We start from the raw sequence: 57671 nt of genomic DNA, 5'->3' as shown, positions 1-57671 counted from the left end.
TGCCATAATAATGATAAACCGCATATCGTAATCGTGTACCAGCTGGTTATAATCTTCAATCTGGCTGATCACGCTCTGTGTCTGATTTCCGGCAGCTGAATCGAAGTAGCGTTGCATGGTGCGTTCCTTCATATCATAGCGGTAGAAGTTCTTTTCTCCGTCCGCATTCATCGCATAGACTACGCAGTATTCATTCTGTCCGTCTCCGGCCGCGATCCATCCCTGAACCTTTTCGCCTTTGATTGTGAGGGAGTTCTCAACTAATCCGGCAGGTACGGTTACGCCTTCATCAAGAGGTACTATCGTTACTGTTTTGGCAATAGTCTCAACCTTAATTCCGCCCGCATTGGCTGTACCGGTCTGTCCGGCAGGCTGCGCTTCCTCTGTCTTAGTTACTGTGATCGTGTAATTCTTTACGGTTTCCCCGTCTTCCGCAGTCACCTTGCAGACAAGCTTGTTCTCGCCCACTTTCAGGTTATCATTGCCTGAGATCACCACTTTTGCCTTGGAATCCGAAGACGGTGCGCTGACAATAATTTTATCCACATCCACACCGACTGTGGCCGTATACTCTTCTACATCAGCTGAAAAAGCCGGTGTCAGAGTGCCTGGTGATATCTGAAGGGATGCCAGAGAGGCGTCCTTGGAATAGCTGGCGAGAGGCGTAATCGTAACCGCCGAACTTCCCTGCTTATTCACAGTAACCGCCTGTCCGTCCAGATCATAAATCTCCTGGTCGCTGATCGTTATATTCGCCTTCCCTGCCTGTGTCGCCTTAAATTTCAGGGAAAAACTCATCTCTGCCGGTTTAGCGGTGTCTGAAGCTCCCGATACTTTAATAGAACCTGCACCGCCGCTGGCCCCTGTGCCGCTCACAAACTCCAGAATACTGGAGTCGTAAGCGAGCATCACATCCGCCTTGCCGAGTTTTCCGTCGCCGGTTGTTATCTTCATCGTAACGCTGAATTCATCTCCCACTTTCACCGTAGGATCTGAAAATGCAATCCGCGCCGTCGCTGCAAAAGCGGTCAGCATCTGTATATTCATCATAAGCAGAACTGTAATCAGAACTGCTGCGGCTTTTATCCGCTTTAATCCATTTCTGTTCATAATATCTCCTATTTTTCCTTTGTTATCCGGCCGGACTGATTATCACCACATCGCTGCCTCCAGGCGTACCGCCTGTGCTGGTTCCAGGACCTGACGGTCCCGAAGATCCGCCGGGGCCGCCGCTTGGATCAGGAGTTCCGGTATTAACGGAACCGTCACCCGTAGGTCCGCCGTCTCGTCTTACCACACGGATTACATATTCTCTCACCGTACCGTTTTCAGCCGTTACTGAAATCCTGATATCGTTGTTGCCTTCCTGAAGCTGAATTGTACCCGAACCGCTGATGCTGGCCGCTGACTGGATCGCTGTCGCATTGACCGTAATCTGAGATACGGACGGCGCTACAATCAGGTCGTACTCTGTTGTATCCTTATTAAAGGTCGGCGTCAGTGAGAATCCGTTGACTCCAAGGCCTGACAGCTTGTTATTCGGACTTCCGTCCGCAGTCGGCCTCGGGCTTGCTTCCGCCGGCATATTTTTAAATACAGGAATTTTAAATTCCAAAGCTGATTTTTTCAGCTCAGAACTATATGCAGACGCATATAATGCAGCTTCTGAAGCAGCTCCCTGTACGTTTGTCATATACTGATGTTTATACAGGTTACTTCCCTGTACGTTAAACTTTTTCAAATAGAAGGTATCCTGTCCCACTTTTACATAGTTGTTGCCATAATAGGAAGAGCCGCCTAAAATCGCCGCTTCCGGGCTGTTCCACGGCCGTCCGTAATTGCCGGACTGGGATGCATACCACAATCCGCGCTGTATCGGAGTCATACTTCCCGACGCATACGCTTCTATATTAAAGAAGTTATAATATCCTTCATAACCGGAACATCTTCCTGAAATGGAATCGCTTGTTCCGCCTTTTCCCTGTTCCTGAATGATCATAGCCGCAAGAACATAAGGGTTAACGCCAGACTGGGCTCCTGCATTCATGATGATATCCACATAGGAATTGCTGCCTGATGAAGGCGGAGTTCCTGTTCCCGAATTATCACCGGGGCTGCCGGGGCTTGAATTACCGCTGTCCGAATTTCCCATGCCGGGTGACATTCCGGGGCCGATGGAGGTGGTTACCACATCCACGTATTTCCTGCTGATGGACGCCTGAGGCGGCCCGAGGCTGATATCCGAACTGTTTCCCTTGGTGGGCGCTTCAAAACGGACGCCGCCATTACCGGATGAACCGGAGGAAGAGCCGGGTGAGGAACCGCCGGAGCTTCCCGAAGAGGTTCCGGGAGATACGCCCGGCCCGTAACTGCTGCCTGAAGACGATCCGCCGCTGCCTGAAGAGGAAGAACCTCCCGGGCCATAGGAAGTGCCGCCCGAACTTCCCGAATTTCCCGATCCGCCCGCCGCGGTACCTGATAAAAAGGTTCCTGCAACCATCAGTTCCAGTCCTTCTTTTGTATGGGCAGACGCGTCATAGCTCTGGGATAAAAACTGAAAAACATAGGTTTCGTCCAAGAAATTTCTCGGATCCATATAATAACGGATAATCCCTTCCGACGCCGCCACCCAGGAAGATGTATCAAATCCCGGCCAGGAACTGCTGTCCCAGTTGTAAGCGCCGTCCGCAATGGATTTCCACGATGAAATACTGTTTTTATGTACAAGGTTTCTGCCCACAACCGCTTCATTCTGAATTACAGTTTCCCACTCCAAATTGGTGTGCTGGGCTGTAAAAACCCACTGGGGATACTGGGCATGAAGCTGTCTTAACCCGGTTTTATAGCTTTCCGGGAACCCCTGATTCGTCAAATACGCTTCAAAATCCTTGTCCGACTGATAGGTGACCGGAAATTTCACATAGCTGTTGAGGACATAACCGGTAGTTTCCGCGCCATTACTGGCTGAAAAACGGATTTCATACCATAATGCTCCGTCGGAAGCATTCTTTTCGCCGATTACGGTAACCGCCGTACCCTTTGATAACTTGGCGACTGCCGAATACGAGGTTCCCGGGCCGCTTCTCACATTCAGGTTGGAGGCATTGACCGAGGCACTTCGCGGAGTATAGGCATAACTCTCCATGGGGGGCTTAATTAAGCACAGAACCGTATTCGCACTGAACGACAAAGCAAGCGCCAGTGCAGCTCCCCTTATGTATCTTAACTTTTTCATGTATTTTCTCCTATGTGCCATTTAAAGTTACATAATCTTTCCATTTATGGCATTAAACCCATTATAATGAAAAATGTTATGCCCTGTCAACAAATTCAAAAAAAGTTCACATAATTGGTATATATTGTAAGAAAGTTTTAAATTATATTCCGCATTCTTTCTCAATCATACAATATCCTTCCATGCAAAGCTGCTGCGCAATGCTTCCCGGCCTCAATTTCTCCACAGCTTCCTGATAAGTAAACCACTCTGCCTTATCCACTTCCTGTGAAATGTGGAAATCCGCCTTTTTTACTCTGGCCGTAAATCCCAGCATCAGCATATCCTTCCGTTCAAATGGGTAGCTGTTCACGTATGTTATCTTATATGGTTTCAGCCCCAGTTCCTCTTCCACTTCCCTGGCCGCTGTCGTTTCCCCGCTCTCACCCGGTTTCATATAACCGGCAATGCACACATAATTCGTTTCCGACACATACCCCTGACGAATCAGGGCAATTTCATTTTCTTCATTCACCACCAGAGTAATCGTGCAGGTGTATGATAATGCGAACCAAGGACGGCCGCATTCCGGACAATAAGGCACAAGCCCCTCGTCCCCGATCTCTTTTTCTGTTAATTTTTTTCCGCAGTCCGGACAATAGGTAAATTTCATGTTTATTCTCTCATTTCTTCCAATAACTGTTTTGCTTTTTCCCCGGCCTTTAACGCCGGATCTTATAACTCAAAAAACAGCCGGACCCTGCGTTTTATGTCCGCAGGCCGGCCGTTTTATTACTTATTATACCGGATAAGCTTTGCTTTTTGTGTCAGCTGCCGCCGGGTCAATCTTAGACTGCTGTGCTTCTCTGTACTGGAAGAATTCCTTTGCTACAGCCGGGAACAGCGCATAGGATAATACATCTTCATCCTGCTGTTTCCACTGAGCACATTCTTTCTCAAACTGAGGAAGCTGTGCAGGGATTAAATCTGCAGGTCTGCAGGTAATCGGAGCTTCGTCTCCAACAACCTTCTTCTGAACCTCAGGATTAAATGGTTTTACAGTCTGTCCGAATTCACCCATAAGGATCTTCTTGGACTCTTTCGTAACCATCTTGTAGCGTTCGCCGCTGATTACGTTAAGAACTGCCTGGGTACCAACAATCTGTGAAGACGGAGTAACCAGAGGCGGCTCACCGAAGTCTTTACGCACTCTTGGAACTTCTTCCAGAACTGCTGTAAACTTGTCTTCCTGTCCCGCTTCCTTCAGCTGTCCTAACAGGTTGGATAACATTCCGCCAGGTACCTGATACTGAAGTGTTTTGATGTTAACACCAAGCATCTTAGGACTTAAACGGCCGCTCTTTAATGCTTCTTCACGGATTGGTGTGAAGTATTCACAAATCTCTGCCAAAAGCTGCTGGTTGCAGCCTGTGTCATATGGTGTATCTCTGAATGTCTCAACCATAACCTCAGTTGCCGGCTGGCTGGTTCCAAGAGCGAGCGGTGACATTGCGGTATCGATGATATCGCAGCCTGCTTCTACTGCTTTTAAATAAGTCATAGAAGCAACACCTGATGTGTAATGTGTATGAAGATCGATTGGAAGTTTGGTGGACGCTTTTAATGCAGCTACCAGTTCTTCCGCTTTGTATGGTGTCAACAGACCGGCCATATCCTTGATACAGATAGAGTCAGCGCCCATATCTTCGATCTCTTTTGCAATGTTTTTCCAATAGTCCAGAGTATAAGCATCGCCAAGAGTATAGCAAAGAGCTACCTGAGCATGTCCTTTTTCTCTGTTGGCAGCTTTAACTGCTGTCTGAAGGTTACGGATATCGTTCAGACAGTCGAAAATTCTGATGATATCAATACCATTGGCGATTGATTTCTGTACGAAATATTCCACAACGTCATCTGCATAGTGGTTATATCCCAGAATGTTCTGTCCTCTGAACAGCATCTGTAATTTTGTATTTTTAAATCCATCTCTTAATTTTCTAAGTCTGATCCACGGATCTTCTTTTAAGAAACGAAGGCATGCATCAAATGTTGCACCGCCCCAGCATTCTACTGCGAAGTAGCCAACCTGATCCATCTTATCAACGATCGGGAGCATCTGCTCTGTGGTCATTCTGGTTGCCAGCAAAGACTGATGGGCGTCACGAAGGACGGTTTCCACAATCTTAACCGGTCTTTTCTCTATCTCTGCCATTATGTTACCTCCTATAATAATTCCAAATTTATCTCACTCCAAAGATTGCCATAAAGGTACCTGCTGCTACTGCAGTACCGATAACACCTGCTACGTTTGGTCCCATCGCATGCATCAGCAGGAAGTTTGTAGGATCTGCTTCAGAACCCACCTTCTGAGATACACGTGCTGCCATCGGAACTGCGGAAACTCCTGCCGAACCGATCAGCGGATTCACCTTTCCTCCGGTTGCCAAACACATCAATTTACCGAACAGAACACCTGCTGCAGTACCGACTGCAAATGCAATCAGCCCGAGAGCAACGATCTTTAAAGTAGTAACCTTTAAGAAAGCTTCCGCACTTGTAGTTGCGCCTACGGATGTTCCCAGAAGGATAACTACAATGTACATTAAAGCGTTAGAAGCTGTTTCGGACAGCTGTTTAACAACGCCGGACTCTCTGAACAGGTTACCGAGCATGAGCATACCAACAAGCGGAGCGGTTGACGGAAGAATCATACATACCACGATGGTAACGATAATCGGGAAGAGGATCTTTTCCAGTTTGGAAACAGGTCTTAACTGTTCCATCTTAATCTTACGCTCTTTTTCCGTTGTGAATAACTTCATAATCGGCGGCTGGATAATCGGAACCAGCGCCATATAGGAATAAGCCGCTACTGCAATCGGTCCCATGAATTCAACCTGTCCCAGTTTACCTGCCAGGAAGATGGAAGTAGGGCCGTCTGCACCGCCGATGATGGAGATAGCTGCTGCTGCCTTATCGTTGAATCCCATAAATATTGCCAGAAAATATGCGGAATAAATGCCAAACTGAGCTGCTGCACCAAGCAAAAAGCTCTTAGGGTTGGCGATCAGCGGACCGAAGTCTGTCATCGCACCAACACCCATGAAAATCAGGGAAGGCAATATACTCCATTCATCCAATACATAGAAATAATGAAGCAAACCACCCACACCGTTTGAAGTATCTTCAGGGCTAGCCATAATCTCAGGATAGATATTGACTAACAGCATACCAAATGCAATTGGTACCAAAAGCAGTGGTTCAAAACCTTTTTTAATCGCGAGGTATAAAAAGATACACGCCACACCTATCATAATCAGGTTTCCACCTGTCAGGTTTAAAAATGCTGTCTGCTGAAGAAGGTTTGTGAATGTTGTTGTTATATAATCCATCTTAATCCCTCCATCCGGAATCTGCGCTAATTCGCATCATTCCTAGTTTAATGTAGCAATTGTTGCGCCTGCTTCTACTGAATCACCTACTGCTACATTAATACTAGCAACTGTTCCATCCTGAGGAGCTACGATTTCATTTTCCATCTTCATTGCTTCCAAAACAAGCAGTACTTCGCCGCGTTTTACAGCCTGTCCAACGCTTGCTTTTACCGCAAGGATCTTTCCTGGCATAGGAGCGGATACTGCTACGGAACCTGCTGCGCCTGCTGCTGCCTTAGGAGCTGCTTTCGGTGCCGCTTTTGGAGCTGCCTTAGGTGCTGCGGCCGGAGCTGCTGCTGCGCTTCCTGTTCCTTCTTCTACGGTTACTTCATAAACATTACCATTAACTGTAATTGTATAATTTTTCATGATGATAATCCTCCTAATAGATTAAGCTTTTTTCCATTTTGCCGACGGTGCTCTCTTGATTGAACGCACTACCAAACCGTCTGACGATGTATTCGCGGCAGCTGCAATCGCTGCTGTGATAACTGCTACCAGTTCCAAATCATCAACCAGTTCCTCTTCTTCAACAGGTGCTGCCTGTACAGGAGCCGGTGCCGGTGCTGCCACAGATTCTTTCTTCGCATTGTTTTTCATCTTCTGCTCAAATGCGTTGATGAACTTAAAGCATCCGATCAAAAGACTGATGAAGATCAATACGATAAATACGGTACCCATACCCATCAAGGTATTCATTCCCGCTTTTGTCAGGTTTTCTCCGGTTGTGTAAACAGGAGAGAATGACATGGCCGTATATTCAGACACCTCTTCATTGATACCGATATTAACTTTCACTTCACGTTTTTCAAATGTAGCAGATACTTCGATGCTGTATCCGTCTTCAGTTTTTGTAACTAAAGTATCGTCTACAGATACAAATGCGCCAAGATCATCTTTTACACTGTTCCAGGAAGCAAGACCGGTAGCCATAGCCGTATATCCGGATTTCTCTGCCTGAGCCAGAGTCATAGCATACTGCTCGTCAGTCATATTGGCAAACTGCGAAAGCGTATCCTTGGAAATCTCCTGCAGCGTCATTGCCAGTCCCGGCTCTACAGAAGAACTTGCATCATCCTTCGCTGTGCTGCAGGCGGATAAAAAGAGGCAGGTTACCATGCATAATGCTAACATTACTCGTTTTATTTTCAGTTTCATATACCTGTCACCTCATTCTAAACCGTACCATGTTTTTTACTTGGACGATCCTCTCTCTTTGTGAATAACATTTCAAATGCTGCGATCACTCTCTTTCTGGTGTCTTCCGGATTTACAATGTCATCCACATATCCTCTCTTAGCTGCTGCGAGAGCGCTTGACTGCAGTTCCTGATACTGAGCTGCCTTCTCCTGAATGAGAGCTGCGCCGTTATCCGCTTTGCCGATTTCATCTGCATACATGATCTTAACAGCTGCTGTCGAATCCATCATTCCGATGGTTGCGTCCGGCCATGCATATACGATATCAGCGCCGATCGCTTTGCTGTTCATGGTTAAGTATGCGGTTCCATAAGCTTCGCCTGCGATAACAGTTACTTTAGGAACACTTGCGTTAGCAAATGCATAAGTTAAACGTCCTGCTGCCTTTGCCATATTCTTTTCGCTGCATTTCGTTGCGGCATATCCTTTTACATTGACAAGTGTCAGTAAAGGAATGTTGAACGCATCACAAAATGATACAAAGTCTGCCGCTTTCTTACATCCTCTGGATGTCAGCACAGCGTCATATTCTGCAGCCTTATCACCTTTTTCATCATACTTTTCACTGCGGTTTGCCACGCAGCCAACGGTTGTACCATTCAGGCGGATAAAACCGGTTACCATGGAAGGTTCGTAAGCTGCTTTTACTTCCATAAAGAAGTTATCATCTGAAATCATGGTTAATGCAAGGCTGGTATCACCAACACAGTTCTCAAGGCCTTCACAAACCCTGTTTAACTCGTCGGTGCATTCATCATAAGACATATCATCTTCGTTATTAGCTGGAAGAATTGATACTAAAGCTCTGATCTGGTTTAATATGGAGGCTTCATCTCCTGTAAAATCTACCAGGCCCACTTCTTCGCTCTGGAATGCTGCGGATGCGGTGTTGCACTTCTCCGTATAATTGTCATCAATTGCATTCGGTGAGTTTACGAATAATTTGCCTTTTTTCTCTTCCATCAGCGTAAAGTCCGTGATAGCGGCTGATACTGCCATACCGCCGCCGCATGTACCGAAAATTGCTGAAATCTGTGGAATAACCCCAGAAGCCATGGTCTGACTCAAATACAACTGGCCAAAACCGTTAAGAGCATCGGTTGCCTCCTGTAAGCGTAAACCTGCGCAGTCGATCAGTCCGACTACCGGTGCCCCCATCTTCATAGCCAATGCATAAATATTGGAGATTTTTTTTGCGTGCATCTCGCCTAAAGATCCGCCTAAAACAGACGCGTCCTGGCTGTACACATACACAAGGTTGCCTTCGATGGTACCATAACCGGTTACTACACCGTCAGCAGGTGTTTCTTGTGCTGTCATGTTAAAATCGGTGCTTCTAGCAGTTACATAAGCCCCAACTTCAACAAAACTGTTCTCATCAAGTAAAGAATTAATTCTGTTACTTGCTGATGATTGTGCTGAATTACTCATTTTGCAGTCCTCCATTTTTAAATATTTTGATGGTGATTGTCACGTTATTAACGAAACAACCCCACAGTAAATCCAATTTCTGCCGATTATAATTGTATAACGTTTACTGCAAAATATCAAGTAATATTTGGTTAAATATTCTAAAATTGCGGACAAGTAATCCCGCTTAATAGTGAATTTGTGATTTTATTCAGGCACCACTTAAAATTAATCTTTTCAATTGTACTGCATGCATAAACCGGATACACCTTTATATTCTCCCCATTCAGGCTGTAAGTAACGCTTCCCACCGGGGTATTGGCGTAAACAGGCGCTTTTAAATTCTTCGGAATCCGGCAGGAAACTTCCACATGTTCCTGGTCATTCATCAGCACTCTCAGTTCCTTTTCTTCCGGTTTTAACAGGAGGGAAAGCTTGCATGCCGGGTCCTGGCTGATATCACCATTTTCGGAAATCCCCATGGAAACGGTAACCGGCTTTAAATCCACTTCTTCAAATACGTCCTTATACCGGTAATTGTCCAGACCGTATTGAAACAGGGTCCTGGCATCCGACCACTTATATGTTTTATGGGGCGGCCATCCGCACCCCAAAAGCGCGATAACGAAAGTCCTGTCGTCCTTTCTCACCGCCCCTACATAGGAATATCCCGCCCCTCCGGTAAATCCGGTCTTTCCCGACAGAGCACTGTCCATCATGGACAGAAGCGCGTTATGGTTGACACAATTAAAAGACCTCTTTCCCCCCACATCTGTAAAATAATAATTCTGGGTTCTGGTTATCTCCAGAAATTCTTCTTTTTTAGGCGAATCCATCACGCAGTATTTCATGATCCGGCTCAGATCCGCAGCGCTTGTGGAATGCATCTTTTCCTGCCCTTCCATGCTCACCTTCGCGTCCAGCCCGTTGGGCGTGATAAAAAAGGAATCATTGCAGCCTAAATCACGGGCTTTCTGGTTCATCATAGCCGCAAACCCTTCCACGCTTCCGCCGATATGTTCTGCAATCATCACCGCTGAATCGTTATGGGATTCCAGCATCAGAGAGTATAAAAGGTCCTTTAAATAAAACTCTTCCCCGTTCCGCACCGAAAGATGTACCTTGGGCTGGGCCGCCGCATTGGAGGAAGCGGTGACCACATCGTCTAAACTGCCGTGTTCCAGCGCCAGGATACACGTCATGATCTTGGTGGTGCTGGCCATGGGCCTTTGCTGCTCCTCATTTTTCCCATACAAAATGCGCCCGGAATCGCCGTCAATTAAAACCGCAGACTGGGAATACAGGTTAAAATCCTCCTTTTTTCCTTCCTCCTCTTCCCCATAGGAAGTAAACGCCGCGGTTTGAACCATCATCATTATTATCACGATCAAAAAAACCGTTATTTTCCGTATCATTCAGCCACATCCTGAACTCTGCAATTAATTTATCCTATTCGTTATTTTTTCATTTTATACGCCGTCCTGTCTTGGATTTTAATGAGGAATCCGCTATAATAAGGAGTACAAGTGTTCGTTATCAGGAGGTGATGATTTGGAACAGAGCCGTTTAATCTTTCATATTGATGTAAATTCCGCCTTTTTAAGCTGGGAATCCGTCCACCGGCTTTCCATAGATCCTGAGGCCTTAGATCTACGGCTGATTCCCTCTGCCGTTGGCGGAGACGCTTCGAAACGCCATGGCATTGTACTGGCCAAATCCACTCCTGCGAAAAAATATGGTATAACCACCGGGGAACCGCTGGCACAAGCGCTGAAAAAGTGTCCCCAGCTTCTCGTGGTTCCCTCTCATTTTGAATTGTATACCGCCTATTCGAAGAAATTAATTCATCTTTTGGAAGAATATACGCCTGATATCGAGAAATTCAGCATTGACGAGGCATTTTTAGACATGACGGAAACCATCCATCTGTTTGGAGAGCCGGTGGAAACCGCCAACCGGATCCGGGAGCGGATTAAAGACGAGCTGGGATTTACGGTAAACATCGGCATCGCCCCTAATAAGCTTTTAGCAAAGATGGCCTCGGATTTTGAAAAGCCGGATCTCTGCCACACCCTGTTCGCCGATGAAGTTCCCCAAAAGATGTGGCCGCTGACTATCCGAGAATTATTTTTCGTGGGCGGGGCCGCGCAGCGTAAGATGGAAAGCATCGGTATCCACACCATCGGAGAACTGGCCCGCTATGACGTCAATCTATTAAAAAACCTTTTAGGCGAAAAATACGCAATTTTGATCCACCAGTATGCCAATGGAATCGATGACGATCCCGTAGCCCCTAAGGAACCGGTCAATAAAGGTTACGGCAACAGCATCACTCTGTCCCGGGATGTATCGGACTTTGAAACGGCCAACCAGGTGCTGCTCTCTTTGTGTGAAACTGTGGGAGCCAGGCTGAGAGCCGATCATGTGCTGTGCAGTTGTGTCTGCGTGGAATTAAAAGACTGGGAATTCAAAACCCAGTCTCATCAAATGACTTTAAATACTCCCACCGACTCCACTCAGGATCTTTACCGCAGTTCCTGCCAGCTGTTAAAAGAATTCTGGGACCGCACCCCGGTCCGCCTGATGGGCGTCCGCGCCACTAAAATCAATGATGACAGCTATTGCCAGCTAAGCCTTTTTGAAACGGAACAGTCCAGAAAAATGAAGGATCTGGAAAAGACCGTGGACCAGCTCCGCAGCAAGTTCGGAACCGATATCATTAAGCGGGCCAGTTTTCTCCAAAAGGACTCCATCGTGGATCATGCGGCCAGTAAAGCCAAGCATTTAAAGAATTAATGGGTAAGAATGAATTGGTACTTGGCAAAAGCTTGCATACGCAGAAGGAGGGGACGAACCATCCCGCTTTCCTCAACAGGAAAATATTAGAGAAATGACATAAGACCTAAATGAGCGAGTGATTCAACGAAGGGAAATAAAAGGATCGTTCGTTTCCCGCCGCTGAATCACGCGCTCATTTTCTTATAGAGTGGTATTTATAGAATGATAAGTAAATAACCGTCATATTTAGATTTAGAGAAGGTAATCGTTGATTTCGTATTCGGAGTCGTTAATTTTCAGAGAGCGGATGAAAACGGCAGGGTCTTCATCTTCGGATTCTTCAAGAGTACCGTATACAGTCAATCTGGCTGAGCCGATCTGTTCGGAATAGCTGGTTTCCTGGCCTATTTTCGCCGTGTCGGCCAAGGACTCTGCAAGTGTCAAAAGCACGTCTTCCACTTCTTCATCAATCCGGTATTTCAAAAATTCTGTTTCCAGTAATTCATACAATTCTTCGTTCATGAATCAATTCCTCCTGTCTTTTTTACTCATCGGCCATCTCCGGGCGGCCGCACAGCCTTCCGGCGTCTATGCCTGTTCCCTTGGATTATGACATGTGTTTATTTTCTTGTCAATTATGAAACGCCATGTTAAAATCTTTAGCATGGAAAAAATAATTAATTACAAGATCGATTCTATGGCAAATGGCCTGACGGTAGAAGGCTTTTTAAGGAAAAACGGATATTCAAAAAATATCATCATACATTTGCGAAAAACTGAAATGGGGCTTACAATCGGGGGAAATTTAATCTATACAACACACCGGCTGAAGGAAGGAGAAGAACTGGTTGTCAAGCTGCTGGAAAATGAAACCTCGAAACAGATCGTTCCGGTTTGTCTGCCCTTAGATATCGTATATGAAGATGAAGATATTCTGGTGGTGAATAAAGCGGCCAATATGCCGATTCATCCCTCTCAAGGTAATTACGATAATACGCTGGCCAATGCGGTAGCTTATCATTTTGCTCAAAAAGGGGAAGATTTTGTCTACCGGGCCATCAACAGGCTGGACCGGGATACTACCGGACTCTTAATCATTGCCAAACATATGCTGAGCGCAGCCATTCTTTCTTCTATGGTAAAAGAACGCCTGATTCACAGGGAATATCTGGCCATTGCACAAGGACAGATCTGCGAAAAAGGCATAGTTACCGCACCGATCGCGCGGGTAGACGGTTCTACCATCGAACGTTGTGTCAACTTTGAAGCAGGTGAATTTGCCCGCACCCATTACTGGCCCGTATTCTATCATAAAGATCACGACTGCACTCTTTTGCGCCTTCACCTGGAAACCGGACGCACGCACCAGATAAGAGTCCATATGAAATATATCGGTCATCCGCTTTTAGGGGACTTCCTCTACAATCCGGATTACCATTTAATAAAACGCCAGGCGCTCCACTCATACTGCCTGAAATTCCCCCACCCCATAACCAAAACCCACCTTCTCTTTCAAGCCCCACTTCCCAAAGATATGAAGGATGTGCTAAATCTTTTTAGTTAACTAAGATACGCCGGAAAGAAGGGGAAACCCAGGCGGGCAGGGGAAGGAAGTTTTTACATCAACCGTGAAGGCATTTCTGAAAATCCCTTGAAGATCTATGTAAATGCGGTTCTATACAACTACCTAAGCACATCTATTGTTTTTAACCAGGCCAGCGAAAACCAGCCCGGAATCGGGAGGCGGAACCGGGAGACGAAGGTTGGAGGGGCCGTCCGGGCCGGGGAAGGAAGATGCAGACAGATCGGATCGTATGGAACCCCTTTAGAACTACTTAGACCCGTAAGAACAGAACGAGGCAGGTAGAACCTGATTTCGGTGTCAGGTTCTAAAGCGCCGCTGAGCAGCGAAGTCATAAAGAGTTCACTGCGAATGGCGCTGGCCTGCCTCGTTCTGTTCTTACGGGTCTTAGTAGTTCTTAGGGGCGAATCCCGAATCCGATCTGGCTGCATCTTCCTTCCCCGGCCCGGACGGCCCCTCCGACCTTTGGCTTCCGGCTCCGCCTCCCGATTCCGGGCGTACCCTCCCGCCACCCCCGTTAAATAACAATCTACCTTCGCAATCCCTTCGGGTAATGATTTTTGAGTGTGTTGCCTACCATTTTGGCCCAGCCGATTGAATATTCATCTGCCAGCATGAGAACCCAGCCTTTGGATGGTGCATCCAGGCAGGAGGGCCTGGTTTCGTCGGTGCGGAGGACTTCGCCCCTTAAATACTGCGCCATCGCTTCTGAATTGGAATCCAGGCTGTACCACTGATTTGCCTGGTTTTTATTCAGGCTGAGAGCCAGGGCATGAGACGGTTCGAAGCGGTTCTTTTTAAGGGTTCCCATGTGAAGGCCTGGGCGCACCACTTTTAGGCCTTTAAATTCCGGCATTTCCGGCGGGATAAGGTAGAGCTGGTCTCCAAATAAAACCACTTCTTTTCTGTCGGCGAAGCTGGGGTCTGTAAGCGTCTCCCGGCAGAAAGTTTGATATTCTTTTAACGTGATTTTATCTCTAACATAAGCCGGGTTTGTGACCTTTTTACAAAAGAAGTCCGACTGGTCTGATTTTTTAAGGACTGCCAGATAGTGACCTTCTCCTTCCAGTTTGTGAGGCCAGATCCGGAATGTTTTGGATAAAAGGGCGCTTCCGCCATCGGTCCACCGGGGCTGTCCGGGTTCAAATCCTTTGTATCCATCCACTTGTTCGATGGAAAACTCCGGATGAGAATCCAGGAACTTCTGGATGGTTCCTTCATTTTCTTCCGGCGAAAAGGTACAGGTGGAATAGACCAGACGACCGCCAGGCTTCAGCATAAGCGCTGCGTTATGGAGAATTCCGCTTTGGCGGTCTGCACACATGATCACATGGTCCGGGCTCCACTGGCTTCTGGCGTCCTCGTCTTTGCGGAACATGCCTTCCCCGGAACAGGGAGCATCCACCACAATTTTATCAAAAAAAGACGGGAAAACACGGGACAGCTTTTCCGAATCTTCATTTGTGACAACAGCATTTGCAATTCCCATGCGCTCCACATTCTGAGACAGGATTTTAGCTCTGGCCGGATGGATCTCATTGCTCAGCAGAAATCCCGTTCCGCCCAGCCGCTCCCCGATGTGCGTAGTCTTTCCTCCGGGAGCCGCACACAGGTCTAAAACCCGGTCTCCCGGTTTGGGGTCTAAAAGCTCCACCACAGCCATGGCGCTGGGTTCCTGGATATAATAGACTCCGGCCTCATGATATGCATGTCTGCCCGGGCGGTCCTCCGGCCCGTAGTAATAGCCTTCTTTTACCCACGGAATCTTTTTTAACTGAAACAGTTTCCCTGCCTCTGCCGATGCATCCTCAATACCGGCTTTCAGCGTATTAAAACGAAGCCCCTGCACCCGCTCTTTTTCATAGCTTTGTGCAAAGGCTTCGTATTCATCTTTTAACAATAATTTCATCTTATCTTGAAATGCAATCGGTAAATCCATCGCTGACTACTCCATTATCTCATTCATATTTATGAATAAGTTTATCAGATCTCCCGAGTGAGGTCAACTGAAACCTGATTGAATATCTATTCATAACTGGCTCTCAGTTCAACCGCCGCCACCAGTTTGGCATCATTGGGAAGATCCCCCGGTACTGCTAAAATTTTGTCATTTAAACTGATCTCCTGCTGCTCATCTTTGGAATTGTACCAGGTATACTCAGCGACAACCTGTTTTTCTTCTCCCACGATCAGTTTATTCGCTCTTCCAACCCTGCAGCATTCGCTTTTTTCTTCCTCTTCCACCTGGCCGCTTCTGCCAAAATATAGGATATCCCCTTTTTTTACCGGCGTTTTCACATAAGTGTCTCCGGTATCGCCGTTTTTAATGCAGAGAACAGGCTCTTTACCCGTTTTAGACATAAATACACATCCAAAACCAACCATCATCATAAAACCAAACAACGTTTGCGATTTTTTCATATCCTCCACCTCCTGCAAATGACGCCGGATACATAAAAAGGACAGCCAATGATGACCGTCCATCCAATCCGACTGCTAAATTTACTATATCCTATCACACAGGCTCCCGTTAGTAAATGTATATTTTTCCAATATTCCTGCTAATTTATTCACGATTTTAATATGTTTCATCAGGCATCCGGACGAAATCACTTCATAACCTGTCAGGATGCACAATTAAGGAAGACTCCATGGCTGACATTTTGTTCTGTCATTTTGTTCTGTCATTTTGTTCTGTCATTTTCCCAACAGTTCCTTCCCCCAAAATATCAGAGCCGGTACAATATATTATAAATCCCTGCGCACAGAGATTTTTCCACGCACAGGGATATAAGATGTCCTATAGTAATTATCAGGAAACCAGCCCTTCCGCTTTCTTCAGGGCTGCATCAATATTAGAACAGAAATTTTCCTCGCCCAGTTTCTCCACAAAACCGGCTCTTTTCATCACGGAATAGGGATACTCGTTGACATGAGACAGTAAAAGCGTAATTTTCTTTTTTCCGCACCGTTCCAAAAGTTTTTCCATATTATGTATAGCTGTGATATCGATAGAAGGAACGCTTCTCATACGCAGAATCACAACCTTTGTAGTTTTTCCGGCTGTTATGTTCATAAAATCGTCTATTGTTGCAAAGAAAACAGGCCCTTCAATCTCAAACACCATCGTATGCCTGGGCACCTTTTTCAGGCTCAGGCTTTCCAGATCGGGGGATGGATCTCCATCTTCCTCTTCATTCAGATATTCCCATTCCCTGACCTTGGTTACCTCAGACATTCTGCGCATAAATAAAACTGCTGATATTAAAACTCCCATCTCCACCGCAAACAGCAGGTCCACCAGAATGCCGGATAAAAATGTACCGATCAGCACTGCATTGTCGGATTTTGGCGCATGTTTGAATAAATATAAAAAGTCACGCCAGCCGCTCATATTATATGCCACCTTAATCAATATGGCAGATAAAACCGGGATCGGTATGTATCCTGCCAGTGGCATTAACAGCAAAAGAATCAGCAGCACCACAAAACTGTGAACCATGCCGGCCACCGGCGTCCTGCCGCCGTTTTTCACGCTGTTAGAGGCTCTTGCCACCGCTCCGGCCACAGGCACGGCGCCGAAAAATCCACAGAAAATATTGGCAATTCCCTGCGCAATCAATTCCTGGTTGGAATTGTGCCGTTCTCCCAGCAGGCCGTCGGTGACCACACAGGCCAGTAATGTGACAATCGCGATGAGAATAGCTAACGTAACAGCCGAAGGAATCAGCGCCTGAATCATGTCAAAGTTAATGGAAGGAACCGTGAATTCAGGAAAATGGGAAGGCAGTTCCCCATATACGCTTTTGATCGTCGCCACGTCCAAATGGAGAAACTGAACCAGCGGAGTTGTTATCAGTATTGCAGCAAGAAATTCCGGAACCTTAGGCAGAAACTGAGGCAGTACGATCAAAATGGCCATCGCCAAAAGGCCGGTGCATAAAGCCGTCGGATTCACCGTACGGATTACAGATGCATATGCTATAAATTTATCGATCACCTTGACCGGTATCTCCCCCATCTCCAGCCCCAAAAACCCTTTTAACTGTCCTGAGAAAATACCCATGGCAATCCCTGCTGTGAAACCAAGGGTAATGGTTCGGGGTATGTATTTAAGCAGCATTCCGGCTCTTAAAAACCCCATAAGAATTAAAAATATTCCGGCCATAATTGTGGCCGCAGCCAGCCCGGACAAGCCGAATTCTTCCACTATGGTGAATACGGTCATTACCGTGGCCGCAGTGGCTCCGCCTATATTCACTCTGCTTCCGCCCAAAGCGGATACCAGAAATCCGCCTATAATAGCAGTATAAAGCCCTTTTTCCGGGCTCAAGCCGGATGCAATCGCTAAGGCTATCGACAACGGAAATGCGATGACCGCCACAATTATGCCGGAAATCACATCCTTTGTCAACTGCTGTACACAATACCCTTTCATACAGGTCATTATCTTTGGTTTGAACTCATTCATACGTTTTCTTTTCCCCCCGGAAAATTTTTAGATTTTAACAAAATAATTATATACTACGGTGAATTGCTTCCGCAACTATTTTGGGGATTGTACGAAAAAAAAGCCTTAGGAATTGAAGTTTAACTTCAAACCCTAAGGCTTTTTCAAAAATGCATTGGTATCCGATGTAAAAAATGTCCTTGTATCCGGTATAAATTACAGATTTACCTTGAAATCAGGTGAACCGTCGCCGTTTACTACATAATATGCAACGTTCTTTTCCGGCTGTACATAGATCTCTATCGTCTCGATTGCAACACCTTTGTTCTTGCCTGCGAAATCCTTCTCAGCAGCTGCCAAGATATCCTTAGCCGCCATTTTGTTTCCATCGTATTCGATAAATACGGATGCTTTAGGCTCTGCCTTTTTAGCAGGTGCCTTTTTCACAGCTTCCTTCTTAGGTGCTGGTTCCGCTTTTTTAGCAGGAGCTTTCTTAGCCGCAGCCGGAGCTGCCTTTTTCTTTTCTGCTGGTGCTGCTTTCACTTCTGCTGCTTTTTCAACAGGTTTTGCTGCGGGTTTTACTTCTGCCGCTTTTTCAACCGGTTTCGCTGCGGATTTTACTTCTGCTGCGGCCGGTTTCACTGCTGCTTTTGTATCCACCGCTTTCACTTCTACTTTCTTCTCTGTTGCTTTGGCTGCCATAATCTTATCCTCCTCATGGTTAAAAATTGTTGCCATTTTACGGTTGTCACAATGATCTAGTCACACAGGTGTAAAATTTTTTGCAAAATATTAACTTTATGGAATTATAAAACGAAAAATATCATTTGTCAACTAAAGTGAAAGTTTCATCCAGCCATTTTTCCCTGGCATTTTGTTCCAGTTCATCTTCCAACGCCTGAAGCTGACGGGCATATTTTAAAAATGCCCGGTTTCTTTCTTCGTAAATTCCCACATCTTTTTTATAGCAGACGCGGTGTTCCATGCTGGCCCAGAGGTCCATTGTCATCGTTCTGATCTGGACCTCCACAGGGAAATATTCCATATTCATCACGTGGTAAATGGGAACGCCGAAAACGATATGATAGCTGCGGTAGCCGTTTACCTTTGGTTCTTTAATATAATCGGCTTCTTTTATAACTTCTAAATCTTTTTGTCTCTTCAAAAGTCCGGCGATCCGGTAGACATCCTGGACAAAATAACAGATCACCCGGATTCCGGCGATATCCAGCAAATTCTCTTTCGCCGTCAGATAGTCCACTTCCAGACTTCGCCGTTTCAGCTTATCCTGAATGCTTTCCTTTGATTTAATCCGCTTCTGAATATGGTGAACCGGTTCACTCTGAAACGTATATTTATAATCGGAAACCAGCGTGTCAAGACGTGCCGATATATTTCTCATCGCATCATTATATGGGTGAATCAGTTCCATATATTCCTTATCTGAAATTCCTTTTGCCGTATTGGTACTGACCATGGACCCTCCTTCTTTCCGTTCTTCCAGTCTGAATTAAGGGCGTCAGGCGGTTTGTTAATAAAAGCCCGGACGCCCTTACCCTATAAGAATAGAAAAAAGTTGTGTCTTTTATGTGATAATCAGCTGTCTAAAGACAATTTTTCGATAACATTTTTCAGTTCCGAGGCGGAATACAGCAGCTTACTTTCTTCCACCAGATCCAGAGGGATGTCAAGCGGCGTTTCGGCCCCTTCTATCCCCACGATGGTAGGAATGCTAAGGCAGATATCGTGAAGGCCGTATAAGCCGTCTAAATACACGGAAATGGGCAGTATGGAATGCTCATTCCTCACAATGCTCTCCACGATCCTGCTGACAGCCATGGCAACTCCATAATAAGTCGCTCCCTTCCTTTCGATAATCTCATAAGCGCTGTCTCTCACATTCTGGTAAATCTGCTCCATGGCCTCCATGTGGTTGAAATGTCCCCGAAGCTCACAAAAATGGTTCAAATTAATTCCCGATACATTGGCCGAACTCCACACAGCCAGCTCACTGTCCCCGTGTTCGCCGATAATGAATGCATGCACACTTCTGCTGTCCACGTCCAGATGACGGCTCAGCAGATATTTAAGACGGGCCGTATCCAGCACCGTCCCGGAACCGATCACCCGGTTTGACGGATATCCGGACAGCTTCAATGCCACATAAGTCATAATATCAACCGGGTTAGAAACGATTAACAGGATGGCCTCCTTATTTCTGCTGCTGATCTGCGGAATAATGCCTTTGTAAATGTCCACATTTCTGTTTACCAGATCCAGTCTTGTCTCTCCCGGCTTTTGATTCGCGCCCGCCGTGATAATGATCATGGAACAGTCTTCCACATCGTCATAGGTGCCCGCATAAATCTCCATAGGTTTGGTAAACGGAAGCCCATGACTCAAATCCATGGCTTCCCCCTCCGCTTTTTTATGGTTTACGTCAATTAAAACTAATTCTGAAAAAATCCCTTTCTCCAGCAGGGAAAATGCGATGGACGTTCCAACAAATCCACATCCCACAATTGCTGCTTTTCTAACATTTATCATAAACAAAACCTCCATTCTGATCACTGTTTTTCTCTACAGTCAAACTATAACAGAAAATGGAAAATATTTCAATAATAATATTGATAATCATTACTATTAATTAAAAATTGAGCTTTTACAGCAAAAAAACAGCCGGATTGACGAATCTTTTCCATTCTGTCAACCAGCTGTTTTTCACTTCAATCACCGGATCAGTCTATGTAATGTACCTGGCCAGTTTTTACCACGTCTTTTTTATCCTCTTCAACCGCATAGCCAAGAGCCGCCATTCCATAGACAACATGGTCCTCCGGAATCTCCATCTCATCTAAAAGAGCTCTGATCTTAGGCTGGTCGCAAATACCATGCAGCTGGTTAATCCAGACGGAACCGATGCCCATGGAATGCGCGGCAAGAAATACATTTTCAAGGGCGCAGGCATCGTCATCCCGTCCCCAGCGGTTCTTTACACTGTTGGAAGGAATCACAAGAGCGGCCGGTTTATACAGATCATACCCCTCTCTTCCCAATTCTTCCCGAATCGCCTCCGCTAAACGCTGAATCAATTCACCGTTTGTAACTACAGTAAATTTCCAGGACTGGCGGTTCATGGCGCTGGGCGCATAAAGACCTGCTTTTACGATCTCTTCAAGATCTTCTTTAGGCAGTTTTTCATCCTTAAATGCCCTGATACTCCTTCTGGTTAAAATGTTCTCCATCACCTGATTCATGGCAACCTCCATTCTGCCGTTTTACGGCTATATGATAATTTTACTCGTCCCATCCTTTGCAGACATCCACCCATTTTCTGTTCTTGGAATAGATCTCCAGCTCCGGTATTGTCAAACCAATCGCGCTGTTAGCGCTTCCTGCGGCAGGATATACCACGTCAAACCGCTTCATAGACTGATCCAGATAAACCTCTACCCCATCGTTGACTGCGAACGGGCAGACGCCTCCTACGGCATGGCCGATCAGCGGCTCCGCCTCATCCACCGACAGCATCTTCGCTTTCTGGCCAAACTCCTCTTTGTATTTTTTATTATCGATTTTGGCGTCTCCGGCCGTCACCACCAGAACCACCCTGTCATCCACATGAAATGACAGGGTTTTTGCGATTCTGGCCGGCTCGCAGTGAAGCGCGCGGGCCGCCAGTTCCACGGTGGCGCTGGATTCCTCCAGCTCGATCACTTTAGATTCTATTCCTGCTTCTTTAAAATATGCCTTTACTTTATCCAGTGACATGATGTTCGTCCTTCTTCCTACTGTTCCTTTAACCGTTTTTCTAAAGCCTCCACAAAGGTTTCCAGCACCTTTATTCTGGCGTAGTATTTACAATTTCCTTCCACAACAATCCATGGAGCACAAGCCGTTGAGGTGCGGATCAGCATCTCATCCACAGCCACTTCATACTGGTCCCATTTCTCCCTGTTTCTCCAGTCCTCTTCTGTGATCTTCCAGTTTTTCTCCGGGTTGTCCATCCGCTCGTGGAAGCGTTTTTCCTGTTCGTCTTTATCGATCTGCATCCAGAATTTAATGATTACTGCGCCGGAATTGGCCAGCTGGGCTTCCATCTCATTGATCTCCTTATATGCCCGCTTCCACTCCTGGGTGCTGCAGAATCCCTCGATCCGCTCCACCATCACGCGCCCGTACCAGGTCCGGTCAAAGATGGCCACATGACCGTCTTTCGGCATCGCACGCCAGAATCTCCAAAGGTAATGATGGGCTTTTTCAATATCATTGGGAGAAGCGGTTGGAATCACTTCATAGCCTCTCGGGTCCATCTTCTCCGTCAAACGCTTGATGGCGCCGCCCTTTCCGCCTGCATCCCAGCCTTCGAAGGCCAGAACCACGGGAATTCTCTTTTTATAGATTTCACTGTGCAGTATCTCCAGGCGTTTCTGCAGAGATTTCAGCCGTTTTTTATATTCCTCTTTCTCGTAGCATTTATCCAGATTCACCTGACTGAGCACGGAGGTTCTCATCTGGGCGGTGCTCTCCGTCTGGTCTGAAACCTGCGGCTTATCAGCTGCCGTCTCTTTGCTTCGCTGTGCGATTGTCTCTTTCAAGCGGTCGGCCACGCAGGTTAAGATCTTTACCGCCGCGTATTCCCGGTCCGTAGCCTCTATGATGGTCCATGGAGCGAAATCGGTGTCCGTTTTTTCCAGCATATCGTCATAGGCTTTCAGATATTCATCATACTGTTTATGGTGTTTCCAGTCCTCTTTCGTCACACGCCATCTGGTTTCCGGAGATTCTTCCAGTTTTTCAAATCTCTTTTTCTGCTCTTTTTTAGATATATGCAGGAAAAACTTGATAATCAGCGTTCCGTCAAGAGACAGCGTCTCCTCAAACGAAACAATATCCTGATAGGCATCCCCTTTTTCCTTCTCATGAACGCCTGAATCGATTCTCTCCCGCAGCACCTTATCGTACCAGCTTCTGTCAAAGATGTGGATTCTTCCCTTGGCCGGCGTCTTTGTCCAGAATCTCCATAGAAATGGATGCATCGTCTCATCTTCTGTCGGTTTTTGAATGGTAAATACCTTGAATCCTCTTGGGTCCAAAGGCTGAATCAAACGGTTGATTAACGTTCCCTTTCCCGCAGCTCCCCAGCCTTCAAAGATCACCATAACAGGAATATTAAGAGCTCTGGCCTCTCTCTGAAGCCTGGACAATTCAACATCCAATGCATTCAAAAGTTCCTTTGCCTCCTGTTTTCCCATATCTTTAGTCAAATCAATTTTTTCCAACATAAGCAAGTCCTCCTATCTCAGACTCTCGGCCTGACTCCGCCCGAATACATCAACTGGTAACTGTTTTTAACATTCTTACATTTAATAATAGTCCAATTTTTTGCAAATGGCAACTTATTTATTCTTTCTTCCAGGACAGCAAAACCCCTGTGACCACTCCAACGGCCGCCGGAAAAATCCACTCTAGACCGATCTCATAAAAAGGCAGGGCCGCCAATGCCTTCCCTAAAACAGGAATCCTGATCCCGGCCTGTTCTAATGCAGCACCCGTACTGATAACCCCTGTAAACAGCACCGCCGCAGGATAGACAAACCGGAAATGCTCCCAGAGGCGGTGGCTTAAAGCCAGCACAATCAGGATAATTGCCACCGGATAAATCGCATTCAATACCGGCACTGAAATCTTTAAAATCTTAGTCAATCCCGCATTAGAGATCACCAGGCTGATTCCTGCAAAGATGAATACCCATAAACGGTAACTCACAGCCGGTATGATCGTACAGAAATATTTGCTGCAGCAGCTCAAAAGCCCTACACAGGTATTCAGACACGCGATGAAAAAAATGGCCGCCAGGAGGATCGTTCCACCTCTCCCAAACTCAAAGCCTACCATCTGGTTCAGCGTCCTGGCCCCATTTTCGGCAATGGGAAAGGTTCCTCCCGACATGGCTCCAATATGAGCCAGAGCGCTGTATACCAAAATCAGAAGCACCCCAGCAATCAATCCGGCGCGCACGGTTTCTTTCATCACCTGTTTCTCCTGCGTCATTCCTCTGGCCTTTATATTGAGGGCAATGATGATGCCGAAATTCAGGGCGGCTATGGTATCCATAGTCTGATAACCGTCCAAAAAGCCCTTTGAAAATGGATTCGACGCATATGATAAAACAGGAGCCGCATAGCTTCCGGCCGGTTTCACCACGCAGCCTGCAAATATGACCAGGATCAATATCAGCAGACATGGGGTTAAAATTTTACCCAGGCGGTCAGAAAGTTTATCCGGCCTAAGTGCCAGCAGCAGCGCTATACAGAAAAACAGGATGGAATACCCCATCTGGTATGCGGACAGAGGCGCTCCCTGCGCTGCAAATGGAATGACCGCCATTTCAAAGGATGTGCTGGCGGTTCTGGGAATGGCAAGGCAGGGGCCGATGGAAAGATAGCACAAAAGGGTAAAGACAGAAGCAAACTTAACCCCTGCTCTCCCCGCCAGTTTCTCCAAACCTCCGGATCTTGCCACCGCGGCAACCCCTAAAACAGGAAAACCGACCGCACTGACCGCAAAACCGGCCATAGCGGTCCAAGTGTTAATTCCTGCCTGAGCGCCCAAAAAGGGCGGGAAAATAAGATTCCCCGCTCCAAAAAACATTGAAAATAAGGTCAATCCGATTATTAAGTGTTCCATAAATGCTCCGCTTTCTGTATCTTTATTTTCTTTCGGGAATGTGACGGTTCTTACTATAATAGATAGTATGCCTTTAAAAGGACTTCTTTATTAAAAATGCTTAATATTATGAATTATACCAAATTATAGATATTACCGCAATTAAAAGAATTGAAAAGGGGATGCCGGTTGGCATCCCCCAAAAAGATCATTTATTAGGATTCTTCATCCTTTTTCTTTGATATTGTCAGATATGCTGCTAACAGAATTCCGGATAGCATTGCAAACACTCCATTCATTCCCGTCTGGTTTCCAGTCTTAGGAAGCGCTGCCAACGGAACTTCTCCGTCATCAATCAGGATATTTTCACCTGTCGTGATGTCATTCGGCATACTCGCTAACGGTACTTCTGTTGGATTGATGGTTGTGCTTCCAGGACCGTTTCCGGTATCGCCGCCATTGCCGTAGCCCGGGGTAGTGCCGCTGTTTCCGCCGCCACCGCCGTTGCTGCTGCTGCCTCTGGATGTGATGGTAAGTAAACCGTTTATATAAGTAATCTCATAGTTTCCGGTTACCTCTTCACCATTTGCCATAATCACTGCATGACTGGCTACATTATCGCTGGTTCCCACAGTTGTCTGGCTTCCTGTTACGTTTACGTCAACCAGCTGCTGTCCTTCTGCAAGAGATCCGCTTGTAATCTCTGCTGAAGTATTGGTAACTGCGCTGCCGTCATAGCGTTTGCTTGCACTGCCTGCAGTAATGGTGATCGGCCGTTTGCTGATAATTACGTCCGCTCTCACTGCCGCTGTATCTGCATAGTTTGGATTTGATGCCTTTACATATACCGCATATGATCCGGCTTCTGTGAACACCGGCACTTCTGCTGTAAAGTTAACTCCGTCCGTAGAATAGTAAAGCGTTGACCCGGCTCTTAAAGCTTCCGCCATCTCTAATCCGTAGCTCTTTCCGTCGTATTCAACGGTTCTTCCGGTTACGTTTACCGCATTATCTGAAGCGGATACTATGGTTAAAGTACCATCCACAACATGAACAACATAATTATCGTTATTCATATACACAGCTGTGATGGTGATGCTGTCGCCTGCGTCGTCTTTACCTGCATCTTCTGCGGTTCTTACATACTGTATGGTTCCAAGATGGTTATTGTCTACAAGTCCGGTGACCATACCTGTAAATACAGGATCGGCTTCTCCATACGTTTTGCTGGAAGAATTAACGGTAATTGTAACATCCTTAGGATTAATAATCAACTCGGCTTCCTGTGTTTCAACTGTATAATTTTTGTTGACACCTAACTCAATGTAGATCGGATAGCTTCCCTTGTCATCACCAGAAGCGCGGGTGAGCGTATAGTCCAGAGAATCATCTCCTACTAATCCGGTTACCACTGCCGTGAGTTCAGGATCATTTTCGCCATATGTCTTTGACTTATCAACGGCTGTGATCTGGACAGCTTTTGGCTGAATGGTAAGCATTCCATCTTCCACGGAGATCTCATAGTTGCTGTTGCTTCCTATAACCGCAGTAATTTGGTACTGGCCGGCATCATTTCCCGGTTCACGTCTAAAGCTGTACTGGATCTCTTCATCTCCGATTGTTCCTGTTACTTCAGCCGTAAATTCCGGATCCTCTTCGCCATAAACCTTTGATTTGTCGTCCACAACTATTTTTACTGCTTTCTTACTAATTGTGAGTGTTCCTGGAACTAATTCTACCTGATAGTTATCATTTTCCTCGTAGCTGGCTGTTAAGCCAATGGAATCACCAGCGTTATTCTTGCCGGCATCTTCCGCTAAGCGGTGGAATCCAACTGTTCCGAGATCATTTTTTGCAATCAGGCCGGAAACAGTACCCGTAAACTCAGGATCATCCTCTCCGTAAATCTTTGTCTTATCATCGACAACAATCTGTGCAGGAGCTTTGTTGATGATTACTGTTCCTGTCACAACTTCCGTATCTTCATAATTACGGTTTGTCGCTTTTACTTCGATATCATAAGTTCCTGCATTCACATAAACAGGGGCAGTTTGGCTCCAATGATCTGTTCCTTTTTCACGGTACAGGATCGTTGAATTTGCTTGAACAGCTTCTGCTTTAGTCAGTCCATATGAATTTCCATCATAGGTATTTGTACTTCCCTCTACCTTTACCAAATTGCCGCTTTCCGCTTTATCAATTGTAAGAGCACCTTCCGTCACTGTAACCAGATAATTAGCATTTTCCTCATAGGATGCGGTAATTACAATATGATCTCCGGCTTCTTTCTTATCCGCATCTTCCGCTCTACGGGCGTAAGTTACAGTGCCAAGATCATCACCTTTTACCAAACCTACTACGTTTCCGGTAAAGACAGGATCAGCTTCTCCATACTTTTTGTTCTTATTGTCAACGACAATTTCTGCCGGTATTTGCCGGATAATAACGCTGGAGCTTACTTCCGCAGTTTCTTTAAAATTCGGATTTGTTGCCTTTACCAGCACTTCATAAGTACCAGCATTTGTAAACATAGGCGCTGTCTGACTCCAATCGTTTGTACCGGCCTTATACCAAATTGTAGAATCTTCTTTTAAAGCTGAAACACTCTTCAATCCATGGGCTTTTCCGTCGTAATCCTGGGCACTGCCTTCCACGTTTACTCCATTGCCGTCAGCAGCCGTAATTGTAAGTTTTCCTTCATTTACAACCACTTCATAGTTATCATTAGGAGTATACTTCGCGGTTAAAGTGATATCATCACCAACATTACCCTTTGCAGCATCTTCTGCTGCACGTTCGAAGGTTATACTGCCTAAATCTCCCTCTGCTGCCAGTTTTCCAACGGTTCCTGTAAAGATTGGATCATCAGCCCCAAATATCTTCGACTTACTATCTACGGTGATTGCCACCACAAGCGGATTGATTACGACAGTTTCGGTCACTTCCGCAGTATCTGCATAGTTCGGATTGGTTGCCATCACCCGCACTTCATAACTTCCGGCATTTACAAACTCAGGTGCTTCTGTTGTCCAATCGTTCTCTCCTGTCTTATACCAAAGAGTAGAATTCTCCTGCTGTGCGGAAACTGATTTCAGGCCATGGCGCTGTCCGTCGTAGGTTTGGCTGCTGCCTTCTGCAAACACCAGATTACCTTCTGTGGCCTTTTCAATGGTCAGCTTTCCTTCTATTACAGTTACATTATAATTCTTATTCTCCGTATAGAATGCAACTAAACGGATATTATCATTTACGTTATTCTTTCCAATATCCTCTTTGCTGCGGCCAAAAGTCACGATTCCGAGATCATCTTTTTCTACCAGTTTACCAACAGTTCCATCAAATGCAGGATCATTCTCACCATACAGTTTGACTTTATCGTTAACAGTAATCTCCACATCTAACGGGGTGATTTTTATAACACCTGTAACTGGCTCAGTATCCATATAATTTGGATTGCTGGCCTTTACTTCCACCGGATAAGTACCTGCATCCGTAAAGGATGGGATCTCCTTGCTCCACTGCCCGCCATCGGTTCTATACCAGATAGCAGACCCGGAGATCAACGCCGTCACTGATGTTAAACCATGGTTCTGTCCGTCATAAACCTGCTCGCTGCCTTCTACAGTAACAAGATTTCCTGATTCAGCTTTTGTTATCGTAAGCGTTCCGTCAACTACTTCTACTCTATAGTTGGCATTTTCCTTATAAAATGCTGTAATTGTGATATGATCGCCTGCATTTTCTTTGCCCTCGTCTGATACAGCGCGGCCAAAGCTTATCTTACCAAGATCATTTTCATCAATTATTACGCCTTCTATCCGGCCTGTAAAATCAGGGTCACCTTCACCATATTTCTTGCTGGTGCTGTCAGCAGTCAGCTTAATATCCAGCTGTTTAATGGTTACCGTACCGGTTACGGCTTTTGTATCCTCATAATTTGCATTGCTGGCCTTAACCTTCACTTCATAGGTTCCGGCATTCACAAAGGTTGGCTCTTCTGTGCTCCAGTCACCCTCTCCTGTCTGATACCACAAAATAGAATCTGCGATTTCTGCAGATACGGATTTGAGGCCATGGGACAGTCCGTCATAATCCTGGATGCTGTTTTCCACATTCACTCCGTTTCCGGTTTTCGCTTTGGTAATTGTAAGCTTACCGGTTTTAACTTCTACATCGTAATTATCATTTGGAGTAAAGAATGCGCTTAACGTAATATCATCGCCTGCATTTTGCTTATGTTTATCTGCTTCAATACGTCCAAACTGAACGGTTCCCAAATCTCCGTCAGACACCAGTTTACCTACCGTGCCGCTGAAGCCCGGATCCGTCTCGCCAAATGCTTTCGTTTTATTGTCAACAGAAATTTCTACTTTTGCTTTGTTGATAACTACGGTTCCGCTGACAACGTCTGTTTCTGCAAAGTTTTGGTTGATTGCCTTTACTTTTACTTCATAGCTTCCTGCATTCACAAAGACTGGCATCTGTTTGCTCCACTCTCCGCCGTCAAACTGATACAGAATAGTAGATCCCGGTTTTAATGCTTCAGCCAATTCAAGTGTATGTTCTTTTCCGTCATAAACCTGAATACTTCCTCTTACATTAACTCCATTTCCATCTGCAGCCGTAATAATCAGCTTACCCAAGGTAATATCAACCACATAATTGTCATTTTGTTTATAGTAAGCAGTTATGGTAATATCATCGTTGACATTATTCTTGTTTTCATCACCGGATGCTCTGACGTAAGTGATGTCTCCTAAATCGCCGTCTTTCACCAACTCACCGGTTTTTCCGGTAAATACCGGATCGCCCTCTCCATATGTCTTCGTTTTGCTGTCCACTATGATGGAAACCGGTTTTTTATCAATCTGAATGACTGCATCTTCAATCGCCGTATCCTCATAGTTCTTATGAACCGCTTTTACCTGCACCGGATAAGTGCCGGCATTTACATAGGACGGCGGTGTTTCACTCCACTCTTCCTCATCCCCAGCACGGTATAACAAGGTCGATCCGCTTTGCTTTGCCTCAGCTTTTAATAAGCCGTGGGACAGTCCGTCATAAATGGTTACGGAACCGGAAACATCAACTGAATTTCCTGTTAACGCCTTTGTGATTATAAGTTTTCCAGGTTCTACCGTAACATTATAATTAATGTTTTCTTTAAAAACAGCCGTAATGGTAATGTCATCACCGGCATCTCCCTTGCCTTCATCTCCGGTTTTACGTACATAGGTTACCTCACCTAAATCTCCATCGGATACAAGCGCCCCTACCGTTCCGGTAAAATCCGGGTCTGGCAAGCCATATGCTTTTGTCTTATTATCCACATGGATGGTTACGTTAACTTTATCAATCTGTACCGTTCCCGTCACAATTTCCGTATCCTTATAGTTCGGATTGGTTGCCTTTACTTCTACCTTATACGTACCGGCATTTACATAAGCTGGAGGTGTCTGACTCCATATATCTTTACCATATTCTCGGTATAAAACAGTAGAACCTGGCTGTACCGCTTCCGCTCTTTCCAGACCGTAAGCATTGGAATCATAGGTATGTGTGGAACCTTCCACAATAACGCTGTTTCCATCAGCTTTATCGATTATTAATTTGCCTTCCTTCACTGTAACGTGATAGTTTGCATTCTCCTGATAGTTTGCAACGATTGTAATATCATCGCCTGCATTTTGCTTGCCTTCATCTCCATCCTTGCGGACATATACAAGATTTTCCAGGTTCTCACCAATTACTAAACCATCTACAGTTCCAGTAAACACAGGATCAGATTCGTTAAACTTCTTATACTGATTATCAACGGTTATGGTCACTTCAGCCGGTTTTATAATTATGGTTCCAACAGCAATTTTCGTATCCATGAAGTTCGGATTCTCCGCTTTCACTTCAATTTCGTAAGTTCCCGCATTTACATAAACAGGCGATGTCTGACTCCATTCTTCAGTTCCCTTGACACGGTAGTAAATAACAGAGTTCTCTTGTTCCGCGGCTGCCTTAGTCAGGCCGTATTCCGTTCCGTCGTAAATGGCTTCCGTCCCTTCTACGATTACGCTGTTTCCACTCTGCGCCTTTCCAATACTAAGCTTTCCATCTATTACCGTCACAGAATAATTGGAATTAGGCGTGAATTCAGCAGTGATTGTAATATCATCTCCTACATTATTTTTTTCCTTATCCGCTTCAGCCCTGACATATCTGATTTCTTCCAGATCGCCGTCTGCTACAAGGCCGGTTATCGAACCTTCAAATATTGGATCTCTAGCGCCATATTCCTTTGTTTTATCTGTAACTGTAATCATCACTGCTTTGGGGTTGATGACAATCGTTCCGGTGGCTGCTTCCGTATCCACGTAATTAGGATTGGTTGCTTTTACTTCCACCGGATAGGTTCCTGCATTCGTAAATGTTGGCGCCTGTGTGCTCCATGTTCCATTCTCAGTCCTATACCAAATGGTTGAGCCTTTTGCATCTGCTTCTGCGAGCAAAAGCCCGTGAGCCTTACCATCGTAGGTCACTTCATTACCATTCACGTTTACACTATTGCCTTTTTCCGCTTTTGTAATGATCAGTTTGTTTGAAATGACGTTTACCTGGTAATTATCGTTTGGAGTATAGTACGCTGTGATGGTAATATTATCACCAACATTTTGCTTATCCATATCTTCATCAATTCGGCCATATGTCACGATTCCAAGGTCATCCTTTGATACCAATGTTCCTACGGTTCCAGTAAATTCCGGATCTTGTGTATTATAAACTTTCGTCGCTTCAGAAACTGTAATGTCCACTTTCAGTTTATTAATGGTTACAGTCCCGGTCACAACTTCTGTTTCCTTATAATTCGGATTGGTTGCTTTTACATTGACGCTGTATTTACCTGCATTAATGAATGTCGGAGGAACTTCCGTCCATTCTCCTTCCCCAACCTGGTATAAAAGCGTAGATCCCGTTTTCTCTGCAACGGCCGTTTCCAAGCCATGCGGGGTTCCGTCATAATCCTGTACACTGCCTTTTACAGTCAGGCTATTTCCACCTGTCTGTGTAATCGTCAGGATACCGAGAATAACCTTTACTGCATAATTAGCATTTTCCGCATAATCCGCAGTTAAATGAATAAGATCGCCAACATTTTGTTTGTCTTTGTCGTTTTCTATTCTTCTGTATTCGATTTTACCCAGATCCGCATCATTTATAAGGCCATTTACCGATCCGCTAAACTTGGGATCATCGGCTCCATATGGCTTAGATGTGTTATCCACGCTAATGGTAACTTGCTTTTTGGTAATCGTCAGCTTTCCTGATTTCCTGCTTATGTCGTACTGGTAAGTCACATCATTGCCGTTCTCATCAAGGATTACCGGATTTCCAATCACTTTATTTAAAGCTGTACCGGACGTGCCGTATTCGGTGATAGTTCCCTCAGTCCTCACTGAACCTTCTTTCAGGGAATGGCCGGGATGCAAACCATCTACCTGGAAATCAGGCTGTGTCAGCGGGGTTCCGTCATAGACTTTTCCACCATCTTCTGCAGTTATGGTTAATTCATAATTTTTTGTGAAGTTGGCCGTATAGGTTTCACTGACAAAAAGTCCGTCAACCTTCTCAGGCGTAAATTTTGTTTTGGTGCTGACAACATTGGATTTGCTGTCGGTCCAGTTCACAAAATGGTAACCTTTACCAGCCGTCGCCAAAGAGCCGTTAACAGACCCTGTAGCCGGAGCAGTTGTTTCTTCTTCCCTGTCAACCGTACCGCCTTTTGACGCTTTGTAGAATATGGTTACTTCCGGATTCTCAGTGAATTTAGCATAATAAGATGCTGCCTGATAAGAACCGCTTTCTTTTTCCGGCACGAAGCTTTCTTCCGATCCAACGAGTTCCGTACACGCTTCGTCTTTATACCAGCCGCCAAATGTAAAGCCCTTATCAGCCGCTGCTTTTGCTCCTGCTGCAATTCCGGTTGCCGGAGCCAGCTCTTCACTGAAAGTGGATACTAACTGAGCATCGCCGTGCTTATAGATTTTGCCGCCGTTCAGCGCCGTGTAGGTAATCGTCACAGGCTGCTGTTCCTCAACGGATGCTTCAAATACAAAGGTTCTGTCCGTATCTGCCAACTGCAGATTCTCTTTGACTGACACACGGTCATCTGCCTTTTTATCACCCATGAGTGAACTCCAGCCGGAAATTGAATATCCTGCTTTTATTTCCGGAAGCGCCTTAACAACAATTGTCTCTTCCGCATTGTCCAGTTCCTTATTTGTATATTCTCTATAGCCGTCAGCAGTTACCTGGTTGTTTGGTGTTTTAACCGTATAAACGGTATTATCGTTTGGAACAGCACCAGCCAAACCGGTTGGTGTTGTATCGGATACACGGTATTGTACGGAATACTTACTTGTCAGATAGAAATACACGGTGCTTCCATCTGCAACATTATCCAGGTTCTCCATATTGGTCTTATCATAAACTTGGGACATGCTGCCGGTCGCGCCAAGGCTTTGCTTCACATAGATCCGGTTCAGGATATAGATTTCATCAGCCAATTCCTCGACGGTCAGATCAACACAATTATACTGTTCATATCTGTAATAAACCGTATCCTCATGATGCAGTATACCGTCTGTAAATACTTTGACGTTAACATGGCCCTGTTTTTTATCGGAAGCTTCATACCCGTCAATCCTGTTATCGTAAGTTCTGATTATGCCGTCGTCGTATACATTTGCTTTCAGCTTCGTGAATTTCGCATAATACGTCGCGGATTCTAATTCCTGCGGTACAAACTTTTTAGTTTCCGTTATCAGCTTTGTGCCGGCCGCATCGCTGTACCAGCCGTCAAATACATAAGAACCACCGGTGTTCTGGCTTACCGAATCACTGGCTGTTGAACCAGCCGACGGGCTCAAGATGGAAATATTTTCTGAATCTCTGCTTAAACTGCATCCTGAATCCTTTGCTTCGGAAGGGATAATCTGATAATTAACTGTATAATGGTTCAAGTCATAATACAGCTTCATGGTTTGGCCTCTTTGCAGATTATCAATTACCACCTGAGACATTTTGCTGTTAAACGTATAGCCGGTAAACCTATCCGCATAATTTGCAGTCTGTAAAATCAATTTTGAACCGAGAAGGCCGCTCTTATCAGCTGATTCTGTTTTTATATAAGTACCGTTTTCCTGCTGCTGCCAAAACTCGATTTTGAATGGTACATAAACTGCCAAAGCCCCTGGTTCCGACCATTTGGCTGTAAAATTAATTGTTTCCGCACCCTTTGCCAACTTATTAATCAAATCAGCAAGCGGCACCGCCGTATTAGGAGAGTAAACAGTTCCTGACTTATCGCCCTCCAGCTGCCATCCCAAAAAGCCAACCCGTTCATCGCTGTGTACCGGAATACCGGACGGTATATAAACAGTGGCATTGTTTACGATATTATACTTATTGGAATCAACCGGTGCATTCGAACCACCGTTCGCGTTATACTTTGCATTGTAATTGATTAAATCTACCGTCACTTCCAATGTGGTCAGTACATTTTCGCCTTTAGCAACCACAAATTGTTTTTCTGCATCCTTACGGGTCAGATTTCCGTTTTTTACAATGATCTGTAAATTTCTGTATCCTGGTTCAATCTCATATCGGAATGTTACTTTATTATCGGTTCCCTGCGAAGAATAACCAATTGGCTTGCTGCCCTGCACATTCGTCCATTTATTACCATTCTCTTTATTTTTATACTGCAGAGTCACACCCTTTGATATTTCTCCCGGCATTATCTCAGCCCAGCTGGCTGCACGGAAGTTTCCGCTGGTAATTGCCAGATCAGACATCACATCAGAAAATGTAATCCGGTAAAAGTATCGGTATTTATATTTATTTATACCTACGTAATCTTTTACAACCTCATACAGTTCAATCCTGATCTTAGCTGTTACATCCCCTTTATCATCTTTAAGTTCAAATAAAGAGCTGGCGCCTTTATTATAGCTTACCGGAACGGTTACATCCACTCCATTCACCTGAAAACCATTTAACTGCCAATTAGTCTGGGAATAATCACTTATCAAATAAAATTCCAACGTACCCCCACGTGAAATATTGGCCACACTTGAAGGGTTGTAGGATGAATTATGGAAATTTCCGTTGGTCGGATGATTATGCATTGCAATGTATGTGGGATCGAATGTAAATTGTGTAATCTTTTCATATGTAACGACTACATTCTTATCCTCATTTACATTATTGACTTCATACCGATAGGATCTGCCTTCCAAAAGCTTTTCTGCAGGCTGAATTTCCTTATTATTGACCGTAACCTTTGCCCTGTATCCGAGACCAAGATTTACCATAATATCAGCTTTTTCTCCGGCTTTCACCGCTGATGGTCCTAATATTTCGTTTTGGCTGATATCATCGCCTTTTTCCTGATAAACGATCTTATATTTGGTTACAGTCTTTTCATAATACAGCCTGATCTTTTCATTATCCTTCAGCGCATATGCAAGACCGTCTCCACTAAGGGTGTCATCGCCATAGAATACCGTATCTCCCGATCTTGTAACGTAAGTAACAACACCATCGCCAACCTTAGCATTTACAAATTCATATCCTGCGATCTCCGGCACGTTCTCTGCAATTGTACCTGCCGGAATGTAACCGGTTTCTTCTTTCTCACTTCCGTCTTCTGTTTTTACCAACGTTACTTCGATTCGTTCATTTACAGGCACATACCACAGGTACAGCTGGTTGTTCACTAGTGGAACCGCTGCGCCGGAAACCGTGACTGCTTTCAGGCTCTCTCCATCAAGTGCGATCTCTGTCACTTTTGGAGCTTCATATCTATTTTCCGCTGTTGCCTTTGAAAATTCATAGGTTTTGCCATTTGCCGTATATTTGTCATTGACAAATGTCTCAACTGCCTGTGAACTGCCGTTATCCGCAATGGTTAAGGATTCATGCTTTTGTTCCAGTTCTGTTTCCTGATAATTATCAAAGGAATTGATAAACACGGTTAACTCACGGGAAGCTGCATTTTTCTTTGTAAATGTAACCGTATAAGTTGAAAAATGTTTCGCTTCGAAATCCACGGCCTCAATATTTTCTTCACCAGGCACTTCTTCGGAAGCAACCATATCTAATTCTACTTCATTGCTATGGTCAATCTCTACATGCGCAATATCAACCTTATCGGCTTCTGCAGACTTCTCTTCAATTTTAGCTCCAGAGAATGAAACCTGAACAGTACCTTCGTTCCATGTCAGTTTTTCGCCCTGATAAATCAGATCAATTTCATAAGATAAAACTTCCAGTACTTCTTCGGAATTCTTTTCGGCTTCTTCTGAAACCTTTTCTTCAATCGCTTCCTGTTTTTCTGCTGTAACCGCTTCTGCTACAAATACCGTGCCTTCAGGAATAATATTTTCTTCGGCATAAACAGAAATAACTACATCGCCTATGGTTATCGGTTCTGGAGTAAATTCAGGATGAAGAACCTCTTCGCTGGTAGTAATATCAATAAAAACCTCTTCGCCAACTGATTCCACCAGATATTTATTGCCTCCAACTGATTCTAATTCTTCACCATTAGCACTTACACTTTCAATGGTATAACCGGCCTGTGGTTTGACTGTAAAGGTTAAATCCTGCCCATCTTCAACTTTCCCGGCGCCGTTTATCATAACCGCACCGTTTTGATCCACTTCATAAGTGACCTGATGATAAGTTTTAGTCTGCTCGATTTTTTCTTTCTGAACTTCAATCCGGTCCAGATCTTTTACAGATACAATAATAGCTGCCGCACCCATGCCATTATAACCCACTGTATCATATACGGTTGAATCAATGATGCCGTAACTCACTTCTGAATCTTCACTGCCGTCTTCATCAGTAATATCATCCTCATCAATGATTTCATCTTCACTGATAATCATATCATCCGCTGGATTTTCACCGCCGTCTGCCTGCTGAATTTCAGGAATCTGAGCATTTTCTTCCATGTCAGAGGTATCTTCATTTTCTTCTGCTGAATTTACATCATCTATCAATTCAATCGAAGTGGTCACGCGCGGTGCGTATTTAGAACTAATGGATGCCTGAGCGCTACCATCGGAAACGTCGTCAGAACCGCTTCCGCTGTCATCTGAAGCATCATCTCCGCTGTTACTATCATCAGAGGCCTCTCCGTCATCTGAAACATCGTCTCCACCGTTGCTGTCATCGGAGACTTCTCCATCGTCAGAAACATCATTTCCACTGTTGCTGTCATCGGAGGCCTCTCCATCATCAGTAACATCATTTCCGCTGTTGCTGTCATCGGATACTTCCCCATCATCAGTAACATCGTTTCCGTTACTGTTGTCATCGGATACTTCGCCATCATCAGTAACATCATTTCCGCTGTTGCCGTCGTCGGAAGCCGCTCCACCGCTCAATTCATTATCAGAATTATCCTCTTCAATACCTGGCTGATTCTCATCTGCACGATTCTCAGAATCAATACTCCCTTTGTCTTCTGTTATTTCCTCGTCAGCTGTCTCACCATCTTTCACCTCTGCGTCTGTACCAGGCTGTGCACCAGGCTCCGCTGTATGCCCAGCTCCACCACTTCCGGAACCGCCGCTTCCGCCTGCCGGCTTATTGCTCTCAGTCTTTGGAGCTTCCGGTACTTCTTCCACCACTGCACTGGAATAAGAATCCACAAAAACAGCTTCCGTCATATATCCGCTGATATTCACTGCACACTCATAATAGTCTTCCGTATCATTCATGAGCAGGAATATAACTTTTTCATTGTCTTTTACAAATACTCTCAAACTGACATCATCACTGTTTGAGTCATAATAGGGCTGAATCTCTGCGATTCCACTGCTAAATAGGCTGTGATACTTTGCCACAAGGTCGCTGTTCCCTTTAAACTCCATATTTTCTAATGCGTTACTTCCAGATGCCAAAACGGCCGCTGTCTTAGCCAACTCGCTAAGTTCAGCCGCATCCAACTGAAAGATAACTGCATCGCTGCTCAAAATCCGCTGTTCTCCCTGACTTTCTACAGCAGCTAATGCCACAGACACATTATTAACTACATTAATAAAGGTCATCGTAAACGCAAGGACAAATGCCATAATCCTTTTGCGCTGATGCAGCAATAAGTTTAACAACTTATTATTAGCTTTTCTTCCTTTCATACCCATACTCCTTTTCCTCTTTTTTGCTAAATCCGATGTATTGTATATCAGTATAGCAGACTTTGGTAACATCCAGGTTACAAAACCTCTTTTTATCCCTTTTCTTCATTTTATCATGTATTTTTTATTTTGAAAGATTATTTTTGGAAATTTATATCTTTTTTTTATTTTTCGTATTTATTTACATTAATTGTTACACAATTATGTTACATTTATATTTTTTTTAATTTTTGTAACCTTTTTACGTAACCATTTCGTGTTATCAACAAACAAAAGACTACAGCAATCTTACATTTGCAGTAGTCCTTTTGTTCTTAATAACCATTTGTCAACTTTATATTTTATTAAACATTCTTCACCGTAGCAATATCAATCAGCGTAAGCTTCTTCGCCCGATTCTCCAAACTGGTTGCCAAAGCCGCCGCCGTATCCAGAGATGTCAGCACGCTCACACCTGTTTCAATCGCATTACGTCTGATGATAAATCCGTCCTTGCTCCTGTCCGCTCCCTGATGAGGAATATCAATTACCAGGTCGATTTCATGTCCGAGAATCAGATCCAGCAGGTTTGGCGATTCCTGCTCCAGCTTTCTTACCGGGAACGCCTTTACTCCGTTCGCATTGAGCACTTTAGCGGTTCCTCTGGTGGAGAATATCTTGTAGCCTACCGCCTGGAATCTTCTGGCAATATCCACCACATTCTCATGTTCCGACTCGCGGACCGTAATGATCATGTTTTTATGTTTCGGCAGCTTGATACCTGCGCCTTCAAAGGCTTTGTATAAAGCTTCGTTAAATGTCTTTGCAATACCGAGACACTCTCCGGTTGATTTCATCTCAGGTCCAAGGCTGATATCAGCGCCGCGGATCTTTTCAAATGAGAATACAGGCATCTTAATCGCAATATATTCTGCCTCCGGCTGAAGTCCGGGAGTGTATCCCAAATCTTTGATCTTATGGCCGCAGATTACCTGCGTTGCCAACGGCACGATCGGGATTCCCGTAACCTTGCTGATATACGGAACTGTTCTGGAAGAACGCGGGTTTACTTCTATTACATATACGTCTTCTCCCGATACGATGAACTGGATATTGATCATACCCTTTACGTGAAGGGCTCTTGCCAGTTTCGTCGTATAATCAACCAATTTTCCCTTTACGGCGCCGTTAAGGCTCTGAGCCGGATAAACGGAAATACTGTCTCCGGAATGGACGCCCGCTCTCTCGATATGCTCCATGATACCCGGAATCAGAATATCGTCTCCATCGCATACGGCATCCACTTCGATCTCTTTTCCTACGATGTATTTATCCACCAGAATCGGATGATCCTGAGCGATCTGATTGATAATTCCAATGAATTCATCCACATCGTGATCTGAGATACAGATCTGCATTCCCTGACCGCCCAAAACATAGGAAGGTCTTACAAGAACCGGATAGCCCAGCCTGTTGGCAACCACTTTGGCTTCTTCCGCTGTGAATACGGTGTCTCCGGCAGGTCTTGGAATCTGGCATTCTTCCAGAATCTTGTCAAACAGTTCCCTGTCTTCCGCAGCATCCACATCTTCCGCAGCGGTTCCCAAAATCGGAACTCCCATCTTCATCAGGGCTTCCGTCAGTTTAATAGCGGTCTGTCCTCCGAACTGAACAACTGCTCCGTCCGGCTTCTCGATGTCCACAATGCTTTCCACGTCTTCCGGTGTTAACGGCTCGAAATAAAGCTTGTCGGCGATATCGAAGTCCGTGCTCACGGTTTCCGGGTTATTATTTACAATAATTGTTTCATATCCTTCTTTTTCAAATGCCCATGTGCTGTGTACGGAACAGAAGTCAAACTCAATACCCTGTCCGATACGGATCGGGCCGGAACCAAGTACCAGAACTTTCTTACGGTCCCTTGTTTCCTCCACTTCATTTACACTACCAAAGCAGGAATAATAATATGGGGTTGCAGCGGCAAATTCTGCTGCACAGGTATCCACCATCTTATATGCCGCGGTGATTCCGTTGGCTTTTCTCATGGCCTTGATCTCGTCTTCCGTCACTCCGGTCAGTCTGGAAATCACATTGTCCGGGAACTCGATTCTCTTGGCTTCTTTTAAAAGTTCCAGTGTCAGAGGTCCCTCTTTCAGAGCATTTTCCATCTCCACTATTATAGAAAGTTTATCTATGAACCAGAGGTCGATCTTGGTGATCTCGTGGATCACTTCATAAGAGATTCCTCTTCTCAAAGCTTCTGCAATCACCCAGATTCTTCTGTCATCCACTTTGGACAGCTGCTCTAACAACTGATCCTGGTCTAAATCGGTAAAATCATAGGACATCAGGCTGTCCACATGCTGTTCCAGTGAACGGATTGCCTTCATCAGGCCGCCTTCAAAATTGGTGCAGATGCTCATAACCTCTCCGGTGGCCTTCATCTGGGTTCCCAGCGTACGCTTTGCGCTGATAAATTTATCAAATGGAAGTCTCGGCATCTTAACAACGCAGTAATCCAGCATTGGTTCAAAGCTGGCGTATGTCTTCTTTGTAACCGCATTTTTGATCTCATCCAGCGTATATCCCAACGCAATCTTGGCTGCAACCTTAGCGATCGGATAACCGGTAGCTTTGGAAGCCAGAGCGGAGGAACGGCTTACACGAGGATTTACTTCGATAACACAATATTCAAAGCTGGTTGGATGAAGGGCATACTGCACGTTACATCCGCCCGTAATTCCAAGTTCTGTGATGATGTTAAGGGCTGAGGTTCTTAACATCTGATATTCCTTATCTCCCAATGTCTGAGAAGGAGCCACTACGATGCTGTCTCCCGTATGAACGCCCACAGGGTCGATATTTTCCATATTACATACGGTAATTACGTTGCCCGCTCCGTCACGCATTACTTCATATTCAATCTCTTTCCATCCTGCGATACAGCGCTCTACAAGAACCTGTCCCACACGGCTTAAACGAAGGCCGTTTTCCAGAATCTCAACCAGCTCTTCCTGGTTTTTCGCGATTCCGCCACCGCTTCCGCCAAGTGTATAGGCAGGACGCAGTACAACCGGATAACCGATCGTATTGGTAAATTCAATACCGTCCTGTACATTTTCCACCACCTTAGATGGCGCAACCGGCTCTCCCAGCTTTTCCATGGTGCTCTTGAATTCCAGACGGTCTTCCGCTTTTTTGATGGTGCTGGCCGTCGTACCGATCAGGCGCACATTGTTGGCCTTTAAGAATCCGGCTTCTTCCAGCTCCATAGCCAGGTTCAGTCCTGCCTGTCCGCCCAGGGTAGGAAGCACGCTGTCAGGCTTTTCTTCCAGAATCAGCTGTTCCACCACTTCCAATGTCAGCGGTTCGATGTATACCTTATCTGCAATGTCCTTATCCGTCATAATGGTAGCCGGATTGGAGTTGAGCAGAACGACTTCAATTCCTTCTTCTTTTAAAGAGCGGCAGGCCTGTGTACCCGCATAGTCAAACTCTGCGGCCTGTCCGATAATGATAGGGCCGGAACCCAGCACTAATACTTTTTTGATATCAGGATTCTTTGGCATTATTTACTTACCCCCATTCCCATCATGTTTATAAATCTGTCAAATAAGTAACCGGAATCCTGTGGTCCAGGACATGCTTCCGGGTGATACTGTACGGTAAAAATGTTTTTGCCCGTATATTTAAGTCCTTCATTGGTTCCGTCATTGACATTGACAAATGCAGGAGCTGCAACCGCAGGGTCCAGACTGTCCATATCAACCGCATAGCCGTGGTTCTGTGAGGAGATATAAACCCTTCCCGTCTCCAGATCCTTTACCGGATGGTTTCCGCCTCTGTGGCCGTATTTTAATTTGTAAGTATCGGCTCCTGTCGCAAGAGCCATCAGCTGATGTCCCAGGCAGATTGCAAATACCGGCACATCGGACTCATACAGTTTTTTAATCTCACGGATAATCTGAATATTCTCTTTTGGATCTCCAGGGCCGTTAGAGAGCATAATTCCGTCCGGATTGGAAGCTAAGATGGTTTCTGCTGTTGTATCGCATGGGTAAACCGTCACTTCACAGCCCCGTTCGTTTAATGAACGCGCAATGTTTTTCTTCGCACCCAGATCTAAAAGGGCAACCTTCTTACCGTCTCCCGGCAGCACATAGGGCTCTTTGCAGGAAGTGGCTTTTACCACGCCTTTAACGGAATACCCCTTCATACGGGAAATCGGCTCGCTTAAATCACCATACTCTTTTGTGGTGATCATGCCGTTCATGGTTCCTTTTTCTCTTAAAATTTTCGTAAGGTGTCTTGTATCGATACCACTGATACCTGGAATATCATGTTTCTCTAAGAAATGCTGAATGGTATCCTCGCTTCTGAAATTGCTGGGGATTCTAGATAATTCTCTGACAATATAGCCGTCTGGCCAAGGTTTTAATGATTCCATATCTTCATGACAAATACCATAGTTGCCAATTAAAGGATAAGTCATCACAACTGCCTGCCCTGCATAGGACGGATCGGTGAGTACTTCCAGATAACCGGTCATTGAGGTATTAAATACGATTTCGCTTATTACTTCTTTTGTCGACCCGATACTCGTTCCTTCGAATACGGTGCCATCTTCCAGTATTAAAAAAGCTTTCATGTGCGGTACCATTTCCTTTCTTAACGCTTGTTTTCATGGACTTTTATTTATGCCCAAATTGAATAGATTATACATTATCCTACGACATATTTCAACTACTTTTTACAAGAATTTTGTCTCTTTTTTTATACAAGAGCAGTGCCTGAAAATATGATTCTAAAACAAGTCACATATTTGATTATATCAGATATATTAATAGTAATCATCAAAAACTGGAGCATTTTATGAAAAACTATAACAGAAAGCCGATTCTTTCTGCCGCTTCTACCGACAATCCGGACCAGGGATTACTTCAGATCAACGTGGTGAATATACAAAACAACTTTCCTATTGAAAATGCCACCGTAAGAATCGCATACAAAGGCGATCCACAGAGTACCGTTGAACAGGTAAGCACCAATTCTTCCGGCCAGACCGAGCAGGTCGCTTTAAGCGCTCCTCCCATCGATTACAGCCTGCAGCCCGGAATCAACCAGCCCTACTCCGAATATACCCTGCAGATAACAGCGCCCGGCTTTAAAACCACTGAAATCTCCGGCACCGAAATTCTCCCTGACGTCACCGCCATTCAGCCGGTGCGCTTAGAGCCGGAATCCGACCCCGAAACGGTGGAAAATCCAATCGTAATTCCGGACCATACCCTGTACGGTAATTATCCGCCTAAAATTGCAGAAGCTGAGATTAAGCCGGTAGGCGAAAGCGGAGAAATTGTACTGAGCCGCGTGGTTGTTCCACAGACGGTAGTCGTACATGACGGCGTGCCCACCGATTCCACCGCAGCGAATTATTACGTTCCGTATCGGGATTACATCAAAAATGTGGCTTCCAGCGAAATCTATGCCACCTGGCCGGAATCCACCATCGTGGCCAATGTGCTGGCAATCATGAGTTTCACATTAAACCGCGTCTACACAGAGTGGTACCGGAATCAGGGATACGACTTTACAATCACCTCATCCACCGCTTTTGACCATAAGTTCATCTATGGAAGAAACATATTTGACAGTATTTCCGTCATCGTAGACGAGATTTTTGATAACTACTTATCCCGCCCTGAAGTCAAACAGCCCATTCTCACCCAATACTGTGACGGTCGAAAGGTGACCTGCCCCAATTGGATGACCTTAAAGCCAAAGCGTATACAAAAAATAAACCTGCATGCTTATTTTATCCATTCTCTTCTTATATAAGCGTTTCTAATGATAATATTCATTGCTAACTCATATGGTATGTAGTACACTGATCATATTACAATTAATGTGTATCAACAAATTAAGGAGGTATTAAATGGCTAAATTTCGTATTTGCAGACATTGCGGCAATCTGGTTGGAATGATCAATGACTCAGGGGTAACGATGATATGCTGCGGGGAACCCATGGAAGAACTGACCGCAAACACCACGGAAGCTGCTCATGAAAAACATCTGCCCGAGGTTACGGTTGAAGGGGATACGGTTTCCGTTAAAGTCGGAAGTGTGGATCATCCTATGGTACCGGAACACTATATTGAATGGATCTATCTTCAGACGGAACACGGCGGACAGAGAAAGGCATTGAACCCAGGGGATGCTCCTACGGCAGTATTTTGCGTTGCGGAGGATAAACCGGTTGCTGTTTTCGCCTACTGCAACCTTCATGGACTCTGGAAAACGGATTTGTAATTCTTTGTTTTTACATCAAGGGTGAAGGCATTTTCGAAAATGCCTTCACCCTTTAAGTTAAAACGTGAAGGCTTTTCTGAAAATGCCTTGAGGATTAATGTAAAACGTACCCGTCTACATTTTATCTTACTCTTCCCATATTTCCATTATTATTTTATGAAAATTTTAGTATTTTATATAATCTTTATATACTAAATCATTTTATTTCCCTTTATTTTCTTGCATTTATTTCTCAAAATGATATACTGTTATATAAATAGTTTAAATTCAGAAAAGAGGAATATTTATGTTTGGTTTTTCAAAAGAAGCAACCGTAGAAAATTTGGAGAAGTTAGTACAGGGCAAAAAATGGGACAAGATAAAAAAGAATTATCTGAACGGTTCTCCTGAGACACGTATCAATTTGGCAAAAGCCTGTTCTACTTCAAGCAGCGATGATTCTGTCAATATTCTGACAGCCCTGTTGGATGCGCCGGAAGAAGCTGTGAAGATCGCCACGTTACAAGCGCTTGCAAAAGTTGGTAATGATCACTGTGTCACACAGATCCAGCATATGATTTCAAGTGTTTCCCCTGATCAGACTGAATTAAGAAATGAAATTCAGGCTGCGCTCAACGCTCTGCGCGGCAAACAATGATTTCATACAAGATACGCCAAGAGGCGGGAAAGAAACAAACGTTTCTCTCCCGCCTCTTGTCTTATACGGCTATTCATTACCGTTTATACCGGTCTTGATTCAGTCTCTTTTTGGCTTCTTCCACCGTTTCACCGTTTCTTGTAAGATAACGGCCTACAAAAATATCCTCGATTTTGATATAACCGTTAATAACGGTGTCTTCAATTTTCCCAAAAGTGCCGACAACTTTCTCTGCAATTTTATCGTTTGCTTTTATTAGCTTCGATCTTTCCATAACCCGTAACCCTTTCTTGACAATTTACTTATCACGGTTGTCTCGTCTTCACTCTTTTACGCCCTTAATCATTGGAATTAAACAAAGCAAAATGACAATTCCAACAAGACCAATCACAATACCCATAACCATTTTATCCCATACCATGCTGTAGCACATTCCAACACCCAGCGCTAAGGCGCCTGCTGCTCCGATGAGAACCGTAAAAACTGCTTTGGCCGAAAAATGAATCGGTTCTTTTTGTTCCATCTTTCTCCATATTAACAAAGTTATAAGCCCGAGAATCAGACCAATGCAGCCGAAAATAATGCCTGGTTTAAATGCATCCCACTCCGGGATGAGCGCCATGCACATACCGATTGCAAACATAACAATGCTGACGGTTCCCAGCACCATTGCGATAAAACTACTTTTTTTCATGTAAAGCACCTCCTATTTTTTTGATTAAATCAACTGTTGTTGTTTTAATCTGAATATAGTATAATGCTTTAGAGGTCTTAAAAACAATCATCAATTTGTCTGTAAGTGTTGAGATAAAGGAGTTTTATGAATACACCAAACAACAAACGAAAAAAAGAGTCCATAGAGCGAATTGAGAAGGTCTTTATCGATCTTCTCCAAACAAGAGAGCTGAATGAAATCAGCGTATCAGATATTTGCAAACGGGCCGGATTAAACCGCACCACATTCTATGCAAATTACACCGATATTTATGGATTGGCCGATTCTATACGGGATAAATTGGAAAACAATCTGTCTGACCTGTACCAGAATGAAATTACACAGGGATTTAATAGTAACAATTATCTGAAATTATTTTACCACATCAAAGAAAACCAGATTTTCTACCAAACATACTTCAAGCTTGGATATGACAACAATTATAAAATCTTCACTTATGATACTGCTCTCGCAAGGGAACATTTTCAGAATAAGTTTATTGAATACCACATGAAATTCTTCAAAAGCGGCATTACGGAAGTCATAAAGTTATGGCTGCAAAACGGCTGCCAGGAAAGTCCCGAAGATATGTTTGAGATTATAAAAAGCGAATACCGGGGGCGGGTTAAGTAGCCCATCAATTTATTGTATCCCGTAGGGCGGGTAAGCACTGTAATTTTACAAATCGCAGTGCTTATTTTTGTGCTGTTAATAAGCAGCATTCCGGAATCCGTTATTTTTCACCGCCTGCACGCTTCCCAGTTCCTCCAACGGCACTTTTGCGATCCGGCCTGCGGCCTCCGCTTTTTCTTCATCTGTCAGATCGCCGAAACAGATTTCCTGGTCATTTATCATAAGAATGCTGGTATATGTCATTTCTTTCACTTTAACCGCCCCCTCTCTGATAAATTGTATGTTCACCTGTTTGTACTTGTTGACTATATGTATTTTTTGAATCTCTTTTCACATACACTCAACAAGGAGATGATTAAATGATAAATCAAAGAGACCCTATACCCACATGCGTTCAATCGAACGGCGTCTTAACCGGCGCCGCCTACATCCGGGTCAGTACGGACGGCCAGATGGATTTGAGCCCGGAATCGCAGCTGGACGAAATCTTAAAATATGCCGAAACTCACGGTATCCGCCTTCCCGACGAATACATTTTTATGGAATCAGAAGGGCGCAGCGGAAAAAAGGCGGATAACCGGCCGGAATTTCAGCGCATGATCGCAACTGCAAAAACAGTGCCGAAACCATTTGATTGTATTCTGGTGTGGAAATTCAGCCGTTTTGCCCGCAATCAGGACGAAAGCACCTTTTATAAAGGGATGTTAAGAAAAAAGCTGGATATCGACGTGATCAGCATATCCGAGCCGGTTCTGGACGGCATGTACGGCAGACTGATCGAAATGATCATTGAATGGCAGGATGAATTCTATTCTTATAATCTGGCCCAGGACGTTTTTCGCGGCATGAAGAAAAAAGCACTGAATGGGGGGAGTCAAAGCCGGCCTCCTCTCGGTTACCGCATTCCCTATCACAATGCCGGTCCGGAAATCGTTCCGGAGGAAGCTGCGGTAATCCGATTGATTTTCAATCAGTATGTAAATGAGAAAAAAAGCATTTACGCCATCACCAGATTTTTAAACAGCCAGGGGATGAAAACCGGCCAGGGAAATCCTTTTGAAAAGCGCTCCGTCGAATACATTCTTCAAAATCCCGTTTATGCCGGCATCATTCGGTGGAACCGGACCTGCGGGGAAACACATTCCATAAAAGATCCGTCCCAATGGATTGTCAGCAAAGGCATCCATCCTCCCATCATTTCAGAAGAATTATATAATAAAGCAATGCTCCGCTATACTCATGATACGCGCCGGAAAAATTCCCAGCCGGCAGAAGCCGGCAAACACTGGCTCAGCGGCCTGCTGAAATGTTCCTGCTGCGGCCGTTCGCTGTCGGCCTGTATCCGGCACAGAAAAACATGTGACTGTTACACCTTTCAGTGCTATGGATATTTAAAGGGAAAATGCTCTCATAACAGTTACGTTTCAGAATCCTCCGTCGCCCCCGCCGTATTAAAATCTTTAAACGAGATTTTAGAAAACAGTACGGTTACATACGAATTAACGCGCTCTAAGGAAAAGTCAGAAAACCTTCAGCTGGATCTGCTGAACCAGGCGCTTGCCAGGCTGCCGCTGAAAGAAAAGCGGGCGCGGGATGCCTATATGGACGGAATCGATACAAAAGAAGAATACCGGCAAAACAAGCGGACTCTTCAGTCGGAACGGGAACAGCTTCTCCGCTCCATCTCCCAGCTTCAAAACGCCCAGGTCCAGCTCCACTGCGAAACAGCTCCTCCTCAAAATCCGGAACAGATTCATAACATAATCGATATCCTCCAATCAGACCGCTTCTCCATGCAGCAGAAAAACCGCGCCCTGAAAAGCATCGTCGATAAAATCATTGTGGACCGGGACAAAATGCATATTGATATCTATTATCACCTTTACAGATAATTTGCTCAGAAGGTCATTCAGCCGGCAGTAAAATGCCCATACGTATACGCATTCCCCATTTGGATGACCCAGTGGGGCTCCTGCTCCCTCGGCGAGCGGGGCTACAGCCCAATCGAGATTCTCCGGCATTTTTACGGCGACAGCATCTATATCAATACAGCGGAACAGATCTCCGGCATTCCCGCATCATGGCCCGGTTATGATCTGACCATCGGCGCTTCCGGCCCCAAGGTTCAGCAGGTCCAGGAACAGTTAGACGCCATCGCCACCGTATACAGCGCAATACCACATATAAACCCGGACGGAATCTACGGCCCGGCGACAGCAGCCGCAGTCAGAGAGTTCCAGTCCATCTTCGGGCTTCCTGTCACCGGAGTCATCGACTTTGCTACCTGGTATAAAATCTCCCATATTTATGTGGGAATTACCAGAATCGCAGAATTAAATTAGATCATGAACTAGAATACACCAAAAAGGGAGATGCCGGACACATCTGTGCCCGACTTCTCCCTTTTCCTCTTTCCTCTTCTGCAGTCCTATCAAGTCCGGACTAATTTTCATCCCCAAACCTCAAGGTAGCGAATAAAGCTGCCGCAAAAAATACCATTCCTGTGACGAAATCCAGCAGGCCAAATTTTGACCATGGAATTGCGGACAGGATTACCATAGGGGAAGACAGCACAAGGCCCAGAATCGCGCTGTATGTAACACTCTCATACCGTTCAAACAGCCACAACAGAACCTTTGCGCATAAAAACATGCCGGTCATAATCCCAAGTCCCAAAGGAATCAGGCTTTTGCTGCAGATCCAGGCGCCTGCCAGATCTCCCACAGCGGCGGCCCGGACGAATCCATTGATCAGAGCAAGCAGCGGCCGGTAATAGCCCAGCATCATAAAGATCATGGTTCCGCTCACCCCAGGCACAATCATGCTGAACGCGCCCACAATTCCCAGCGCATACAGTATAACCACCTGCTTTACGTTCAACGTCAGAATCACGTCTATCCCCTCTGTCCGCTCCATGCAGCCCATCAAAACTGCCAGAGCAAAAGCTGCGAATAAAATGAGATAAGATGATTTTTTCCCGTCTTTTCTGACCGCTCTCCTTGAAACAGCCGGAATGCCTCCGAGAATTAAACCGATGAATGTCAGATTCGTCTGAAGCGGCCAGACTTCAAACAGCCACTCAATCACAAAGGACAGCCCCAGCACCCCGGACACCGCTCCAATCACATAGGGCAGCAGTGTTTTTATACTCCTTTTCGTATCCTTTAATACCTGTGATATGGCTGACAGGATCTGATCGTAGACTCCCATGGAAACCGCCAGGGCGCTGCCGCTCACTCCGGGCATAATGTTGGCCACGCCTATGACCATGCCCTTTAAAACCTCGCTCACATATTCCATTGCACTCCCTCCAAATCAAGCCTTATTTTTCAGCATCATGATTTGAGCGCATAAAAATAAGGCATCTTATGATGCCTTATTCTATGCGGGAATTCAGATATTATAACCTCTGGCCTTCAAATAGTTCTTAATCGTATCCACCGTGCCGTCGATTCCTATCTTGGATGTATTGATGATAATATCGTAATTATCAAAATCCTCCCAGCTTCTTCCTGTATAATAACGGTGATAATCCCGCCGTTCTTTGTCAATCCGTTTAATATTCTTCAGCACATCTTTAGGGGCATACAGCTCTTTCTCAGTGATGCGGGCAATCCTCTGCTCCAAATCTGCATAGAGGAAAACTCTCACAAGACCTTCCATGTCCTCCAGCACATATTCCGCACAGCGGCCTATGATCACACAGGATTCTTCTGCCGCCAGCCTTTTGATGACTGCGGACTGGAACCGGAACAGATTATCTGAGGATACCAGATCAGATCCATAAGAAGGTTCTGATTTCTCCGGAGTCAGACTGCTGACAATACGGTACAAAAGTTTGTTGCCCGCTCTCTCATCATTCAGATGAAAATAGCTTTCTTTAATCCCGCTTTCGTCGGAATCCATGCGCAGAATGTTCTTGTCATAGAAATTCACATTCAGTTCCTTCGCCAGTTTCTTTCCTACTTCGCGCCCTCCGCTGCCATACTGTCTGCCGATGGTAATAATCAATTTTTTATCTTCCATAATTGTCCCCTCCTGATCCATTTGAGAAACAACCGGTTACTCCTTAATTATACCATAAAGCCCTCCGGCAGGGAACTGTTTATGCGCTATAGGCGGTGAAAGAGGTCAGGCGCGGACCATAAATGTATTGTATCCGTAGTTACGCAGGTTCTGTTCCATCCGGGCCGCATTATCCAGGCTGAGAAACGCCCCTACCCTCACCTTGTAATAATCGTCTTCATACACAAGAAATGCCGGGAATCCTTCATCCTGAAGCTTTTCAAGCATCTGCTGAGCCAGCTCCTGATCTCTGTAAGCGCCTGTCTGAATCTGATAATATTCCGGCAGTGCAGTTTCTTCCGCATCTATGGCAGCCATGATCCCTTTGGCGATCCCCTCCGCTATAGCCTCAAAATTGCGGTCGAAAAATAAATTATCCGCCTCATTATCAATAAATCCCACCTCTACCAGAACTGCCGGCATCCTGGTCCGGCGGAGCACCACCAGCCCCGGCCTCTCGATAATTCCCAGGTTCGCAAACCCCACTTCCTCTAATGCGGAGTTGATATTTTCCGCCAGCAAATTGGCAGTTCCCGTATTTTCAAATACCAGGCTTTCTGCTCCTGATCCGGTCGTCGGGGTGGGCATGCCATTCCTATGGATGGAAATAAAGTAATCCGCATTGGAACGGTTCGCCATCTCCGCCTTTTCAAACGGCGTATCATAGGTGTCATCCACCCTTGTATATAAAACCCTAACATTTTGACCCTGCAGCACTTTTCCAACCTCCAGCGTCAGGTTTAATGCATCGTTTTTTTCCTGTCTGCCGAAATAAGATGCACCCGGATCTCTTCCGCCATGCCCGGCATCCAAAACCACTAATTTCTGTCTGGCCACTTAAACTGCTCCTTTCACATACTTCTATGTACTATTACTGTATGTGAAAGCTTGAAAATGTTGCCATTTCCTATTCCCTGACATCCACTCCCCGCGGTCCCACATGGGTGGAAAATACGATTTGTGTGCTGGTCTTTCCATACTTTTGAAGCTGACCGATAAAGATATCCAATTCCATGGTGCTTTGAAACGCCACCTTCAGAAGCATGGAATAGTCGCCGGTCACACAATTGCATTCCAGCACATTGGGCACCTCCTGTGCATATGCATAGAATTTAGGTTTATCTTCAGGAACTACGTCAAGATTGATAAAAGCGATGATATGATAGCCCAGTTTCATAGGATCTACCGCGGCATGATATCCTGAGATAATCCCATCCTTTTCCAGCTTTTCGATTCTGGCGGAAACTGCCGGTGAGGACAAAAATGTCTTCTCTGCAATTGTCTTTAACGAAGTTCTTGCATTACCCTGTAAAATTTTAAGTATCTTTCTATCAATATCATCCATACTGCTCTAATCCTCCTGATCTGCCGCATATGTAAAACGAGAAAGAATCCCGCCCGAAGGGCTTTTTATATCATAGGAGCGTTTTCCTATGATATAAAAAAAGCGTACAAACCCATCAGGGTCCGAACGCTTTTGCTCGTTTCGCTTCAATATTTTTTCTAAAAGCTAATATAACTGTTTCTTTTCCAGTTGTCAACCTTATTTTTTAAAGATTGATATTTATATTTTTAAGGATTGATGTTTATTTCACCATGAAACACTTCCACTGCAGGTCCCGTCATGTATACATGATTTGACTCGCGGTCCCATTCGATCATCAAACTGCCTCCTTTTAAGGCGACTTCCACCGCATTGTCCGTGTACCCCATCAGAATGCAGGCCACCGCACTGGCTGTCGCCCCCGTACCGCAGGCCCACGTCTCTCCGCTGCCCCGCTCCCATACCCTCATCTTAATATGGCTCCGGTCGATCAGCTGGATAAATTCGGAATTCACCCGGTCCGGAAAACGGGGATGATTTTCATAGGACGAGCCGATCCGTTCAAGATCCAGGGCATCCGTATCCTCAGTAAAATAGACGGCATGAGGATTTCCCACGGAAATACCTATAAATTCCTGTTCTTTTCCGTCCACAACAATCTTTTCGGGCAGTTCGGAGGTGAGTTCCGGCACGCCTAAATCAACTTTCACGCCGGTTACGGTGTCGCCGTCTAAAGTCAGTTCCAGGCGTTTGATTCCGCCCTTAGTTTCCACCAGCATCTCCTTTTTTCTGACAATCCCGTGCTCATATGCATACTTTCCCACGCACCGGATTCCGTTGCCGCACATCGCGCCTTCGGAACCGTCCTCATTAAACATGCGCATCCGGCAGTCCGCCAAGTCGGAGGGACAGATCAGGATCAGGCCGTCCGAACCAATTCCAAAATGGCGGTCACTGACCATGACGGCTGTTTTCTCCGGGTCTTTTACCTCTTCTTCAAAACAGTTGACGTAGACATAATCATTGCCGATCCCCTGCATCTTTGTAAATTTCATATTGGTCCTCATTTCTATGCTAATACTAGAGATTAATTAAACTCATCACCATCTGGGCAGTTTCCACCATATTGGTTCCGCTGTCCATGCTGCACTTTTGTATGTATCTGTGCGCTTCCATCTCTGTCATGTTATTTCGTTCCATCAAAAGAGCCTTGGCCTGTTCAATCAGGCCGGCCTCCTCTTCACTACGTTCCTTCGGCTGCTGCCTCTGCTTTTTCTTTCGTCTGGTCTGGGCCTGGATCATCATCTCAAGTGTGCTCACCAGATCATGCACCTTCAGCGGCATCGGCAGGCAGACGACCCCCTCCGGCTCATGGCCGGCCCATCTGCTCGGTGATGCAACCAACAACATCTCAAATCCCTTAGGAAGGCAGTCCTTTAACTCCTGATACTGCATATCTTCAAACCGATACCCGCTTACCACAATCCCATCATTCAGGCTATCTGCATTATTAAGTGCCTGCGCACCGGACGTACAAACAGCGATTACTTGAAACCCGCTTCTCATCAGTATATTCTTTATACTTTTCGCATCTTCTGGTTTTGAAAATGCTACTATTACATTGGTCACATTCTCACCTCCAAGTAATCGAAATTAAAAGAAACAGGCACTTAAAATTTATATAAGTATTCCCCTATTTCCCAATCGGTTACCTGGCTGCGGAAAATACGCCATTCCTCTTCTTTTGCTTCTAAATATTTGGTATAAATATGTTTTCCCAATACTTCCTGGAAAAATGTATCTTCACGGAACGCTTCAATGGCTTCCCCTAATGTTTCCGGAAGCTGGTCAATTCCTCTCTCTCTGCGCTCTTCCTCCGTCATGTCATAGATATTCTCATTGACGCTTGCCGGCGGAGTCATCTCTTTCTTGATTCCGTCCAGTCCGGCCGCCAGGCATGCCGCCAGAGCAAGATAAGGATTCACCGCAGAGTCAGGGCTTCTCAGCTCCAGCCTGGTACTCCTTCCTCTGGAACATGGGATGCGGATCAGCGGGCTTCTGTTGGAGTTGGCGGACCATGCGATATACACCGGAGCATCGTATCCCGGCATCAGTCTCTTATAGGAATTCACAAGCGGATTTGTTAGAATCGCCATTCCCTTCATATGGTACAGCACTCCGGCCAGGAACTGATATGCGGTTTTGCTCAGTCCCAGCGGATCATTTTTATCTTCAAATATATTATTGCCAAATTCGTCGGCTAAAGACATATTCACATGCATTCCGGAGCCATTTACACCTGCTTTTGGTTTCGGCATGAAAGTGGCGTGAAGGCCATGGCGCTTTGCTATGGTTTTTACGGCCATTTTAAACGTCATAATGTTGTCGGCGGTCACCAGGCATTCCGCATATTGGAAATCAATCTCGTGCTGGGCCGGAGCGATCTCATGATGGGACGCTTCAATCTCAAATCCCATATCTTCCAGATTAAGAACAATATCCCTTCGCACATTTTCCGCCAGATCAATGGGACCCACGTCAAAATAACCGGCCATCTCATGTGTTTTTGTCGTCGGCCGTCCCTCTTCGTCGGTATGGAATAAAAAGAATTCGCATTCCGGTCCCACATTAAATGTAAAGCCCATATCCTTAGCTTCTTTTATCACCTTTTTCAGCACATAGCGGGGATCTCCCTCAAACGGGGTTTGATTGGGACGGTAAACGTCGCAGATAAACCGAGCCACCTTCCCCTGCTGGGGCCTCCAAGGAAATATCTCAAATGTATCCAGATCCGGATGTAAATACATATCGGATTCTTCAATCCTCACAAATCCCTCAATCGACGACCCGTCAAACATGCATTTATTATCCAATGCCTTTCTCAGCTGGCTGACTGTAATCGCCACATTTTTCAGCATGCCGAAAATATCCGTAAACTGAAGACGGATAAACTCCACATCTTCGTCTTCCACCATGCGGATGATATCCTCTTTACTGTATTTGCTCATTCTTTCCTCCATCCCGCCGCACAAGCAGCATTTTAATCAGCAGAAACCTGTTTTACAAAAATATGGTCTCTTGATCCGGCCATATTCACAGGGTTTTTACAAAGAATCACCTAAAACAAAAAGGATGTTCAATAAGGTCATTGAAACACCAATGACCTTAAATGTAACACCCTTGTTCCATGTGTAAAATATAACAGTTGACTTTTCATTTGTCAATATTTTCGTTTAAATTTATAACTGTCTTTTATAATTCAAAGCGCGGATTGCGTTCAGTATCGCCAATACGGAAACTCCCACATCGCCAAATACAGCGGCCCACATCGAAGCATATCCCAAAGCGACTAAAATCAAAACCAGGATCTTAACGCCAATCGCGAATATGATATTCTGTTTTACAATTCCCATGGTCTTTCTGGCGATCTGTATGGCATCCACGATCTTAGACGGCTCATCGTTCATGATTACAACGTCCGCAGCCTCCACAGCCGCGTCTGATCCGATTCCGCCCATCGCGATTCCCACATCCGCCCTTGCGAGTACGGGCGCGTCATTGATTCCGTCACCGACAAAAGCCAGTGTCCTGTCGCCGTGCTCACCATTTAAAAGTTCTTCTACTTTGTTCACCTTATCGCCCGGAAGCAGGCTTCCGAACACTTTATTGATACCAAGTTTATCTGCGACCGCTTTTCCTACTTCTTCCTTGTCGCCGGTAAGCATAACCAGGTTCTTCACCCCATGTCTGCGAAGACCTGCAAGGGCATCCGGCACATCCTCACGAATCTTATCAGAAATGATAATTGCACCCAGATATTCATTTCCCCTTGTCAGATACAAGGTGGTTCCAATCAGGCTCTGATGGGCAGAAGCATTCACTCCCTGTTCCTTCATCATCTTCTGATTTCCAATATAGATCTCGGCATTTTCCCCATTGATCTTTAACGTTGCATGAACTCCCTGTCCCGGAATCTCCTCTATGGTTTCTACTTCATCTCCATTAATGGTTTTGCCATAGGCCTCTTTTACCGACAGAGCAATGGGATGATTGGAATAAAATTCTCCCATAGCCGCGATCTTCAAAAGCTCATCTTTTGAAAGAAGCACCGGCTCCACGCCAGTCACTTCGAATTTTCCCGTAGTCAGGGTTCCTGTCTTATCAAATACTACCGTATCCAGCGTGGATACTGCCTCCAGATAGTTGCTGCCTTTCATCAAAATACCATTTTTTGAAGCGGCGCCCAAACCTCCGAAGAAGCTTAGAGGTACGGAAATCACCAGCGCGCATGGACAGGAAACGACCAGGAAACTGCAGGCCCGGTAAATCCAGACCGACCACTCTTCCCCCAGCAGAAGCGGAGGAACAATCGCCAGCACCAGTGCCAGAATCACCACGATCGGAGTATAAACTCTTGCAAATCTGGTGATAAATGCTTCCGCTTTCGCCTTTCTGGAACTGGCATTTTCCACAAGCTCCAAAATCTTGGCAACTGTGGAATCATCGAACAGTTTCGTCACCTTCACTTCCAGTACGCCGTTCAAATTGATGGAGCCGCTGACAATATCAGCCCCTTCTCCCACTTCAACCGGCATGGATTCACCGGTCAGAGCCTTAGTATCCAGGCTTGAGTTTCCCTTTGTCACAATTCCGTCCAGAGGGACTTTTTCTCCCGGCTTTATCACGATGGTATCACCGATCTCCACTTCGTATGGGTCCACCTGTTCTTCCTGTCCGTCTCTTAACAGATTGGCATATTCCGGGTTAATATCCATCAGTTCCGTAATGGACTTTCTGGACTTATTCACAGCATAATCGCTGAATAATTCTCCTACCTGATAGAAAAGCATTACCGCAACGGCTTCTTCCATAGCGCCTACGGCAATCGCTCCAAATGTGGCGATGGTCATTAAAAAGTTTTCATCAAATATCTGTCCGCTCTTAATATTATGCGCTGCTTTCAGAGGAATATCATATCCTGCGGCCAGGTAAGAAAGAATAAATGGAATCCATGCCAGAGACGTTTTTCCCTCCATCATAAATCCTACAGCCAGAAATACAGCGCTCACCAGCAGACGTATTACCATCTTTTTTTGTTTTTTTGTCATACTATCACCAGTCCTGTTGTCATATTGTTATTAGTCTGCTCACGAATACTCAAAACAAACCCTTCCATCAGCGGATTACCTTAAATTCTGCTTCCGGTTCAATCTTATCTGCCAGTACTCTGGCCGCTTCCACGATGCGGTCCTCTTCTCCGTCTTCCGCTTCGATAACAAGGCGCTGAGTCATAAAACTTAAACTGGCTGACTTCACTCCGTTTAATTTTTTAACGCCTTCTTCAATTTTGGCCGCACAGTTTGCACAGCATAATCCTTCTAACTTAATTATTTTTTTCATATAAGACCTCTTTCCCCGCTTCCTGCGGCTTGTCATTGTAATATTTTATTCGCTGATATGTTCCATACCTTGAGCTAAAATTGTCTGGATATGGCCGTCTGCCAAACTATAAAACACGGTTTTGCCATCTCTTCTGAACTTCACAAGGCGCATCTGCTTTAACACCCTCAGCTGGTGGGAGATCGCTGACTGCCCCATCTGCAGCAATGTTGCGATATCACATACGCACATCTCCGACTGGCTCAGCACATATAAGATCTTAATTCTGGTCGAATCACCGAATATCTTAAAAAATTCCGCCAGATTCATCAGCTGGCCTTCGTCCGGCATCACCTTCACCACCCGGTCCACAATATCCTCATGCACATGCATAAATTCACAGGAATCGGCTTCCAGTTCCAGTTCTTCTCTCTTATCCTCAGTCATCTAACTCCTCCTCTTCTTCATCTATATTCTTTCATTCATCATATGAATAACTGTTCATATGTTTATATTATCACTTTTTTCTGTTTTGTCAACAGGATTTGTAATTTTTTTAACTTTAATAGCGGAGGGACACACGGAATCAGGAGGAGGAGCCGGAAAGAAGGGAGCACCCGGGCAGTCGGCAGGAATGAAAAAACATAGGTGATCAATTGCAGACCCTATGTTTTTTCATTCCTGCCGACTGCCC

Annotated in this window: 43 protein-coding genes and 2 pseudogenes (1 of these 45 running past the window's edge); 8 read left to right on the top strand and 37 right to left on the bottom strand. The window is 45.2% G+C overall.

Annotated elements, in window-relative coordinates; all coding sequences use genetic code 11:
• The 9 genes from C0033_RS15390 to C0033_RS15350 form a co-directional block, all read right to left on the bottom strand.
• Positions 1-1110 carry the 5' portion of a cadherin-like beta sandwich domain-containing protein gene (locus tag C0033_RS15390; RefSeq protein WP_103228776.1) on the bottom strand. 489 nt of this gene lie to the left of the window's left edge, so the window shows 1110 of its 1599 coding nt (coding positions 1-1110); the start codon lies at positions 1108-1110; its stop codon lies off the left edge, out of view.
• Between the two features lie 22 nt (positions 1111-1132).
• Positions 1133-3235 carry an SH3 domain-containing protein gene (locus C0033_RS15385; RefSeq protein WP_103228775.1) on the bottom strand — a complete coding sequence of 701 codons (2103 nt, stop codon included), beginning with the start codon at positions 3233-3235 and terminating at the stop codon, positions 1133-1135.
• A 142-nt stretch (positions 3236-3377) separates the two neighbouring features.
• Positions 3378-3887 (bottom strand): NUDIX domain-containing protein, encoded by a 510-nt coding sequence (locus C0033_RS15380; protein ID WP_103228774.1) that lies wholly within the window; start codon positions 3885-3887, stop codon positions 3378-3380.
• Positions 3888-4013: 126 nt separating this feature from the next.
• Positions 4014-5426 (bottom strand): oxaloacetate decarboxylase subunit alpha, encoded by a 1413-nt coding sequence (locus tag C0033_RS15375; RefSeq protein ID WP_103228773.1) that lies wholly within the window; start codon positions 5424-5426, stop codon positions 4014-4016.
• Positions 5427-5454: 28 nt separating this feature from the next.
• Positions 5455-6606: a sodium ion-translocating decarboxylase subunit beta gene (locus tag C0033_RS15370; RefSeq protein ID WP_103228772.1), complete on the bottom strand. Its 1152-nt coding sequence runs from the start codon at positions 6604-6606 to the stop codon at positions 5455-5457.
• A gap of 42 nt (positions 6607-6648) precedes the next feature.
• Positions 6649-7017: a biotin/lipoyl-containing protein gene (locus C0033_RS15365; protein ID WP_103228771.1), complete on the bottom strand. Its 369-nt coding sequence runs from the start codon at positions 7015-7017 to the stop codon at positions 6649-6651.
• 21 nt (positions 7018-7038) lie between these two features.
• Positions 7039-7806: an OadG family transporter subunit gene (locus tag C0033_RS15360; RefSeq protein WP_103228770.1), complete on the bottom strand. Its 768-nt coding sequence runs from the start codon at positions 7804-7806 to the stop codon at positions 7039-7041.
• A gap of 17 nt (positions 7807-7823) precedes the next feature.
• Entirely contained in the window at positions 7824-9278 is a 1455-nt protein-coding gene (locus C0033_RS15355; RefSeq protein WP_103228769.1) for a carboxyl transferase domain-containing protein, read from the bottom strand.
• A gap of 140 nt (positions 9279-9418) precedes the next feature.
• The gene (locus C0033_RS15350; RefSeq protein ID WP_103228768.1) at positions 9419-10672 is read right to left on the bottom strand and encodes a D-alanyl-D-alanine carboxypeptidase family protein; all 1254 of its coding nucleotides are present in this window, start codon (positions 10670-10672) and stop codon (positions 9419-9421) included.
• A 136-nt stretch (positions 10673-10808) separates the two neighbouring features.
• Here C0033_RS15350 and C0033_RS15345 point away from each other — a divergent pair, with 136 nt between their 5' ends.
• Entirely contained in the window at positions 10809-12053 is a 1245-nt protein-coding gene (locus C0033_RS15345) for a DNA polymerase IV (protein WP_103228767.1), read from the top strand.
• 234 nt (positions 12054-12287) lie between these two features.
• On the opposite strand, the gene C0033_RS15340 is transcribed toward C0033_RS15345, so the two are convergent.
• Complete coding sequence (locus tag C0033_RS15340) at positions 12288-12557, bottom strand: U-box domain-containing protein 56 (protein ID WP_103228766.1); 270 nt, start codon at positions 12555-12557, stop codon at positions 12288-12290.
• A 142-nt stretch (positions 12558-12699) separates the two neighbouring features.
• Here C0033_RS15340 and C0033_RS15335 point away from each other — a divergent pair, with 142 nt between their 5' ends.
• The gene (locus C0033_RS15335) at positions 12700-13599 is read left to right on the top strand and encodes an RluA family pseudouridine synthase (RefSeq protein WP_103228765.1); all 900 of its coding nucleotides are present in this window, start codon (positions 12700-12702) and stop codon (positions 13597-13599) included.
• 405 nt (positions 13600-14004) lie between these two features.
• Here the strand turns inward: C0033_RS15335 and C0033_RS27100 are convergent, their stop codons facing one another.
• The 14 genes from C0033_RS27100 to C0033_RS15270 form a co-directional block, all read right to left on the bottom strand.
• Entirely contained in the window at positions 14005-14145 is a 141-nt protein-coding gene (locus tag C0033_RS27100) for a hypothetical protein (protein WP_180994759.1), read from the bottom strand.
• Between the two features lies 1 nt (position 14146).
• Positions 14147-15556: an RsmF rRNA methyltransferase first C-terminal domain-containing protein gene (locus C0033_RS15330; RefSeq protein WP_103228764.1), complete on the bottom strand. Its 1410-nt coding sequence runs from the start codon at positions 15554-15556 to the stop codon at positions 14147-14149.
• 86 nt (positions 15557-15642) lie between these two features.
• Positions 15643-16038 (bottom strand): hypothetical protein, encoded by a 396-nt coding sequence (locus tag C0033_RS15325; RefSeq protein ID WP_103228763.1) that lies wholly within the window; start codon positions 16036-16038, stop codon positions 15643-15645.
• A gap of 391 nt (positions 16039-16429) precedes the next feature.
• Positions 16430-18088, bottom strand: coding sequence for a SulP family inorganic anion transporter (locus C0033_RS15320; RefSeq protein WP_103228762.1), 1659 nt, complete (start codon positions 18086-18088; stop codon positions 16430-16432).
• Between the two features lie 195 nt (positions 18089-18283).
• A complete protein-coding gene (locus tag C0033_RS15315; protein WP_103228761.1) occupies positions 18284-18769 on the bottom strand; it encodes a DUF6465 family protein in 486 nt (161 codons plus the stop codon).
• A 121-nt stretch (positions 18770-18890) separates the two neighbouring features.
• Complete coding sequence (locus C0033_RS15310; RefSeq protein ID WP_242984514.1) at positions 18891-19544, bottom strand: (p)ppGpp synthetase; 654 nt, start codon at positions 19542-19544, stop codon at positions 18891-18893.
• 119 nt (positions 19545-19663) lie between these two features.
• Entirely contained in the window at positions 19664-20614 is a 951-nt protein-coding gene (locus C0033_RS15305) for an L-lactate dehydrogenase (RefSeq protein WP_103228760.1), read from the bottom strand.
• A 191-nt stretch (positions 20615-20805) separates the two neighbouring features.
• Positions 20806-21324, bottom strand: coding sequence for a nitroreductase family protein (locus C0033_RS15300; protein WP_103228759.1), 519 nt, complete (start codon positions 21322-21324; stop codon positions 20806-20808).
• Between the two features lie 40 nt (positions 21325-21364).
• A complete protein-coding gene (locus C0033_RS15295) occupies positions 21365-21838 on the bottom strand; it encodes a YbaK/EbsC family protein (protein ID WP_103228758.1) in 474 nt (157 codons plus the stop codon).
• A 17-nt stretch (positions 21839-21855) separates the two neighbouring features.
• Positions 21856-23352: a phosphate--AMP phosphotransferase gene (locus C0033_RS15290; protein ID WP_103228757.1), complete on the bottom strand. Its 1497-nt coding sequence runs from the start codon at positions 23350-23352 to the stop codon at positions 21856-21858.
• A gap of 118 nt (positions 23353-23470) precedes the next feature.
• Positions 23471-24757 carry a branched-chain amino acid transport system II carrier protein gene (gene brnQ / locus C0033_RS15285; RefSeq protein ID WP_103228756.1) on the bottom strand — a complete coding sequence of 429 codons (1287 nt, stop codon included), beginning with the start codon at positions 24755-24757 and terminating at the stop codon, positions 23471-23473.
• A 194-nt stretch (positions 24758-24951) separates the two neighbouring features.
• Positions 24952-37935: a doubled motif LPXTG anchor domain-containing protein gene (locus tag C0033_RS15280; protein ID WP_180994758.1), complete on the bottom strand. Its 12984-nt coding sequence runs from the start codon at positions 37933-37935 to the stop codon at positions 24952-24954.
• A gap of 344 nt (positions 37936-38279) precedes the next feature.
• The gene (carB, locus tag C0033_RS15275; protein WP_103228754.1) at positions 38280-41483 is read right to left on the bottom strand and encodes a carbamoyl-phosphate synthase large subunit; all 3204 of its coding nucleotides are present in this window, start codon (positions 41481-41483) and stop codon (positions 38280-38282) included.
• A complete protein-coding gene (locus C0033_RS15270) occupies positions 41483-42562 on the bottom strand; it encodes a carbamoyl phosphate synthase small subunit (RefSeq protein WP_103228753.1) in 1080 nt (359 codons plus the stop codon). The genes carB and C0033_RS15270 overlap by 1 nt, the downstream gene beginning before the upstream one ends.
• Before the next feature lie 224 nt (positions 42563-42786).
• On the opposite strand from C0033_RS15270, the pseudogene C0033_RS15265 reads away from it, so the two are divergent.
• The 3 genes and pseudogenes from C0033_RS15265 to C0033_RS15255 form a co-directional block, all read left to right on the top strand.
• A pseudogene (locus C0033_RS15265) lies at positions 42787-43686 on the top strand (carboxypeptidase-like regulatory domain-containing protein); the annotation flags it as partial.
• A 163-nt stretch (positions 43687-43849) separates the two neighbouring features.
• Positions 43850-44224: a desulfoferrodoxin family protein gene (locus C0033_RS15260; protein WP_103228752.1), complete on the top strand. Its 375-nt coding sequence runs from the start codon at positions 43850-43852 to the stop codon at positions 44222-44224.
• 286 nt (positions 44225-44510) lie between these two features.
• A complete protein-coding gene (locus C0033_RS15255) occupies positions 44511-44861 on the top strand; it encodes a HEAT repeat domain-containing protein (protein WP_103228751.1) in 351 nt (116 codons plus the stop codon).
• A 76-nt stretch (positions 44862-44937) separates the two neighbouring features.
• Here the strand turns inward: C0033_RS15255 and C0033_RS15250 are convergent, their stop codons facing one another.
• Both C0033_RS15250 and C0033_RS15245 read right to left on the bottom strand, forming a co-directional pair.
• Positions 44938-45135, bottom strand: coding sequence for a hypothetical protein (locus C0033_RS15250; protein ID WP_103228750.1), 198 nt, complete (start codon positions 45133-45135; stop codon positions 44938-44940).
• A gap of 48 nt (positions 45136-45183) precedes the next feature.
• Entirely contained in the window at positions 45184-45555 is a 372-nt protein-coding gene (locus C0033_RS15245) for a hypothetical protein (protein ID WP_103228749.1), read from the bottom strand.
• Positions 45556-45681: 126 nt separating this feature from the next.
• Here C0033_RS15245 and C0033_RS15240 point away from each other — a divergent pair, with 126 nt between their 5' ends.
• Positions 45682-46209, top strand: coding sequence for a TetR/AcrR family transcriptional regulator (locus C0033_RS15240; RefSeq protein ID WP_103228748.1), 528 nt, complete (start codon positions 45682-45684; stop codon positions 46207-46209).
• Between the two features lie 75 nt (positions 46210-46284).
• Here C0033_RS15240 and C0033_RS27095 read toward each other — a convergent pair whose 3' ends face one another.
• Entirely contained in the window at positions 46285-46461 is a 177-nt protein-coding gene (locus tag C0033_RS27095) for a hypothetical protein (protein WP_180994757.1), read from the bottom strand.
• A gap of 107 nt (positions 46462-46568) precedes the next feature.
• On the opposite strand from C0033_RS27095, the gene C0033_RS15235 reads away from it, so the two are divergent.
• Both C0033_RS15235 and C0033_RS15230 read left to right on the top strand, forming a co-directional pair.
• The gene (locus C0033_RS15235) at positions 46569-48101 is read left to right on the top strand and encodes a recombinase family protein (protein WP_103228747.1); all 1533 of its coding nucleotides are present in this window, start codon (positions 46569-46571) and stop codon (positions 48099-48101) included.
• Between the two features lie 60 nt (positions 48102-48161).
• Positions 48162-48551: pseudogene (locus C0033_RS15230) on the top strand (peptidoglycan-binding protein); the annotation flags it as partial.
• A gap of 100 nt (positions 48552-48651) precedes the next feature.
• Here C0033_RS15230 and C0033_RS15225 read toward each other — a convergent pair.
• The 10 genes from C0033_RS15225 to C0033_RS15180 form a co-directional block, all read right to left on the bottom strand.
• The gene (locus tag C0033_RS15225; RefSeq protein WP_103228746.1) at positions 48652-49509 is read right to left on the bottom strand and encodes a DUF368 domain-containing protein; all 858 of its coding nucleotides are present in this window, start codon (positions 49507-49509) and stop codon (positions 48652-48654) included.
• A 93-nt stretch (positions 49510-49602) separates the two neighbouring features.
• Positions 49603-50235, bottom strand: a complete 633-nt coding sequence (locus C0033_RS15220) for a cytidylate kinase-like family protein (RefSeq protein ID WP_103228745.1) — start codon at positions 50233-50235, stop codon at positions 49603-49605.
• A 105-nt stretch (positions 50236-50340) separates the two neighbouring features.
• On the bottom strand, positions 50341-51111 hold the full coding sequence (locus tag C0033_RS15215) for an N-acetylmuramoyl-L-alanine amidase (protein WP_103228744.1): 771 nt from the start codon (positions 51109-51111) through the stop codon (positions 50341-50343).
• A 70-nt stretch (positions 51112-51181) separates the two neighbouring features.
• Complete coding sequence (locus C0033_RS15210; protein WP_103228743.1) at positions 51182-51619, bottom strand: Lrp/AsnC family transcriptional regulator; 438 nt, start codon at positions 51617-51619, stop codon at positions 51182-51184.
• Positions 51620-51846: 227 nt separating this feature from the next.
• Positions 51847-52653, bottom strand: coding sequence for a diaminopimelate epimerase (dapF, locus tag C0033_RS15205; protein WP_103228742.1), 807 nt, complete (start codon positions 52651-52653; stop codon positions 51847-51849).
• Between the two features lie 25 nt (positions 52654-52678).
• A complete protein-coding gene (locus tag C0033_RS15200) occupies positions 52679-53227 on the bottom strand; it encodes an ANTAR domain-containing protein (RefSeq protein WP_103228741.1) in 549 nt (182 codons plus the stop codon).
• A 41-nt stretch (positions 53228-53268) separates the two neighbouring features.
• Entirely contained in the window at positions 53269-54606 is a 1338-nt protein-coding gene (gene glnA / locus C0033_RS15195) for a type I glutamate--ammonia ligase (RefSeq protein ID WP_103228740.1), read from the bottom strand.
• A 231-nt stretch (positions 54607-54837) separates the two neighbouring features.
• Positions 54838-56706 (bottom strand): heavy metal translocating P-type ATPase, encoded by a 1869-nt coding sequence (locus tag C0033_RS15190; protein WP_103228739.1) that lies wholly within the window; start codon positions 56704-56706, stop codon positions 54838-54840.
• Positions 56707-56773: 67 nt separating this feature from the next.
• Positions 56774-56998, bottom strand: coding sequence for a cation transporter (locus tag C0033_RS15185; protein WP_103228738.1), 225 nt, complete (start codon positions 56996-56998; stop codon positions 56774-56776).
• A gap of 45 nt (positions 56999-57043) precedes the next feature.
• Entirely contained in the window at positions 57044-57424 is a 381-nt protein-coding gene (locus C0033_RS15180; RefSeq protein ID WP_103228737.1) for a metalloregulator ArsR/SmtB family transcription factor, read from the bottom strand.
• Positions 57425-57671 lie beyond the last annotated feature (247 nt).

This window comes from Clostridium sp. chh4-2 (assembly GCF_002899675.1).
Classification (GTDB): Bacteria; Bacillota; Clostridia; order Lachnospirales; family Lachnospiraceae; genus CHH4-2.
This window is presented reverse-complemented; position numbering and strand designations above follow the sequence as displayed.

Bases quoted from the DNA above. Each gene is read 5' to 3' on its own strand.
- C0033_RS15385 (WP_103228775.1), bottom strand. From the start codon at position 3,235: ATGAAAAAGTTAAGATACATAAGGGGAGCTGCACTGGCGCTTGCTTTG.
- C0033_RS15380 (WP_103228774.1), bottom strand. From the start codon at position 3,887: ATGAAATTTACCTATTGTCCGGACTGCGGAAAAAAATTAACAGAAAAA.
- C0033_RS15375 (WP_103228773.1), bottom strand. From the start codon at position 5,426: ATGGCAGAGATAGAGAAAAGACCGGTTAAGATTGTGGAAACCGTCCTT.
- C0033_RS15370 (WP_103228772.1), bottom strand. From the start codon at position 6,606: ATGGATTATATAACAACAACATTCACAAACCTTCTTCAGCAGACAGCA.
- C0033_RS15365 (WP_103228771.1), bottom strand. From the start codon at position 7,017: ATGAAAAATTATACAATTACAGTTAATGGTAATGTTTATGAAGTAACC.
- C0033_RS15360 (WP_103228770.1), bottom strand. From the start codon at position 7,806: ATGAAACTGAAAATAAAACGAGTAATGTTAGCATTATGCATGGTAACC.
- C0033_RS15355 (WP_103228769.1), bottom strand. From the start codon at position 9,278: ATGAGTAATTCAGCACAATCATCAGCAAGTAACAGAATTAATTCTTTA.
- C0033_RS15350 (WP_103228768.1), bottom strand. From the start codon at position 10,672: ATGATACGGAAAATAACGGTTTTTTTGATCGTGATAATAATGATGATG.
- C0033_RS15340 (WP_103228766.1), bottom strand. From the start codon at position 12,557: ATGAACGAAGAATTGTATGAATTACTGGAAACAGAATTTTTGAAATAC.
- C0033_RS15335 (WP_103228765.1), top strand. From the start codon at position 12,700: ATGGAAAAAATAATTAATTACAAGATCGATTCTATGGCAAATGGCCTG.
- C0033_RS15330 (WP_103228764.1), bottom strand. From the start codon at position 15,556: ATGGATTTACCGATTGCATTTCAAGATAAGATGAAATTATTGTTAAAA.
- C0033_RS15325 (WP_103228763.1), bottom strand. From the start codon at position 16,038: ATGAAAAAATCGCAAACGTTGTTTGGTTTTATGATGATGGTTGGTTTT.
- C0033_RS15320 (WP_103228762.1), bottom strand. From the start codon at position 18,088: ATGAATGAGTTCAAACCAAAGATAATGACCTGTATGAAAGGGTATTGT.
- C0033_RS15315 (WP_103228761.1), bottom strand. From the start codon at position 18,769: ATGGCAGCCAAAGCAACAGAGAAGAAAGTAGAAGTGAAAGCGGTGGAT.
- C0033_RS15310 (WP_242984514.1), bottom strand. From the start codon at position 19,544: ATGGTCAGTACCAATACGGCAAAAGGAATTTCAGATAAGGAATATATG.
- C0033_RS15305 (WP_103228760.1), bottom strand. From the start codon at position 20,614: ATGATAAATGTTAGAAAAGCAGCAATTGTGGGATGTGGATTTGTTGGA.
- C0033_RS15300 (WP_103228759.1), bottom strand. From the start codon at position 21,324: ATGAATCAGGTGATGGAGAACATTTTAACCAGAAGGAGTATCAGGGCA.
- C0033_RS15295 (WP_103228758.1), bottom strand. From the start codon at position 21,838: ATGTCACTGGATAAAGTAAAGGCATATTTTAAAGAAGCAGGAATAGAA.
- C0033_RS15290 (WP_103228757.1), bottom strand. From the start codon at position 23,352: ATGTTGGAAAAAATTGATTTGACTAAAGATATGGGAAAACAGGAGGCA.
- brnQ (WP_103228756.1), bottom strand. From the start codon at position 24,757: ATGGAACACTTAATAATCGGATTGACCTTATTTTCAATGTTTTTTGGA.
- C0033_RS15280 (WP_180994758.1), bottom strand. From the start codon at position 37,935: ATGAAAGGAAGAAAAGCTAATAATAAGTTGTTAAACTTATTGCTGCAT.
- carB (WP_103228754.1), bottom strand. From the start codon at position 41,483: ATGCCAAAGAATCCTGATATCAAAAAAGTATTAGTGCTGGGTTCCGGC.
- C0033_RS15270 (WP_103228753.1), bottom strand. From the start codon at position 42,562: ATGAAAGCTTTTTTAATACTGGAAGATGGCACCGTATTCGAAGGAACG.
- C0033_RS15260 (WP_103228752.1), top strand. From the start codon at position 43,850: ATGGCTAAATTTCGTATTTGCAGACATTGCGGCAATCTGGTTGGAATG.
- C0033_RS15255 (WP_103228751.1), top strand. From the start codon at position 44,511: ATGTTTGGTTTTTCAAAAGAAGCAACCGTAGAAAATTTGGAGAAGTTA.
- C0033_RS15250 (WP_103228750.1), bottom strand. From the start codon at position 45,135: ATGGAAAGATCGAAGCTAATAAAAGCAAACGATAAAATTGCAGAGAAA.
- C0033_RS15245 (WP_103228749.1), bottom strand. From the start codon at position 45,555: ATGAAAAAAAGTAGTTTTATCGCAATGGTGCTGGGAACCGTCAGCATT.
- C0033_RS15240 (WP_103228748.1), top strand. From the start codon at position 45,682: ATGAATACACCAAACAACAAACGAAAAAAAGAGTCCATAGAGCGAATT.
- C0033_RS15235 (WP_103228747.1), top strand. From the start codon at position 46,569: ATGATAAATCAAAGAGACCCTATACCCACATGCGTTCAATCGAACGGC.
- C0033_RS15225 (WP_103228746.1), bottom strand. From the start codon at position 49,509: ATGGAATATGTGAGCGAGGTTTTAAAGGGCATGGTCATAGGCGTGGCC.
- C0033_RS15220 (WP_103228745.1), bottom strand. From the start codon at position 50,235: ATGGAAGATAAAAAATTGATTATTACCATCGGCAGACAGTATGGCAGC.
- C0033_RS15210 (WP_103228743.1), bottom strand. From the start codon at position 51,619: ATGGATGATATTGATAGAAAGATACTTAAAATTTTACAGGGTAATGCA.
- dapF (WP_103228742.1), bottom strand. From the start codon at position 52,653: ATGAAATTTACAAAGATGCAGGGGATCGGCAATGATTATGTCTACGTC.
- glnA (WP_103228740.1), bottom strand. From the start codon at position 54,606: ATGAGCAAATACAGTAAAGAGGATATCATCCGCATGGTGGAAGACGAA.
- C0033_RS15190 (WP_103228739.1), bottom strand. From the start codon at position 56,706: ATGACAAAAAAACAAAAAAAGATGGTAATACGTCTGCTGGTGAGCGCT.
- C0033_RS15185 (WP_103228738.1), bottom strand. From the start codon at position 56,998: ATGAAAAAAATAATTAAGTTAGAAGGATTATGCTGTGCAAACTGTGCG.
- C0033_RS15180 (WP_103228737.1), bottom strand. From the start codon at position 57,424: ATGACTGAGGATAAGAGAGAAGAACTGGAACTGGAAGCCGATTCCTGT.